Origin of the sequence: Kitasatospora sp. GAS204B (assembly GCF_029892155.1) — a bacterium.
In the GTDB taxonomy this organism is placed as follows: Bacteria; Actinomycetota; Actinomycetes; order Streptomycetales; family Streptomycetaceae; genus Kitasatospora.
Genome location: NZ_JARZAG010000004.1, coordinates 115344 through 172439 on the forward strand (window position 1 = coordinate 115344; position 57096 = coordinate 172439).

Below are 57096 nucleotides of genomic sequence, written 5' to 3' on the forward strand. Positions count from 1 at the left end.
ATCTCGCCCATGAAGCGGGTCAGGATCCGGTTCACCACGAACGCCGGGGCGTCCTTGGCCAGGACGGCGGTCTTCTTCAGCTTCTTGGCCACGCCGAAGGCGGTGGCCAGCGAGGCGTCGTCGGTCTTCTCGGCCCGGACGATCTCCAGCAGCGGCAGGATCGCGACCGGGTTGAAGAAGTGGAAGCCGACCACGCGCTCCGGGTGCTGCAGCTTGGAGGCCATCTCGGTGACCGAGAGCGAGGAGGTGTTGGTCGCCAGGATGGTGGTCGGCGAGACCACCGCCTCCAGCTCGGCGAAGACGTTCTGCTTGACGCCCATCTCCTCGAACACGGCCTCGATCACGAAGTCCGCGTCGCCGAACGCCGTCGCCTTGTCCAGGTGACCGCTGACCAGGCCCTTGAGCTTGTTGGCCTTGTCGCCGCCGATCCGGCCCTTGGCCAGCAGCTTGTCGACCTCGGCGTGCACGTAGCCCACGCCCTTGTCGATCCGCGCCTGGTCGATGTCGGTGAGCACCACCGGCACCTCCAGGCGGCGCGCGAAGAGCAGCGCCAGCTGAGAGGCCATCAGACCGGCGCCGACCACGCCGACCTTGGTGACCGGGCGGGCCAGCGACTTGTCCGGGGCGCCGAACGGGCGCTTGGCCCGGCGCTGCACCAGGTTGAAGGCGTAGATGCCGGCCCGCAGCTCGCCGCCCATGATCAGGTCGGCCAGCGCGGCGTCCTCGGCGTCGAAGCCCTGCTGCAGGTCGCCGTTCTTGGCGGCGGCCATGATGTCCAGCGCGCGGTAGGCGGCCGGCGCGGCGCCGTGCACCTTGGCGTCGGCGACGGCGCGGCCCCAGGCGATGCACTGGTCCCAGTTCTCGCCGCGGTCGATCTCCGGGCGCTCGACGACCGTCTCGCCCTTGAGGACCTTGGCGGCCCAGAGGATCGACTGCTCCAGGAAGTCGGCCGGCTCGAAGATCGCGTCCGCGATGCCGAGCTCGAACACCTCCTTGCCCTTGAGCTGCTTGTTCTGGCTCATCGAGTTCTCGATGATGACCTTGACCGCGTTGGCCGGGCCGACCAGGTTCGGCAGGATGGTGCAGCCGCCCCAGCCGGGGACCAGGCCGAGGAAGACCTCGGGCAGCGAGAAGGCCGGCAGGCCCGAGCTGACGGTGCGGTAGGTGCAGTGCAGACCGATCTCCACACCGCCGCCCATCGCGGCGCCGTTGTAGAAGGTGAAGCTCGGCACCGGCAGCGCGGCGATCCGCTTGAAGACCTCGTGGCCCCCCTTGCCGATGGCCAGCGCGTCGCCGTGCTCCTTGAGCAGCTCGACGCCCTTGAGGTCGGCGCCGACCGCGAAGATGAACGGCTTGCCGGTGATCGCCACGGCGACGATCTTGCCGTCGGCGGCCTCGGCCTCGACCTGGTCCAGCGCCTCGGAGAGCTTCAGCAGCGAGCCCGGGCCGAAGGTGGTCGGCTTGGTGTGGTCGAAGCCGTTGTCCAGGGTGATCAGCGCCAGCTTGCCGGCCTGCAGCGGCAGGTCCAGGTGGCGCACGTGCGCGGTGGTGACGACCTCGCCGGGGAACAGCTCGGCGCCGCGCTTGAGCAGCTCAGTCGTGGTCACTTGGTGCTCCCAGAGAAGTGCGGGTTCTCCCAGATGACGGTCGCGCCCATGCCGAACCCGATGCACATGGTGGTCAGGCCGTAGCGGACGTCCGGGCGCTGCTCGAAGCGGCGGGCCAGCTGGTTCATCAGGCGCACGCCCGAGGAGGCCAGCGGGTGGCCGAACGCGATCGCGCCGCCGAACGGGTTGACCCGCTCGTCGTCGTCGGCGATGCCGTAGTGGTCCAGGAAGGCCAGCACCTGCACGGCGAACGCCTCGTTGACCTCGAACGCGCCGATGTCCTCGATCGTCAGGCCGGCCTTGGCCAGCGCCTTCTCGGTCGCCGGCACCGGACCGATGCCCATGACCTCGGGCTCCACGCCCGCGAAGGCGAAGTCGACCAGGCGCATCTTGATCGGCAGGCCGAGCTCCTCGGCCACGTCCTCGGCGGCCAGCAGCGAGGCGGTGGCACCGTCGTTGAGACCGGCCGAGTTGCCCGCGGTGATGTTGCCGTGCGGGCGGAACGGGGTCTTGAGGTTCGCCAGCGACTCCATCGTGGTGCCCGGGCGCATCGGCTCGTCAGTGGTCGACAGGCCCCAACCGGTCTCGCCGACCTCGGGGTTGGTGTTGCGGATCGCGATCGGCACCAGGTCGGGCTGGATGTCGCCGTTGGCGTAGGCCTTGGCGGCCTTCTCCTGGGAGCGCACCGCGTAGGCGTCGCAGCGCTCCTTGGTGATGTGCGGGAACCGGTCGTGCAGGTTCTCCGCGGTCATGCCCATGAAGAGGGCGGACTCGTCGACCAGCTTCTCGGAGACGAAGCGGGGGTTCGGGTCGACGCCCTCGCCCATCGGGTGACGGCCCATGTGCTCGACGCCACCGGCGACGACGATGTCGTACGCGCCGAAGGCGATGCCGCTCGCGGTGGTGGTGACGGCGGTCAGCGCGCCGGCGCACATCCGGTCGATGGCGTAGCCGGGGACCGACTTCGGCAGGCCGGCGAGCAGGGCGGCGGTGCGGCCGATGGTCAGACCCTGGTCGCCGATCTGCGTGGTGGCCGCGACGGCGACCTCGTCGATCCGCTCGACGGGCAGGTTCGGGTTGCGGCGCACGAGCTCCCGGATGCACTTGACGACCATGTCGTCGGCGCGGGTCTCGTGGTAGATGCCCTTCGGGCCGGCCTTGCCGAACGGGGTGCGGACGCCGTCAACGAAGACGACGTCCCTCGCGGTACGAGGCACGGGGGCTCTCCTCCCAGGGGACATGGCATGGTGCGCAGAGACGCGCTCGCACGGAGTCGCACGGAGCAGCGCTGCTTCACGGTCATGCTACTGGTCGGTAACCAACTTGCCCAGGGCCGGGCCCCGCCGGCCCGGTGTGTCCCCCGCCACGTGCGGCCTTGCCCCCGGGCGCGTCCCCGAGCCCCGCCGCTACGCCGGCGGCTGTGCCGCCGCCAGGAAGGCCTCGGCCACCACCGGGGCCACCAGTTCGACCTGCCAGCGCCGGGCGCCCAGCGCCCGCAGCGCGCCGGCCACGGCGGGTGCGGTGGCCTCGGTGGGCGGCTCCCAGGAGACCCGGCGGATCAGGTCCGGGGTGATCAGGTTCTCAGCCGGCAGGTGGTGCTGCTCGGCCAGCTCGGTCACCGCGGCGCGGGCCCCGGCGAGCCGGGCGGCGGCCACCGGGTCCTTCTCGGCCCAGGCCCGCGGCGGCGGCGGACCCTCGTGCGGGGCGGCGGCCGGCGGGAGCTGCGCCTCCGGGACCGCCCGGGCCCGGTCGAGCGCGGCCAGCCAGTGCTCCAGCTGCCGCCGGTGCACCCGGGGGCCGAAGCCCTGGAGGTTCTGCAGCGTCTGCACGGTGGTCGGCATGGCCAGCGCGGCCGACACGATCGCCGCGTCCGAGAGCACCCGCCCCGGCGAGACGTCCCGCTCCTGCGCCTGCTTGTCCCGGGCCTGCCACAGCTCGCGGACGGCCGCCAACTGCCGGCGCCGGCGCACCTTGTGCAGGCCGGAGGTGCGCCGCCAGGGGTCCACCCGGGGCGCCGGGCGCGGGGCGGCGGCGATCGAGGCGAACTCCTCCAGTGCCCAGTCGAGCTTGCCCTGGGCGTCCAGCTCCCGCTCGAGTGCGTCGCGCAGCTCGACCAGCACCTCGACGTCCAGAGCCGCGTAGCGCAGCCAGGGCTCGGGCAGCGGGCGGGTGGACCAGTCCACCGCCGAGTGCTCCTTGGCCAGCGTGTAGCCGAGCACGCTCTCGGTCATCGGCCCCAGGCCCACCCGGGCGAACCCGGCGATCCGGCCCGCGAGTTCGGTGTCGAAGAGCCGCTGCGGCCGCATCCCGACCTCGGCCAGGCAGGGCAGGTCCTGGGTCGCCGCGTGCACCACCCACTCGGCGTCCGCCAGCGCCGTCCCGAGGCCGCTCAGGTCGGGGCAGGCGATCGGGTCGATCAGCGCGGTGCCGGCGCCGGCCCGGCGCAGCTGGATCAGGTAGGCGCGCTGGCCGTAGCGGTAGCCGGAGGCCCGTTCGGCGTCGACGGCGACCGGTCCGGTCCCGCCCGCGAAAGCCTCGACCACGGCCGCCAGCGCGGCTTCGTCCGCCACCACGGGTGGCAGGCCTTCCCGCGGTTCGAGCAGCGGCACCGGGGCGGTCTCTAGGGCGATGGCTTCAGCGGCGTCGGTCACCCCCCAAGGGTACGACGACCCCCGTCAGGGGGACCCTGCTCGGCGGTCGCGGAGCTGCCCGAACGCGCACGGCGGTTCGGAGGAAACGTTCCTCCGGACCGCCGCGCGGCCACTCAGTGGATGATGCCGGTCCGCAGCGCGACGGCTACCATGCCGGCCCGGTCGCCGGTGCCCAGCTTGCGGGCGATCCGGGCCAGGTGGCTCTTCACGGTCAGCGCGGACAGGCCCATGGCCACACCGATCGCCTTGTTCGACTGCCCTTCGGCGACCAGCCGCAGCACCTCGACCTCACGGCCGGACAGCTCGCGGTAGGCGGCCGGCGCGGCTCCCGGCGCACCGGGCGCACCGCCGGCGCCGGGGGCGCCCAGGTGACCGGGGCCGCCGGGCATCCCCGGGCGGCGCATCCGACCGGCCAGCCCGGCCGCGCCCAGCGGCATCCCCGGGCGGCCCGGCATCGCCATGTTGGTCCGGGTGCCGGTGACCACGTAGCCCTTGACGCCGCCGGCCAGCGCGCTGCGCACCGCGCCGATGTCGTCGGCGGCGGACAGCGCCAGGCCGTTGGGCCAGCCCGCCGCGCGGGTCTCGGCCAGGATGGTCAGGCCCGACCCGTCCGGCAGATGGACATCGGCCACGCAGATGTCGCGCGGGGTGGAGACCCGGGGGCGGGCCTCCGCGATCGAGGAGACCTCGATGACGTCGCGCACGCCGAGTGCCCACAGATGGCGGGTGACGGTGTTGCGGACCCGGGGGTCGGCGATCACCACCATCGCCGTGGGCTTGGTCGGGCGGTAGGCGACCACGTTTGCGGGGTGCTCTAGCAGGACCGACACCGTGCCTCCTGAGGGGAGTGGCGGACGGAACCCCGATGGGCGAAGGAGTCGGAGTGTTCCGTGTGTGGAAAGGGTCACAGACTGCTTCGGCATCATTCGTGCCCGGCTTTAGCGAATGATCACGATCTGGTGAGCCACAATACGGACAAATCGAGCGGAAGAATGGTTCGACATGCCCACGGATCGTCAGAAATCGATCAGAAACGGGATGAAACGATCAGTCGACGCTGGGTAGTTGACGCCTGATCACGGGTTTCGTCGCCCGGGGATGCCCGGTGAGCAGCCCGGCGACCCGCCCGGGGGCGGGTGCGGGGCTCGCGGTGGGCCGTCAGCCTTCAGTGTGAGCGCGGCCGGCGTCGGGCCGGCATCGGGACCACTCCGCCGAGTGACGGCGCGTCCGGCGTGGCCAGGGGCGCGGGAGCGCTCGGGGGCAGCCCCGCACAGACGCAGAGCAGCTCGGCCCAGGCCGTCAGATGCCGCTCGAACCGGCCGTCCGAGGGGGTCCAGGAGGCCCGCAGCTCGATCTCGGTGGACGCAGGCCGCTCGGCCAGCGCGCCGAAGTACTGCGAGGCGCACCTGGTCACCGTGCCGCCGGGCGCGGCGAAGCCGGCGCCCTGGGACTGCAGCGCGTCCATCAGCCAGGCCCAGCCCACTTCGGTGAGCATCGGGTCGCCGGCCATCTCCGGCTCCAGCTCGGCCCGGGTCATGGTGACCACCCGGAACTCGCCCTGCCAGGCGTCCGGGCCGGCCGGGTCGTGCAGCAGGACGAACCGCCCGTCGGCCAACTCCTCGCCGTCCAGCTCCACCTCGGCGGTCACCGCCCAGCTGAACGGGGCCAGCCGGCGCGGCGCCGGCGCGCTGGACAGCCGCACCTCGGGGCGCGGCCGTACCGCCGTCAGCGCCTCGACCGCGCTGCGGAAGGCACTTGGGTGCGGCTCCGCCGCGGGGATCGACGCCGAGTCCTTGCTCGTTCCGCCCTGTTGTGCGGGGTTCCCGCCGACCGCTGCCATGAGCTGAAGACTAGGCCCTGTCCCCGGATTCCCGGCGGAGCGGCACGCCTGCCGGACTCCGACGCCGGTGAGCGACCGGCACCCGGTGGTCGGCGTCCCGCCAGGTGCCGGTCGGTCCTGGACGATCCCACGAGTGGGCCGCGGCCTGCATGGAGAAGGAGCGTGGGAGGATGGCGGCGTGAGTGAGACGACCGCAGCCCAGCCCGCAGTGCCGAACCCCGCAGTCCAGCCCGCCGCGCGCGGTCGAGCGTACGACTCGGCCTTCCTGCGGGCCTGCCGGCACGAGCCGGTGCCGCACACCCCGGTCTGGTTCATGCGTCAGGCGGGCCGCTCGCTGCCCGAGTACCTCAAGGTGCGCGAGGGCATCCCGATGCTCGAGTCCTGCATGCGGCCCGAGCTGGTCAAGGAGATCACCCTGCAGCCGGTGCGCCGGCACAAGGTGGACGCGGCGATCTTCTTCAGCGACATCGTGGTGCCGCTCAAGGCGGTCGGCATCGACGTCGACATCAAGCCCGGCGTCGGCCCGGTGATCGCCGACCCGATCCGCACCAAGGCCGACCTGCAGCGGCTGCGCCCGCTGGAGCCGGACGACGTCCCCTACATCACCGAGGCGGTCGGCCTGCTGGTCGACGAGTTGGGCCAGACCCCGCTGATCGGCTTCGCCGGCGCCCCGTACACGCTGGCCAGTTACCTGGTCGAGGGCGGTCCGTCGAAGAACCACGAGCGCACCAAGGCCATGATGTACGGCGAGCCGGAGCTGTGGGCCGAGCTGGTCGACCGGCTGGCCCAGATCACCTCCGCCTTCCTCAAGGTGCAGATCGCGGCGGGCGTCTCGGCCGTCCAGCTCTTCGACTCCTGGGTGGGCTCGCTGGCGCCGGACGACTACCGACGCTCCGTCATGCCGGCCAGCACCAAGGTCTTCGACTCGGTCGCCGACCTCGGGGTGCCCCGGATCCACTTCGGTGTCGGCACCGGTGAGCTGCTCGGCCTGATGGGCCAGGCCGGCGCCGACGTGGTCGGCGTCGACTGGCGGGTGCCGCTGGGCGAGGCGGCCCGCCGGGTCGGGCTCGGCAAGGCGCTGCAGGGCAACCTCGACCCGGCGGTGCTCTTCGCGCCGACCCACGTGGTGGAGACCAAGGCCCGCGAGGTGCTGCACGCGGCCTCCGCGCTGGGCGGCACCGGCCACATCTTCAACCTGGGCCACGGCGTGCTGCCGAGCATGGACCCGGACGCGCTCAGCCGCCTGGTCGCCTTCGTGCATGAGGCCAGCGCGCGCTGATCACTCGGCTGGTTCGGGCTGCTCCACGCGAGCAGCCGCCCGGCGCCGGCGCAGGACGAACCAGAGCACCGGCGCCGCGACGGCCAGGAACGGCGCCGCGGCCGCCAGCACGACCAGCAGCGTGCGCAGCACGGCGACCAGGACCAGGCAGCCGCCCGCCAGCGCGTGCCCGACCGAGCCCCAGAAGCCGCGCCCGGGCTTCGGCCGGGGCCCGACCACCGCGGCCGGCTGCTGCCGCACCTGTAGGTCCACCGTGATGGTGGAGAGCGAGGTCTGGGTGGCCAGTTGCCGCTGCTGGGCCTGCAGCGACTCCAGCGCGGCCTCGCGGCTGCTCAGCTCCCCCTCCAGGGTGACGATGTCGTTCAGCGAGGCGGCCTGCGACATCAACTGGCGGACCCGGTCCACGCTGGCCTGCTGGCTCTTCACCCGGCTGTCGACGTCCGCCACCTGCTGGGTGAGGTCGTCGGCCTGGGTGGAGCGACTCAGCACCGTGCCGAAGCCGGCCAGCTGGTCGAAGCTATGCTGGAAGGCCGCCGACGGGATCCGCAACACCACCTCCGCGCTGCCCGAGTCCCCGGAGTTCTCGTGTTCGACGAAGCCGGACTGCCGGGTGGCCAGGTCCTCCGCCCGCTGGACCGTGCCGTCGATGCTGTCCACCCGCAGGCCGAGCTGCCCGGTGTAGGCGATCGCCCGCGGATCCGCAGCGGGCGCCGCGCTCGCGCCCGGGGCCGACCCGGCGGCCCCGGCCTTGGCGGGCTGGCCGGCGGCCTGCCCGGGCGCGGCCTGGGCCGGCTGGGGTGCCTGTGCCGCCTGGGGCCCCGCCGCCGCGCTGTTCCCGCCGCCGTCCGCGCTGCACCCGGCGAGCGCCAGGACGGCGGCGGCCGCCAGCGCGGCGCCGGCTCTGCTGATCCCGCTCATGCTCATGCTCTGGATTCCCCTCCCGCTGACACGTGTCCGGTTGGACGGCCCGGCAGTTGACGGGGTTTCAGGTCTCGGATTGCGACTGCGTCACAGCCCGATCACCATTCGGACCAGGGCCGTCTGGGAGACTGCGGGGCATGGCAGAAGCACTTCCCAAGGTCGCCGTGATCGGCGGCGGCATCGCCGGGCTGGCCGCGGCCGCCCACCTGGCCGGCGTGGCCGGCGGGCCGGCTCGCGCACGGGTCACCCTGCTGGAGGCCGGCGCGTACCTGGGCGGCAAGCTGCGCACCGGCGAGGTGGGTGGGATCCAGGTGGACCTCGGCGCCGAGTCGATGCTGGCCCGCCGCCCCGAGGCCGTCGAACTCGCCCGGCAGGTCGGCCTGGCCGACGCCCTGGAACCCCCGAGCACCGCCAAGGCCGCCCTGTGGACCAGGGGCGCGCTGCACCCGCTGCCCGGCGGGCAGCTGATGGGCGTCCCCGGCGACCTCGACGCGCTCGCCGCCTCCGGCGTGCTCAGCCCCGAGGGCCTGGCCCGGGTGCGGGCCGAGCGGCCGGCCGCGGTCGCCTCGATCGGCGAGGGCGTGGCGGGCGGCGCGGATGTGGCGATCGGCGCCTTCGTGGCCGAGCGGCTCGGCCAGGAGGTGGTGGACCGGCTGGTCGAGCCGCTGCTCGGCGGTGTCTACGCGGGCCGCGCCGCGGAGATCTCGCTGCGCGCCGCCGTCCCGCAACTGCTCGCGATCGCCCAGGGCGGCGGGTCGCTGGTCGGCGGCGTGCACGCGCTGCTGGACCGCCCGCAGGCCGGCGGCCCGGTCTTCCAGGGCCTGCGCGGCGGGATCGGCACCCTGCCCACCGCCGTCGCCGCCGCCTGCGAGCGGGCCGGCGTCCAACTGCGGTTGCGCACGCCGGTCGGCGAGCTGCGCCGCACCCCCGAGGGCTGGCTGGTCGACGGCGAGGCGTTCGACGCCGTGCTGCTCGCCGTCCCCGCGCCCGTCGCCGCCAAGCTGCTGGCCGCCGACGCGCCGGGCGCCGCCGCCGAGTTGGCCGCGATCGAGTACGCCGGGATGGCCCTGGTCACCCTCGCCTTCGACCGCACCGAACTGGCCGATCCGCCGCCGGGCAGCGGATTCCTGGTCCCCCCGGTGGACGGCCGCTCGATCAAGGCCGCCACCTTCTCCAGCCGGAAGTGGGGCTGGCTGGCGAGCGCCGCCCCCGACAGCTTCGTGCTGCGCACCTCGCTCGGCCGGTACCGCGAGGAGGCGGCGCTCGACCTGGACGACGCCGAACTGGTCGCCCGCTCGCTGGCCGACCTGCGCGCGGCGGTGGGCCTGAGCGCCCGCCCGTACGCGAGCTCGGTCGACCGGTGGCGGGCCGGCCTGCCGCAGTACCCGGTGGGCCACCAGGAGCGGGTCGGCCGGATCCGGGCCGCCGTCCGGGGCCTGGGCGGCCTCGCGCTGGCGGGCGCGGCCTACGACGGCGTGGGCATTCCAGCCTGCGTGGCGAGCGCCCGGCGCGCCGTCGACGAATTGTCGACCCCGGCGCCGGGGCAGAGCGCGCGAAAGGGAGAATGAGGGCATGACCGATACCGCTGAGCAGACGTCGCAGAAGAAGAAGGCCCGGGACCTGAACCAGGTCATCCGCTACACCATGTGGTCGGTGTTCCAGCTGAAGGACGCGCTCCCCGAGGACCGCGCCGCGCTGGCCACCGAGGTCGAGGAACTGTTCGAGCAGCTGGCCGCCAAGGACGTCACGGTGCGCGGCAGCTACGACGTCTCGGGCCTGCGCGCCGACGCCGATCTGATGATCTGGTGGCACGCCGCCGACTCCGACGACCTGCAGGAGGCGTACAACCGCTTCCGCCGCACCGGGCTCGGCCGCCTGCTCAAGCCGGTCTGGTCGAACATGGCGCTGCACCGCCCCGCCGAGTTCAACAAGTCGCACATCCCGGCCTTCCTCGCCGACGAGCACGCCCGCGAGTACGTCTGCGTCTACCCGTTCGTCCGCTCCTACGAGTGGTACCTGCTGCCGGACGACGAGCGCCGGGCGATGCTCGCCGAGCACGGCCAGATGGCCCGTGGCTACCCGGACGTGCGGGCCAACACGGTCGCCTCGTTCGCGCTCGGCGACTACGAGTGGCTGCTCGCCTTCGAGGCGGACGAGCTGCACCGGATCGTGGACCTGATGCGCGACCTGCGCCCGTCCCGCGCGCGCCTGCACGTGCGCGAGGAGGTGCCGTTCTTCACCGGTCGCCGCAAGCCGATCAGCGAGCTGCTGAACGGCCTGGTCTGATCCCTGACGCCTGACGCCTGACGGCGGGCTCGGCTAACCCCGCAGCGCCATCCGCAGGCGGGCGTCCTGCAGCGCGTCCGCGCCGTCGATCGCCACCGCCGTGAGCAGCAGGCGCTCGGCATCGCGCGTGCCCGCGCCCTCGCTGCTCGCGCGGCGGGGGCGGCGGCGCAGCTCGCGCAGGACCTGGTCGCCGGCCGGGGCGGCCCAGCGTGTGTAGGGGTGCACGTCCACCCGGGCCATCAGCAGGGTGCCGGTGGTGAGGATCAGCGGCAGCGAGAACCAGGCCAGGGTGGCGGCGCTGTCGTGCCGCCCGGGCCCGGTCAGCGTCATCGCCGCGACCAGCAGCACCGCCGAGAGCAGCAGCGCCTGGCGGACCTGACGCACCGCCAGCATCGTGCTCTCGCGGATCCCCGCCGGGGTGGCCAGGCCCGCCAGCGAGAGCCGGGCGCCGATCTCGGCCACCGTCGGATGCTCGCTGAGCGCCTCGCGCAGCTCCGCCGTCCGGCACTGCCCCTCCGGGCCTATCTCGCTGATCAGCGCGCGCTCCAGGCGACTGCGGCCCTGCGGGTCGACCACCGTGGTCCAGCCGGTGTGCGCCAGGTGCAGCCGGCCGCGCCCGTTCATCAGCACCAGCGCGAGGTCCACCACCCGCTCCGGGCCGCCGGCCAGGTACGCCGTCTCGTAGAGCCCGATCGCCACCTGGTCCGTCTCCTCCTCCGTCAACCCCACCGACGCGTCGGCCGAGGCGGCGGCCCGGACCAGACGCAGACAGGCGAGAACCGCGACGACGCAGGCCGGGACCAGGAAGAGCAACCACATGGGCCCTGTTCTAGACCTCATGAGCGCGAACTGGGAACAAACCGTGGGCACGATACCGAATCGTGACCGGCGGGCAGCCGGCGGGCCTCAGCTGAACAGCACCGCCCGGTCCGTGCCCAGGTGCCCGCGCAGCACGGTGAGGGCGCGCATGCTCTGCGACTTCACCACCGAGGTGCTCAACCCGAGGATCTCGGCGGTCTGTTCCACGCTCTGGTCCTCCCAGTAGCGCAGCAGCACGATCGCCCGCTCCCGTTTGGGCAGCAGCGCCAGCGCGTTCAGCAGGGTGAGCCGGTCGGCCGTCGGGTCACCCGGGTGCGGCAGGTCCGGCAGCTGATCCACTGCCAACTCGCTGCTGCTGCGCAGCCGCTTGTGGTCGAGCAGCGTGTTGAGCAGCACCTTGCGGGCGTAGCCGAACGGGTCGCTGCCGTGCCGGGCCAGCCGGTTCCAGGCCACGTACATCTTGGTGAGGGTGCTCTGGGTCAGATCCTGGGCCAAGTGCCAGTCCCGGCACATCAGGTAGGCGATCTGCCGCAGGCGGGTGACGTTCGCCTCGGCGAAGGCGGTGAAGTCGGCTTCGTTGCGCACCATCGGTCTCCCGGTCTCGGTGGGTGGAAAAGGGGGGAGCCGCGACCCCGTGCGGGGCCGCGGCGATGATGGTGCGGTTACTTGGTGATGGGCAGGTCGGGGTACTTCGCGTCGGCGGCCTGGACGAACGAGGCCGGCATCAGGTAGTTGATCGCGGGCGTGCCGGCCAGGGCGAGCGCCTGCTCCTGGGTCAGTGGCGCCACGGCCGGGCTCGTGATGCCGGCCGCGCCGGTGCAGTTGGGCATCCAGACCGTGACGTCGACGCCGTCGTGCCGCCGCAGCACGATGATCGAGTGCTGGAAGCAGGCGGCCGGGTTGGACACCACCTCGAACTGCTCGCCGCTGGGCGTGGTCGAACAGCGGTAGCTGTAGCCGGCGGGCCAGTCACCCGGCTGGCAGAACGAGTACTGCGACTTGAAGGCCGCGACCTCCAACTGGGCCGTGCCCTGCGCCGTGTGCACGTTGAGGCTGACGTAGGGGCTGGGACTCTGCGAACCGCCCAGCTTGGCCGAGTAGTTGTCCGTGCTGAGTCCGCTCGGCAGGGCGTGCAGCACCGCGTCCAGCAGGCCGGCCGGGCTGTCCGGGACCAGCACGCCGGACGACGTTGCGGCGGAGGCGCTGGGGGCCCCGGGCGTGGGCGACGCCGTGACAACCGATGGCGCACCGGGCGCGCTGGGTGTCGCGGAACTCGACGGCGTACCGGCCGCGCTGGGCGTCGCGGAAGCCGACGGCGTACCGGCCGCGGCCGCGCTCAGCTCGGCCCGGTGAGCCGGACCGCTGCCCAGCACCCCGACCAGCACGCTCGCCGCGACGGCCACGGCGGTCACCGAGCCGGTGACCGCGCCCACGGTCCGCCGCCGCCGCTGCCGGCGTCCGCGCTGGGTGGCCAGCGTGACGACGTCGCCCAGCGGCGGTCCGTTGAGCGCGGCGAGCTCGGTGTCCAGCGCATGATGAAACTCGTCGGGTCGGAACCCGTCGCTCTCGTTTTCGTTCATGTCGATTGCTGTCCCTCTGATGTCGGTCGCACGCCGGCTGTGCGGACCCGCTGCTGCGGGCTCTGCTCACCAGGACGGGTCGGACCGGCGGTTCGGTCGCAACCGCGGGACAGCAATCGAAATCGACGCGCTACTCGGCCGGCCGCAGGGTCAGCGAGATGCTGTTGATGCAGTACCGCTGGTCGGTCGGCGTTTCATAGCCCTCGCCCTCGAAGACATGGCCCAGGTGGCCGCCGCAACGCGCGCAGCGGACCTCGACCCGGCGCATGCCCATCGTGGTGTCCTCGATGTACTGGACCCGGTCCTCGGCCAGCGGCGCGTAGTAGGAGGGCCAGCCGCAGTGGCTCTCGAACTTGGTCTCCGAGCTGAACAGTTCACTGCCGCAGGCCCGGCAGCTGTACACGCCCACCGTCTTGGTGTCGGTGTACTCGCCGACGAACGGGCGCTCGGTGCCCGCCTCACGCAGCACGTGGTACTCCTGCGGGCTGAGTTGGGCTCGCCACTCGCCCTCGGTCTTCTCGATCTCGTAGCTCATCTCTGACCTCCTTCAGACCGCATCAGCAGCCAGCCGCTCCAGGCCATTCCCGATTTCGTCCAAGATCGCCGGTCCCAGGTTGGTCACGTCGCCGGCGCCCATGGTCAGCACCAGGTCGCCCGGTGCGGCCAGCTCGGCCAGCGCCGCGGCGGCGGCCGCGAAGTCGTGTTCGGCGGTCACCTCGGCACCCGCGCGGCGGGCCGCGTCGATGATCAGCTCGCTGGTCACGCCCGGGATCGGGTCCTCGCGCGCCGGGTAGATGTCGAGCACCACCGAGGCGTCGGCCAGTGCCAGGGCCTGGCCCATCTCCTCGGCCAGCTGCTGGGTCCGGCTGAACAGGTGCGGCTGGAAGACCACCAGCACCCGGCCGGCGCCGGCCTCCCGGATCGCCTCCAGGTCGGCGGTCATCTCGGTGGGGTGGTGCGCGTAGGAGTCGATCACCTGCACGCCGCGCGCCTCGCCCTTGAGCTGCAGGCGCCGGCGCACGCCGGTGTACGAGCCGAGCGCCTTGGCCAGGTCCTCGGCCGGCACGCCGAGCGCGACACCGGCGGCCAGGGCGGCGACGGCGTTGTGCGCGTAGTGCCGCCCGGGCACCGAGACGGTGAAGGCCAGCTCGCGGCCGTCCAGCTCGACGGTGACCTCGCTGGTCATGCCGCGCGCGGCCACCGAGACCACCCGTACGGTGGCGTCCTCGGCGGCTCCGACGGTGACGATCCGCACCCCCGCGGCGGTCAGGCCGTCGCGGCCGGCCACCCGTGCGGTCAGCTCGCGGGCGCCCCCGTGGTCGGCGGAGATCACCAGGGTGCCGCCGGGCTCGATCCGGGCGACGAAGGTCTCGAAGGAGTCGTAGATCTCGTCCATCGACGCGTAGTTGGCGTGGTGGTCGAGCTCCACGTTGAGGATGATCGCCACCTCGGGCGCGTACTTGTGGAAGCTGCGGTCGCTCTCGTCCGCCTCGGCCACGAAGATCTCGCCGGTGCCGTGCTGCGCGTTGCTGCCGGGGGCGTCCAGGTCGCCGCCGATCGCGTAGGACGGGTCCAGGCCCAGCTCGCCGAGCGCGACGGCCAGCATGCTGGTGGTGGTGGTCTTGCCGTGCGTGCCGGCCACCGCCAGCGCGCGCCGCCCGCCCATCAGCGCGGCCAGCGCGTCCGAGCGGTGCACCACCGGGATGCCGCGCTCGCGGGCGGCCACCAGCTCGGGGTTGTCGGCCCGGATCGCGCTGGAGATCACGATGCTGCTGGCGCCGTCCGGCACGTTCTCTGCGGTGTGGCCGACCTGGACGGCGGCGCCCAGCTCGCGCAGCGCGAGCACGGTCTCGGACTCCTTCGCGTCACTGCCGGAGACCTTGGCGCCACGCACCGCGAGGATCTTCGCAAGACCCGACATGCCGGCCCCGCCGATTCCGATGAAGTGCGGGGCGTGCAGGTCGTGGGCGGCGTCGTTCAAGGCAGTCTCCAGAGCTGAAGAGGCGAGCTGAAATGGCGAATCGTCCTCGCGGGCATTCCCGCAAGGACGATTCTGCCACCAGCCGGGCGACTGACCCGCGACGCAGTGGAGGGTGGGGGCCGCCGAGGTGGGGGCACCTTCCGGCCGAAGGCTGGGGGCGAGGCGGGACCCGCCCGCAGCGGAGGAGCGGGTCACCAGGCCCCATGTCAGGGGACCGGGCCCCAGGCCCGCGAGGGTGTCGCCGCTCGGGGCCGCCGGGTGGGTCAGGCCTCGCTGGCGAAGAGCTTCAGCACCGGCACGCCGACCTTGTGCCGGGCCTTGGAGGCCCAGTCGCGGTGGAAGAACTCCTCCACGAAGTGCGGCGCGGTCAGCACCAGGACCTCGTCCGCCGAGGACTCCTCGACCACCGTGCGCAGGGTGTCCAGCGGGTCGGCCTCGACCACCTGGCCGGCCGCCTCGGCGCCGGCCTGTCGCAGGTGGCGCAGGCTGTGCTCGAGCGACTCGGCGACCACCGCCGGTCCGTTCGCCTCGTCGTGCTCGTGCACCGCCTTGTCGAGATGCCCGAGCGCCACGTCGTCGAGGGAGCGCAGCAGTTCGTCCTGCTTGCCGCGCGGTTGCATCAGGACGACGAACGAGACCTTCTCCTCACCGTGCAGGGTGGTGACCAGCTCCACATCGGCGTCGGAGAGCGCCTTTTCGATCATCAGTACGGTTTTGAACACTAGAGTCCCTTCCGTGTTACAGGCCCCCGGGGTCCGGTGTCCCCTCCCATACTGCCCGGAGGAAGCTTTCCTCACGCGGCACATGTGGCGCACGGGCCACCTGGAGAGTGGGCGGTTACTCGGGGGTACGGCAGTAGCGAGTGAAGAGGAAACCTTTCTGCTCGATCAATGAGACCAGCCGCATCCGCTGTGCGTCAGCCATTTCCACACCGTGCATGATCCGTGGCGCGTCCCCGGCGGTCAGCAGCGGGGCCAGCGACAGGCACAGCTCGTCCAGCAGCCCGTCGGCGGCCAGCTGGGCCAGCAGGCGGGGGCCGCCCTCAGTGAGCTGCCGGGTCCAGCCGCGCGCGGTCAGCTCGGCCTGGGCCGCCGTGAGGTCGACCCCGCCGCGACCCGTCGTGATCACGTCGGCCACCTTCCGCACCGCGGTCAGCGCGGCCGCCGGGGCGTCCTCGGGCGCGATCACCACGGTGCGCACCAGCGCTTCGGTGAACAGCGGTGCGTCCAGGTCCAGCACCAGGCTGCGGCTGACGATCGCGATCACCGGCGCCGGCGCCTGCCCGGCGGCCGCGCGAGCCGCCGCGAAGTCGGCGCGCGCCCTGGCCGGACGGTAGCCCTCGGCCCGGACCGTCTCCGCGCCCACCAGCACCACGTCGGCGAGTGCCCGCAGCACGCCGAAGATCCGCTTGTCGGCGTCGCCGGAGAGCCCTTCGGAGAGGCCGGAGAGCTTCGCGGCCCCGTCCAGCGAGCCGACCATGTTGGCCCGCAGCCAGGGCCGGCCCGCGGCCACCTGCTCGGGATAGGCGTAGGTGTCGGCCAACGCCTCCAGCGCGGCGGGATCGGCGTGGTCGGCGGAGTGTGACGGACGGATCAGCTGGCGCATGTCTGGCAGTCTTCCACGACGCGTACTCTTGACTACCGTGCCCGCAGCCTCCCACCCTGAAGCCATAGTCGGTACGGTCACCGGCTCCCCGCTCGCGCTGACCGAGCGCCGTCCGGTGGTTCCGGCCGAGCGCCTGGTCGCGGAGATGGTCCCGCCGCCGCGATTCGCCGGCGTCAGCTTCGGGTCCTACCTACCGGACACCACCCAGCCCAGCCAGGCCGGGGCGGTCACCGTGCTGGAGGAGTTCGCGGCCGGCCTGAACGCGGTCCAGGCGCCCAAGCGCGGCTGGTTCCGCAAGGCGGCGCCACCGGCCGGCCCGGCCGGCGTCTACCTGGACGGCGGCTACGGCGTCGGCAAGACCCACCTGCTGGCCTCGCTCTGGCACGCGGCGCCGGGCCCCAAGGCCTTCGGCACCTTCGTCGAGCTGACCAACCTGGTCGGCGCGCTGGGCTTCCAGCAGGCCGTGCGGACGCTCTCCGGCCACAAGCTGCTCTGCATCGACGAGTTCGAGCTGGACGACCCGGGTGACACGGTGCTGGTCTCCACGCTGCTGTCGCGGCTGGTGGAGGCCGGGGTCAAGCTGGCCGCCACCTCCAACACCCTGCCGGAGAAGCTGGGCGAGGGCCGGTTCGCGGCCACCGACTTCCTGCGCGAGATCCAGGGGCTCTCGGCGCACTTCCGCCCGCTGCGGATCGACGGCCAGGACTACCGCCACCGCGGCCTGCCGGCCGCCCCGCCGCCGTACTCCGACGACCAGGTGACCCAGCGCGCCGCCGGCACCCCGGGCGCCGCGCTGGACGACTTCGGCGACCTGCTGGCCCACCTCTCGGTGGTGCACCCCAGCAGGTACGGCGCGCTGCTCGACGATGTGCACGCGGTCTTCCTGCGCGGGGTGCGGCCGGTGGACGACCAGTCGACGGCGCTGCGCCTGGTGGTGCTGGCCGACCGGATGTACGACCGCGAGCTGCCGGTCACCGCCTCTGGCATCCCGTTCGACCAGGTCTTCTCCGAGGAGATGCTGAAGGGCGGCTACCGCAAGAAGTACCTGCGCGCGATCTCCCGCCTGGTCGCGCTCGCCCGGGATTCCGCTCGATAGATCCGGACTGTCGGTGCCGGGTCGTACGGTGGGACCGTGCGACCCATCACGAGCATTGAGCGGACCACGACGCCCTTCGAGGTCGTCAGCCCCTACCAGCCGAACGGCGACCAGCCGGCGGCCATCGCCGAGCTGGAACGCCGCGTCCGCGCGGGCGAGCAGGACGTCGTCCTGCTGGGCGCCACCGGCACCGGCAAGTCGGCCACCACCGCCTGGATGATCGAGAAGCTCCAGCGGCCCACCCTGGTGATGGCGCCGAACAAGACGCTCGCCGCCCAGCTGGCCAACGAGTTCCGCGAGCTGCTGCCGAACAACGCGGTCGAGTACTTCGTCTCGTACTACGACTACTACCAGCCCGAGGCGTACGTCCCGCAGACCGATACGTACATCGAGAAGGACTCCTCGATCAACGAGGAGGTCGAGCGGCTGCGCCACTCGGCCACCAACTCGCTGCTCACCCGTCGGGACGTCGTGGTGGTCGCCTCGGTCTCCTGCATCTACGGTCTCGGCACCCCGCAGGAGTACGTGGACCGGATGGTGCAGCTCAGGGTCGGTGAGGAGATCGACCGGGACGCGCTGCTGCGCCGCTTCGTCGACATCCAGTACACCCGCAACGACCTGGCCTTCACCCGCGGCACCTTCCGGGTGCGCGGCGACACCGTGGAGATCTTCCCGGTCTACGAGGAACTGGCGCTGCGGATCGAGATGTTCGGCGACGAGATCGAGTCGCTCTACACCCTGCACCCGCTCACCGGCGAGATCATCAAGCAGCACGACGCCATCCACGTCTTCCCCGCCACCCACTACGTGGCCGGCCCGGAGCGGATGGAGCGCGCGGTCAACGGCATCGAGCGGGAGCTGGCGGAGCGGCTGGCCACCCTGGAGAAGCAGGGCAAACTGCTGGAGGCCCAGCGGCTGCGGATGCGCACCACCTACGACATCGAGATGCTCCGCCAGATCGGCAGCTGCTCCGGCGTGGAGAACTACTCGATGCACTTCGACGGCCGCGAGCCGGGCACCGCGCCCAACACGCTGCTCGACTACTTCCCGGAGGACTTCCTCCTGGTCATCGACGAGTCCCACGTGACGGTCCCGCAGATCGGCGCGATGTACGAGGGCGACGCCTCGCGCAAGCGCACCCTGGTCGAGCACGGCTTCCGGCTGCCCTCCGCGCTGGACAACCGGCCGCTGAAGTGGGAGGAGTTCCTGGGGCGGGTCGGCCAGACCGTCTACCTCTCGGCCACCCCCGGACCGTACGAGCTGTCCCGTGGCGACGGCCAGGTCGAGCAGATCATCCGCCCGACCGGCCTGATCGACCCCGAGGTGATCGTCAAGCCGACCGAGGGCCAGATCGACGACCTGGTGCACGAGATCCGGCTGCGGGTCGAGCGGGACGAGCGGGTGCTGGTCACCACGCTCACCAAGAAGATGTCCGAGGACCTCACCGACTACCTGCTCGGCCTGGACATCCGGGTCCGCTACCTGCACAGCGACATCGACACGCTGCGCCGGATCGAGCTGCTGCGCGAGCTGCGGGCCGGCAAGTACGACGTGCTGGTCGGCATCAACCTGCTCCGTGAGGGCCTGGACCTCCCGGAGGTCTCCCTGGTGGCGATCCTGGACGCGGACAAGGAGGGCTTCCTGCGCTCCGGCACCTCGCTGATCCAGACCATCGGCCGCGCCGCCCGAAACGTCTCCGGCCAGGTCCACATGTACGCGGACAAGATCACCGCGGCGATGGCGAAGGCGATCGACGAGACCAACCGTCGCCGCGCCGTCCAGCAGGCCTACAACGAGAAGCACGGCATCGACCCGCAGCCGCTGCGCAAGAAGATCGGCGACATCCTGGACACCCTGGCCCGCGAGGAGGTGGACACCGAGGAGCTGCTCAGCACCGGCTACCGGGACGACGCCAAGGCCAAGGGCAAGGCTCCGGTCCCCGCGCTGAGCGCCGACCGGGCGGCCGACCGGGCCAGGAGCGGCAGCCTGCCGGCGGTCGAACTGGCCGGGACCATCCAGGAGATGACCGAGCGGATGCACGCGGCCGCGGCCGCACTGCAGTTCGAGGTGGCCGCCAGGTTGCGGGACGAGGTCAAGGAACTGAAGAAGGAGCTGCGCCGGCTCAAGGAGGCCGGAATCGCCTAGCGCACCCCTTGACGCGCCGGGGGCGGCCCTGGTGGGGCCGTCCCCCAGGGCCTAGGGTTGGCAGACGACGTACCAGGCGGACAGCAGCCAGGGGGGCCTCAGCCGGGGGACGGCAGCGGGGTGTTCCGACGCTGGCCGGCGTGCGTGACCCAGCGCGCGGGCCGAGAAGAGGGGATAACACCGTGTCGGTGAATCTGACCAAGGGGCAGCAGGTGAGCCTGCGCAAGCCCGGTGGCGAGCCGTTGAGCGTGGTCCGGATGGGCCTGGGGTGGCGTGCGGCGCCCAAGCGCGGCATCTTCGGCAGCCGCACCCGGCAGATCGACCTGGACGCCTCGGCCCTGCTCTACGCCGAGCGCACGCCCGCCGACGTGGTCTTCTTCCAGCAGCTGGTGAGCAAGGACGGCTCGGTGCGGCACACCGGGGACAACCTGGTCGGCGGCGCGGGGGCGGGCGGCGACGACGAGTCGATCGTGGTGGACCTGTCCCGGATCCCCGCGCAGATCACCCAGGTGGTCTTCACGGTCAGCTCCTACACCGGGCAGACCTTCGCCGAGGTGCAGAACGCGCACTGCCGCCTGCTCGACGAGCTCAACGGCCAGGAGCTGGCCCGCTACGAGCTGACCGGCGGCGGCGCGCACACCGGGCAGATCATGGCCAAGGTGTTCCGGGATCCGTCCGGCGGCTGGGAGATGCAGGCGATCGGTGCCCCGGCCCGGGCCCGGACCTTCCAGGACCTGCTGCCGGCGATCGAGCCGTTCCTGTAGGCCCTTGGGTAGTTCTTTACCTTCTCTTGGGGCTTCCTGTATTCTGCTGGGAACGGAGGGGAGTATTCCCCCTACGGTGTTCCCGTCAGCACGGCGGCCGCGGATCGGCCGACCCGGGAGCATCGGCCCGCGTCGTACAGTGCGGGCGGAAGAGACCTCCGGCAGACGACACATGCCGGAGGACCAGCTTCATGGACGTCTCGCTCGCCCTGTGGGCGACCACGATCGGGGTGCTGATCGCCCTGATCGCCGCCGACTTCTTCATCGGCGGCCGCAAGCCGCACGAGGTCTCGATCAAGGAGGCCGGCACCTGGACGGCGGTCTGGGTGGTGCTGGCGATCCTCTTCGGCTGCTTCCTCTGGTGGTACGGCGGCGGGCAGCCGGCCGGTCAGTTCTTCGCCGGCTACCTGACCGAGAAGTCGCTGAGCGTCGACAACCTCTTCGTCTTCGTGCTGATCATGGCCAAGTTCGCGGTGCCACGCGCCCAGCAGCAGCGGGTGCTGATGGTCGGGGTGCTGATCGCGCTGGTGCTGCGCGCGGTCTTCATCGCCGGCGGCGCGGCGCTGATCAGCAGCTTCTCCTGGGTCTTCTACTTCTTCGGCGCGTTCCTGGTCTGGACGGCCTGGAAGCTGATCAAGGAGGCCAGAGCCGGCCACCAGGACGAGGAGTTCCAGGAGAACCGGGTGCTCACGGCGGTCCGGCGGCGCTTCCCGGCGATCTCCGCGATGACCGTGGTGATGCTGGCCATCGGCACCACCGACGTGCTCTTCGCGCTGGACTCGATCCCGGCGATCTTCGGCCTCACCCAGGACCCGTACATCGTCTTCACCGCCAACGCCTTCGCGCTGATGGGCCTGCGCCAGCTGTACTTCCTGATCGGCGGGCTGCTGAAGCGGCTGGTGCACCTGTCCTACGGGCTCTCGGTGATCCTCGGCTTCATCGGCGTCAAGCTGGTGCTGCACGCCCTGCACGAGAGCGGGCTGCACGTGCCGGAGATCGGCATCCCGTTCTCGCTCGGCTTCATCGTGCTGGTGCTCGGCATCACCACGGTCACCAGCCTGCGCGCCACCCGGCGGGCCGCGCTCACCTGACGACGGCAGCCCCGGGGCCGCGCCTGCCCCCGGGCCCGCACCGGCGGCACCCGGGGGCGCACCGCTTCACCAGCCGCGCTCGCGCCACTGCGGCAGGTGCGGGCGCTCGGCGCCGAGGGTGGTGTCCTTGCCGTGGCCCGGGTAGACCCAGGACTCGTCGGGCAGCACGTCGAACAGCTTGGTGGTGACGTCGCGGTAGAGGCTCTCGAAGGCCGCCTTGTCGTTCCAGGTGTTGCCCACCCCGCCGGGGAAGAGGCAGTCGCCGGTGAAGACGTGCGGGTGCCCCTCGGGGTCGTCGTAGATCAGCACGATCGCGCCCGGGGTGTGGCCGACCAGGTGGCGCACGGTCAGTTCGACCTCGCCGACCCGGACGGTGTCGCCGTCCGCCAGCAGCAGATCGGTGGGGACCTCGATGCCCTCCGCGTCGAACCGGCCCGCCGCGGTGCGGGCGCCGGTGGCTGCCACCACCTCGGCCAGCGCGTTCCAGTGGTCGTGGTGGCGGTGCGTGGTGACCACGGTGGCCAGCCGGTCGCCGACGGTCTCCAGCAGCGCCGGGGCGTCGGCCGCCGCGTCGATCAGCAACTGCTCGTCGCTGGCCCGGCAGCGCAGCAGGTAGGCGTTGTTGTCGAAGGGGCCGACCGCGACCTTGGTGATGATCAGGTGGGCGAGTTCCCGCACGTCCGGCGGGCCGCCGACCTTGACGGCTCCGTGGTAGCTCAAGGGGTGCTCCTCTGGCAGTTCTGGCCGGTCTGGCCGATGGTTGCTCGGATATGATCCCGCGTCAGGCCATCGGGGGGAGGGCGGGCAGTGCCGTGCGCGGGTCGGCCAGCGGGCCGCCGTCGCGGTGCACCTGCAGGCCGTCGCCGTCCGAGCGGCCGGACAGCCAGGCGGTGAGCGCCCGGATCGGGCCCTCGACCCGCAGCTCGACCGCGCCCGCACCGCCGAGCCGGGCCTTGGCGGCGGTGTCGTCGGCCAGCAGCTCGATCGCCGGCAGGCCGTCGACCCCGGCGAACTTGGCCGCCAGGTTGCCGAACTCGACGGCGGCGAACTCCTCGGGCCAGTGCGCCGGGGTGTAGCCGTGGGCCAGGTCGACGTGGTGGTACTCCAGTTCGCCCAGCCGCTTCCAGGGCAGCTCGGCGGCGGGGAAGGTGTAGCCGTGCCGGTGCTTGAGGGTGGCGCCCCAGGCCTGCGGCGGCAGTGCGGCGGCGGCCTCGGCCAGCCGGGCGGCGCTGGTGCGCAGGTCGGCGAGCTGCTCGTCCAGCGGGCGGCCTGCGCCCTGCTCGATGCCCTCCTCGCGGGCGGCGGCGCTGGCGTACTGCGGGATGTCCTGGCCGGTGCGGGCCGACTCCAGCAGGTTGACCAGCGAGTCGGCGTTGCGTGCCAGGTGGGCCAGCACATGGCCGCGGGTCCAGCCGGGCAGTGCGGAGGGCTCGGCGAGGCTGCTCGGCTCGAGGGTGGCGACGGTGCGCAAGAGGCGCTCGGTGCTCTCGGCGACCTGGGCCAGGGTGGCCTGCGGGTCCAGCTCGGTGTTCTCGGTGGTCATCGGGTGGGCCTCCGTCGGTGCGTGACGTGGCAGGGCCCGGACTCGTTGGGCCGTGCAGGGCGAAGGCTATCGCCGGGCGGGGCGCTGAGCAGGGGGTTTCTCGGGATCCGGGCGATTGTCAGTGCGATGCGCTTCACTCGGTCGGGTGGTTCCGGGTGGACAAGCTCGATAATCGAACGCCTGATCTATAGGCTGATCGGTGAAACTGGAATCAGTGTCTGCCGTCAGTGATGCCTCACCGACGAGTCCGTCCCCGGAGAAAGGCGCCAGTAGCAGTGGCCGACCGCCTCATCGTCCGCGGTGCTCGCGAGCACAACCTCAAGAACGTCTCGCTGGACCTGCCCCGGGACTCCCTGATCGTCTTCACGGGGCTCTCCGGGTCCGGCAAGTCCTCGCTGGCCTTCGACACCATCTTCGCCGAGGGGCAGCGCCGGTACGTCGAGTCGCTCTCCTCCTACGCGCGCCAGTTCCTGGGCCAGATGGACAAGCCCGACGTCGACTTCATCGAGGGCCTCTCCCCGGCCGTCTCGATCGACCAGAAGTCCACCAACCGCAATCCGCGCTCCACCGTCGGCACCATCACCGAGGTGTACGACTACCTGCGCCTGCTCTTCGCCCGGGTCGGCAAGCCGCACTGCCCGCACTGCGGGCGGCCGATCGCCAAGCAGTCCCCGCAGGCGATCGTGGACCGGGTGCTGGAGCTGGCCGAGGGCACCCGCTTCCAGGTGCTCAGCCCGGTGGTGCGCGAGCGCAAGGGCGAGTTCGTCGACCTCTTCGCCGACCTGCAGTCCAAGGGCTACGCCCGGGCCCGGGTGGACGGCGAAACGGTCCAGCTGACCGAGCCGCCCAAGCTCAAGAAGCAGGAGAAGCACACCATCGAGGTGGTGATCGACCGCCTCACCGTCAAGGAGAGCGCCAAGCGCCGGCTGACCGACTCGGTGGAGACGGCGCTCAAGCTCGCCGGCGGCATGGTGGTGCTCGACTTCGTCGACCTGGCGGCCGACGATCCGGAGCGTGAGCGGATGTACTCCGAGCACCTCTACTGCCCGTACGACGACGTGTCGTTCGAGGAGCTGGAGCCGCGCTCCTTCTCCTTCAACTCGCCGTTCGGCGCCTGCCCGGAGTGCAGCGGCCTGGGCAGCAGGCTGGAGGTGGACGCGGAACTGGTGGTCCCCGACGAGGAGAAGTCGCTGGACGAGGGTGCCATCCACCCCTGGGCCGGCGGGCACGCCCGGGAGTACTACGGCCACCTGATCGACGCGCTGGCCACCGAGATCGGCTTCCGCACCGACATCCCGTGGGCCGGGCTGCCGCAGCGGGCCAAGAAGGCGCTGCTGCACGGCCACAAGGCCAAGGTCGAGGTGCGCTACAACAACCGGTTCGGCAAGGCCCGTTCCTGGGTCACCGGGTACGAGGGCGTGATCCCGTTCGTCCGGCGCAAGCACGCCGAGGCGGAGACCGACACCGCGCGCGAGCGCTTCGAGGGCTACATGCGCGAGGTGGCCTGCCCGTCCTGCCAGGGCACCCGGCTCAAGCCGGTGGTGCTCGCGGTCACCGTGCAGGGCAAGTCGATCGCCGAGGTCTCGGCGATGTCGATCAGCGACTGTGCCGAGTTCCTCAGCGCGATGAAGCTCACCGCCCGGGACAAGAAGATCGCCGAGCGGGTGCTGAAGGAGGTCAACGAGCGGCTGCGCTTCCTGGTCGACGTGGGCCTGGACTACCTCTCGCTGAACCGCGCGGCCGGCACCCTGTCCGGCGGCGAGGCACAGCGGATCCGGCTCGCCACCCAGATCGGCTCCGGCCTGGTCGGCGTGCTCTACGTGCTGGACGAGCCCTCGATCGGCCTGCACCAGCGCGACAACCACCGGCTGATCGAGACCCTGGTCCGGCTGCGCGACATCGGCAACACGCTGGTCGTGGTCGAGCACGACGAGGACACCATCAAGACCGCGGACTGGGTGGTCGACATCGGCCCGGGCGCCGGCGAGCACGGCGGCAAGGTGGTGCACTCCGGCGCGCTCAAGGAGTTGCTCACCAACCCGGAGTCGCTGACCGGCCAGTACCTCTCCGGCAAGCGCTCGATCCCGATCCCGGAGGTGCGTCGCCCGCGCGACAAGGCGCGCCAACTGGTGGTCCAGGGCGCCCGCGAGAACAACCTCAAGGACCTGACGGTCAGCTTCCCGCTCGGCACCTTCACCGCGATCACCGGGGTGTCCGGCTCCGGCAAGTCCACCCTGGTCAACGACATCCTCTACAGCCACCTGGCCCGCGAGCTGAACGGCGCGCGCAGCGTGCCGGGCCGGCACACCCGGATCACCGGCACCGAGCTGGTGGACAAGGTGGTGCACGTCGACCAGTCGCCGATCGGCCGCACCCCGCGGTCCAACCCGGCCACCTACACCGGCGTCTTCGACCACGTCCGCAAGCTCTTCGCGGAGACGGCCGAGGCGAAGGTGCGCGGCTACTTGCAGGGCCGGTTCTCGTTCAACGTCAAGGGCGGTCGCTGCGAGACCTGTTCCGGTGACGGCACCATCAAGATCGAGATGAACTTCCTGCCGGACGTCTACGTCCCGTGCGAGGTCTGCCACGGCGCCCGGTACAACCGGGAGACGCTGGAGGTGCACTACAAGGGCAAGTCCATCGCCGAGGTGCTGGACATGCCGATCGAGGAGGCGCTGCACTTCTTCGAGGCGGTCCCGGCGATCGCCCGCCACCTGCGCACCCTCAACGACGTGGGCCTGGGCTACGTGCGGCTGGGCCAGAGCGCCCCGACCCTGTCCGGCGGCGAGGCGCAGCGCGTCAAGCTCGCCTCGGAGCTGCAGAAGCGCTCCACCGGGCGGACCGTCTACGTGCTGGACGAGCCCACCACCGGCCTGCACTTCGAGGACATCAGCAAGCTGATCAAGGTGCTCTCCGGATTGGTCGAGAAGGGCAACACGGTGATCGTCATCGAGCACAACCTCGATGTGATCAAGACCGCCGACTGGCTGGTGGACATGGGTCCCGAGGGTGGCAACGGCGGTGGCACGGTGATCGCCGAGGGCACCCCGGAACAGGTCGCGGCCGTGACGGCCAGCCACACCGGCAAGTTCCTGCGGGACATCCTCGGCGACCGGGTGACCGACGAGGCGCCGGTGCCCGCCCCGCGCTCGCCCCGCAAGCGCGCGGCGGCGAAGAAGTAGCCGCCGACCGGCAGCACCGACCGGGCCCCGGCGAGCCGGGGCCCGGGTCGGCGCGCGACTAGACTGCGGGCCGTCCGCAGCCGCCGTCCCGCAGGGAGCAGCACCGATGTCCGAGATGTCCGCGCCGATCACTGACCAGCCGGCCGGGGCCGAGCAGCCCACCACTTCCCGCCGTGCCCTGCTCTGCTGCGGCGCGGCCGTGCTGGCCGGCGGCTCCGTGCTCGCGGTGGCCGGCTGCGGGCCGACCGACAACATCGCCAAGGGCGACGCCAAGGCGGCCAGCTCGGGCCCGGTCGACCTGGGCCCGGCCTCGGCGGTCCCGGTGGGCGGCGGCAAGGTCTTCGCGGACCAGCGGATCGTGGTCACCCAGCCGAGCGCCGGCCAGTACAAGGCGTTCAGCGCCCGCTGCACGCACGCCGGCTGCCTGGTCGACCAGGTCACCAGCAAGGTGATCCAGTGCCCGTGCCACGGCAGCCAGTTCAACATGGCCGACGGCACGGTGGCGAACGGCCCGGCGGCCTCCCCGCTGCCCGCCTACCAGGTCACCGTCTCGGGCGGGAACCTCACGGTCACCCCGAGCTAGGGTTTCTACAGCCACAGTTGTCCGCAGTTGCACAAGGGGGATCACCACGATGGCCGACCCGTCCACCTACCGTCCGGCCCCGGGAGCGATCCCGCTCTCGCCCGGGGTCTACCGGTTCCGGGACGAGCACGGCCGGGTGATCTACGTGGGCAAGGCGAAGAGCCTGCGCCCGCGGCTCTCCTCGTACTTCCAGGACCTGGCGAACCTGCACCCGCGCACCGCCACCATGGTCACCACCGCCGCCTCGGTGGAGTGGACCGTGGTCGGCACCGAGGTCGAGGCGCTGCAGCTGGAGTACTCCTGGATCAAGGAGTTCGACCCCCGGTTCAACGTCAAGTACCGCGACGACAAGAGCTATCCCGAGCTCGCGGTGACGCTGAACGAGCAGTTCCCCCGGGTCCAGGTGATGCGCGGGGCACACCGCAAGGGCGTGCGCTACTTCGGCCCCTACGGGCACGCCTGGGCGATCCGCGAGACGGTCGACCTGCTGCTGCGGGTCTTCCCGGTGCGCACCTGCTCCACCGGCGTCTTCAAGCGCGCCCAGCAGGTCGGCCGCCCCTGCCTGCTCGGCTACATCGGCAAGTGCGCCGCGCCCTGTGTCGGCAGGATCGACGAGGCCGACCACCGCGAGCTGGCCGAGGAGTTCTGCGACTTCATGGCCGGCCGGACCGGCAACCACCTGCGCCGCCTGGAGGACCAGATGCGCGTGGCGGCGGCCGAGCTGGAGTACGAGAAGGCGGCCCGGCTGCGCGACGACATCGAGGCGCTCAAGCGCGCGATGGAGAAGAACGCGGTGGTGCTGGCCGACGGCACCGACGCCGACCTGCTCGCGGTGGCCGAGGACGAGTTGGAGGCCGCCGTGCAGATCTTCCACGTCCGCGGCGGCCGGGTGCGCGGCCAGCGCGGCTGGGTCACCGACAAGGTCGAGGACGTGGACACCGCCGCCCTGGTCGAGCACGCGCTGCAGCAGCTCTACGGCGGCGCCGGTAACGAGGCGCAGGGCGAGGTGGTGCCGCGCGAGGTGCTGGTGCCCGCGCTGCCCGAGCCGGTGGGACCGGTCCAGGAGTGGCTGGCCGGCCTGCGCGGCTCGGGCGTCGACCTGCGGGTGCCGCAGCGCGGCGACAAGAAGGACCTGATGACCACCGTCGAGCGCAACGCCCAGCAGGCGCTGGCGCTGCACAAGACCAAGCGCGCCTCCGACCTGACCACCCGCAGCCGGGCCCTGCAGGAGATCGCCGACGCGCTGGAGCTGGACAGCGTGCCGCTGCGGATCGAGTGCTTCGACATCTCCCACCTGCAGGGCGATGACGTGGTCGCCTCGATGGTGGTCTTCGAGGACGGCCTGGCCCGCAAGGGCGAGTACCGGCGCTTCCAGATCAAGGGTTTCGCCGGGCAGGACGACGTCCGCTCGATGCACGAGGTGATCAGCCGCCGGTTCCGCCGCTACCTGCGCGAGCGCGAGCAGACCGGCGAGTGGGCGGTGGTCGAGGAGGAGGACGACGAGCCCACCACCCCGGCCACCCCGACCACTGACGACGGGCGCCCGAGGCGCTTCGCCTACCCCCCGCAGCTGCTGGTGGTCGACGGCGGCCAGCCCCAGGTCGCCGCCGCCAGGCGGGCGTTGGACGAGCTGGGCATCGACGACGTCGCGCTCTGCGGTCTGGCCAAGCGCCTGGAGGAGGTCTGGCTGCCCGGCCAGGACGACCCGGTGGTGCTGCCGCGCAGCAGCGAGGGCCTCTACCTGCTCCAGCGGGTCCGCGACGAGGCGCACCGGTTCGCCATCACCTACCAGCGCGCCAAGCGGGCCAAGCGGCTGACCAGCAGCGGCCTGGACGCCGTGCCGGGCCTCGGCGAGACCCGCCGCACCGCGCTGCTCAAGCACTTCGGCTCGGTGAAGCGGATCCGCAGCGCGACCGTCGAGGAGATCTGCGCCGTCCCGGGCATCGGGCGCCGCACCGCCGAGACTGTTGTCCAGGCGTTGTCCTCCCGGTCACCCGTGGCATTCGCGGTGAATACCGCGACAGGCGAGATCATGGAGGACGACGCGCAACAGAACGTTGCCAGCAGCGAGAGCGGGGAACCGAAGTGACAGTGTCCGATGTGGGGGAGACCGCCCCGGAGCTGGTGATCATCTCCGGCATGTCCGGCGCGGGGCGCAGCACCGCCGCCAAGTGCCTGGAGGACCTCGGCTGGTTCGTGGTCGACAACCTGCCGCCGGCCCTGATCCCGACCATGGTCGACCTCGGCGCCCGCTCGCAGGGCGCGGTGGCCCGGATCGGCGTGGTGGTCGACGTCCGCGGCCGGCAGTTCTTCGACGACCTGCGGGCCTCGCTGGAGGAGTTGGACAAGCGCGGCATCCGGCTGCGGGTGGTCTACCTGGAGTCCAACGACGACGCGCTGGTCCGCCGCTTCGAGAGCGTGCGCCGTCCGCACCCGCTGCAGGGCGAGGGCCGGATCGTGGACGGCATCGCGCAGGAGCGCGACCTGCTGCGCGAACTGCGCGGCGAGGCCGACCTGGTGATCGACACCTCCGACCTCAACGTGCACCAGCTGCGGGCCAAGCTGGACGCCCAGTTCGCCGACAACGACGAGCCCGAACTGCGCTGCACCGTGATGTCCTTCGGTTTCAAGTACGGCCTGCCGGTCGACGCCGACCTGGTGGTGGACTGCCGGTTCCTGCCCAACCCGCACTGGGTGCCGGAACTGCGGGCACGAACCGGTACCGATGTGGACGTCGCGGACTACGTCTTCCAGCAGCCCGGCGCCAAGGAGTTCCTGGACGGCTACGCGGAGCTCCTGCGCATCGTCACCGAGGGTTATCGCCGGGAGGGCAAGCGGTACATGACGCTTGCCGTAGGCTGCACCGGTGGCAAGCATCGCAGCGTGGCCATGTCGGAGCGGCTGACGAAGCGTCTGATCGCCGACGGCGTGGAAACGGTGCTGGTGCACCGCGACATGGGACGGGAGTGACGGCGGTCCCACAGCACCGCCGACAGCACAGGAAACTGGGGTAGGTGTGACGGGATACTCGCCAGGGCGGCAGTTCCAGCACAAGGCCGCCGAGCGGGGCTCCCCGGGCGCACAGCGCAGATCAGTCACCGCCGTGAAGGGGCCTACGGGCAAGGCCGGTGCCCCGCGGATCACCGCGCTGGGCGGCGGGCAGGGCCTGTCGGCCTCGCTCTCCGCGCTGCGCCGGCTCACCTCCGACCTGACCGCCGTGGTCACCGTGGCCGACGACGGCGGCTCCAGCGGCCGGCTGCGCGCCGAGCTCGGCGTGCTGCCGCCCGGAGACCTGCGCAAGGCGCTGGCCGCGCTGTGCGGCGACGACGACTGGGGCAACACCTGGTCCGAGGTGCTGCAGCACCGCTTCACCGGCACCGGCGAGCTGGGCGGCCACGCGGTCGGCAACCTGCTGATCGTGGCGCTCTGGGAGCAGCTCGGCGACCCGGTGGCCGCGCTGGAGTGGGTCGGCCGGCTGCTCAACGTGCAGGGCCGGGTGCTGCCGATGTCCGCCGTGCCGCTGGACATCGAGGCCCAGGTGCGCGGCCACGACCCGGCTCAGCCCGCGCAGATCTCCGCCGTGCGCGGCCAGGCCAGCGTGGCGGCCACGCCGGGCACCGTGCAGTCCGTCCGGCTGCTGCCCGAGGAGCCGCCCGCGGTGCCCGAGGCGGTCTCGGCCGTGCTGGAGGCGGACTGGGTGGTGCTCGGCCCCGGCTCCTGGTTCACCAGCGTGCTGCCGCACCTGCTGGTCCCCGAGCTGGCCAAGGCGCTGATCGGCACCAAGGCCCGCCGCCTGCTGACCCTGAACCTGGCCCCGCAGCCCGGCGAGACCGAGGGCTTCACCCCGCAGCGCCACCTGGAGGTGATCGCCGACCACGCTCCGGACCTCGGCGTGGATGCGATCCTGGTGGACGAGCGCGCGGTCACCGGCGGAGCCTTCGGACAGGCCGACCTGGCGGGGCTGCAGAAGGCCGCCGAGCGGATGGGCGCCGCGCTGGTGCTGGACAAGGTGGCCTCGGCCGACGGCACCCCGCGACACGACCCAGAGCTTCTGGCGGCCGCGTACGACCGGATTTTCCGGACACATGGAAGGATCGGCCCATGGCGATGACGGCAGCGGTGAAGGACGAAATCAGCCGGCTCCCCGTCACCCGGGCCTGCTGTCGCAAGGCCGAGGTGTCGGCGATCCTACGATTCGCGGGCGGACTGCACATTGTGAGCGGTCGGATCGTGATCGAGGCGGAGCTGGACACCGGCATTGCGGCCCGACGGCTGCGCAAGGACCTGCTGGAGATCTTCGGCCACGCCTCCGAACTGGTGGTGATGGCCCCCAGCGGCCTGCGGCGCGGCAGCCGGTACGTGGTCCGGGTGATCAAGGACGGCGAGTTGCTGGCCCGGCAGACCGGGCTGGTGGACGGCCGAGGTCGACCGATCCGGGGCCTGCCCCCGGCGGTGGTCTCCGGCGCGACCTGTGACGCCGAGGCCGCCTGGCGCGGGGCCTTCCTGGCGCACGGTTCGCTCACCGAGCCCGGCAGGTCCTCCTCGCTGGAGATCACCTGCCCCGGCTCGGAGGCCGCCCTGGCGCTGGTCGGCGCGGCCCGCCGGCTCGGCATCCCGGCCAAGGCCCGCGAGGTGCGCGGCGCGGACCGGGTGGTGATCCGCGACGGTGACGCGATCGGCGCGCTGCTCACCCGGCTCGGCGCGCACGAGTCGGTGCTGGCCTGGGAGGAGCGCCGGCTGCGCCGCGAGGTGCGGGCCACCGCCAACCGGCTCGCCAACTTCGACGACGCCAACCTGCGCCGCTCGGCCCGCGCGGCCGTTGCGGCCGGTGCCCGGGTGCAGCGAGCCCTGGAGATCCTCGGCGACGAGGTCCCCGAGCACCTCGCGGCCGCCGGTCAGTTGCGGATGCAGCACAAGCAGGCCTCGCTGGAGGAGCTCGGCGCGCTCGCCGATCCGCCGCTCACCAAGGACGCGGTGGCCGGCCGGATCCGCCGGCTGCTGGCGATGGCCGACAAGCGCGCGCTGGAGCTCGGACTCCCGAGCACCGAGGCGAACCTGACGGAGGAGATGGCGCTCTCCTGACCCTCGCGCCCGCTCGTGCCACCGCCGCCCCAGGAGTTTCCCAACTCCTGGGGCGGCGGTGGTTCTCCGCTCGCGCGGCGGTGGATCGGCACGCCACGCCATGGGTCTTGACGCAGGGCGGATGTGCCCGCGCAACCCGCTGCGAGGTAGGGTCAGTGGTGGTCGGGGACATCCCAAATTCCACCCCGTCGGCATAGCCCGGCGCACCTCAGAGGAGATCGGTTCGTGACGATCCGGGTAGGCATCAACGGATTCGGCCGCATCGGCCGCAACTTCTTCCGCGCGGTCAAGTCCCAGGGCGCGGACATCGAGATCGTCGGTGTCAATGACCTGACCGACACCAAGACCCTGGCTCACCTGCTCAAGTACGACTCCATCCTGGGTACCCTGCAGGCCGAGATCAGCCACACCGCTGACAGCATCACGGTCGACGGCCACACCTTCAAGGTGCTCGCCCAGCGCGACCCGGCCGCCCTCCCGTGGGGCGAGCTGGGCGTGGACGTGGTGATCGAGTCCACCGGCATCTTCACCAAGGCCGACCAGGCCAAGAAGCACGTCGAGGCCGGCGCCAAGAAGGTCATCATCTCGGCGCCCGCGACCGACGAGGACGTCACCATCGTGATGGGCGTCAACGACGAGAAGTACGACGCCGCGAAGCACACCGTCATCTCCAACGCCTCCTGCACCACCAACTGCGTGGCGCCGCTGGCCAAGGTGCTGGACGAGAGCTTCGGCATCGTCAAGGGCCTGATGACCACCGTGCACGCCTACACCAACGACCAGGTCACCCTTGACTTCCCGCACAAGGACCTGCGTCGCGCCCGGGCCGCCGCGCTGAACATCATCCCGACCTCCACCGGTGCCGCCAAGGCCACCGCGCTGGTGCTGCCGCAGCTGAAGGGCAAGTTGGACGGCACCTCGCTGCGCGTCCCGGTCCCGACCGGCTCGATCACCGACCTGGTCGTCACGCTGGAGCGCGAGGTCACCGTCGAGGAGGTCAACGCGGCCTTCCAGAAGGCGTCCGAGGGCTCCCTCAAGGGCATCCTGCACTACACCGAGGACCCGATCGTCTCCTCCGACATCGTGAACTCGCCGTTCTCCACGATCTTCGACTCGCTGATGACCATGGTCCAGGGCAACCAGGTCAAGGTCTTCGGCTGGTACGACAACGAGTGGGGCTACTCGAACCGTCTCGTCAACCTGACCTCCCTCGTCGGCGGCCAGCTCTGACGCAGCGGGAGCTGACGTGATGTGAGGAGCAGGGCCCGGACGGCGGACACCGCGTCCGGGCCCTGCTCCTGCCCACCCTCGCCCCTCCCCTCGGCGGCCCGGCGCTGTGCCGCCCCCCAGCGCCACCCCCTCTCCCAGGAGACAAGACCGTGAAGACCATCGACGACCTCGACGTGGCCGGCCAGCGGGTTTTCGTCCGCGCCGACCTCAACGTGCCGCTGGAAGGCACCACCATCACCGACGACGGCCGGATCCGCGCCGTCGCCCCGACCATCACCAAGCTGCTGGAGCGCGGCGCCAAGGTGATCGTCGCCTCCCACCTCGGCCGTCCCAAGGGCGAGCCGGACCCGAGGTTCTCGCTCGCGGCGGTCGCCGTGCGGCTCGGCGAGATCCTCGGCAAGCCGGTCGCCTTCGCGACCGACACCGTGGGCGACAGCGCCAAGGCCGCCGTCGCCGCCCTCGGTGACGGCGAGGTCGTGCTGCTGGAGAACCTGCGCTTCAACGCCGGTGAGACCAGCAAGGACGACGCGGCGCGCGGCGCCTTCGCCGACCAGCTCGCGGCGCTGGCCGACCGCTACGTCGGCGACGGCTTCGGCGCGGTGCACCGCAAGCACGCCTCGGTCTACGACCTGCCGGCCAGGCTGCCGCACGCGATGGGCGACCTGATCGCCACCGAGCTCGGCGTGCTGAAGAAGCTCACCGACGAGGTGGCCCGCCCGTACGTGGTGGTGCTCGGCGGCGCCAAGGTCTCCGACAAGCTCGGGGTGATCGACAACCTGCTGGGCAAGGCCGACCGGATCCTGATCGGTGGCGGCATGGCGTACACCTTCCTCAAGGCCCAGGGCCACGAGGTGGGCATCTCGCTGCTGCAGGAGGACCAGATCCCCACCGTGCTGGAGTACCTGGCCAGGGCCGAGAAGAACGGCGTCGAGTTCGTCCTGCCGGTCGACGTCCTGGTCTCCGCGGACTTCCCCGACCTGAAGACCAAGGCTCCGGCGACCTACCAGGTCGTCGCGGCCGACGCGATCCCCGCCGACCAGGAGGGCCTGGACATCGGCCCGAAGACCCGGGAGCTGTTCGCCTCGAAGCTGGCGGACGCGGCCACCGTGTTCTGGAACGGCCCGATGGGGGTCTTCGAGCACCCGGACTACGCCGGCGGCACCAGCGCCGTGGCGCAGGGCCTGCTCGCCAGCGACGCCTTCACCGTGGTCGGTGGCGGCGACTCGGCGGCCGCCGTGCGCATCCTGGGCTTCGACGAGACCCAGTTCGGACACATCTCGACCGGCGGAGGCGCGAGCCTCGAGTACCTGGAGGGCAAGACGCTCCCCGGTATCGCCGCCCTGGAAGGCTGAGCAATGACTGAGCGTCTCCCGCTGATGGCGGGCAACTGGAAGATGAACCTCAACCACCTCGAGGCCATCCAGCACACCCAGAAGCTGGCGTTCGCGCTGGCCGACAAGGACTACGAGGCCGTCGAGGTCGCGGTCCTGGTCCCGTTCACCGATCTGCGCTCCGTGCAGACCCTGGTGGACGGCGACAAGCTGAAGATCAAGTACGGCTCGCAGGACGTCTCGGCGCACGACTCCGGTGCCTACACCGGTGAGGTCTCCGGGCCGATGCTGTCCAAGCTGAAGTGCACCTACGCCGTGATCGGCCACTCGGAGCGCCGCCAGTACCACGGCGAGAACGAGGAACTCGTCAACGCCAAGGTGAAGGCCGCCTACCGCAACGGGATCACCCCGATCCTGTGCATCGGCGAGCCGCTGGAGGTCCGCAAGGCCGGCACCCACGTCGAGCACACGCTGGCGCAGCTGGCCGGTGCGCTGGAGGGCCTGTCGGCCGCGCACGCCGAGAGCATCGTGGTCGCCTACGAGCCGGTCTGGGCGATCGGCACCGGCGAGGTGGCCACTCCGGAGGACGCGCAGGAGGTCTGCGCGGCGATCCGGGCCAAGCTGGCCGAGCTGTACGATGCGGAACTGGCCGAAAAGGTCCGGATCCTGTACGGCGGTTCGGTGAAGTCCTCCAGCGCGGCGGGCCTGATGGCCAAGCCGGACGTGGACGGCGCACTGGTCGGCGGTGCCTCGCTGGACGCCGACGAGTTCGTCAAGATCGTGCGTTACCGGGAGCAGGCAGTAGGCTAACGCCCCCGCAGCAACGTAGTCTTTGGGCCGGACCACCTTCCCCGGTGGTCCGGCCCTTCGCCAATGAACGAGAGAGTTGGTCCCGCCGTGGTTCTCGGGTTCTCGATTGCCCTGATCATCTTCAGCCTGCTGATGATCCTCCTGGTGCTGCTGCACAAGGGGAAGGGCGGCGGCCTGTCCGACATGTTCGGCGGCGGATCGATGTCGGCCGGTGGCGGTTCGGCGGTCGCGGAGCGGAACCTGGACCGGATCACGATCATCGTCGGCCTCTGCTGGTTCGCCTGCATCGTCGTACTCGGTTTGCTGATCAAGGTCAAGAGCTGATCACGCCTCAGTTCTGAAGGCGGTGCGGACAGATCCTTATCCGCTCCGTACACTAGGACAACTTGTCACTGTCCGCAGCGGGCGGCGGTCGACAGAGCCTGGGCAGACCCAGGCGGTTAAGGGCACGCAGGGAGTCAGACCGTGGCAAGTGGCAACGCCATTCGTGGCAGCAGGGTCGGAGCAGGTCCGATGGGTGAGGCGGAGCGCGGCGAGTCCGCCCCCCGCAACCGGATCTCCTTCTGGTGCGCCAACAAGCACGAGACGCGCCCCAGCTTCGCCGCCGAGGCCGTCATCCCGGACACCTGGGACTGCCCGCGCTGCGGGTTCCCGGCCGGGCAGGACGAGCACAACCCGCCGGCGCCGTCGCGCAACGAGCCGTACAAGACGCACCTCGCCTACGTCCGTGAGCGTCGCACCGACGCCGACGGCGAGGCGATCCTGGCGGAGGCGCTGGCCAAGCTGCGCGGCGAGATCTGAGCCGAGAACGACCGGGGCGCGGGTGCGGGACCTGAGGGTCCGTCACCCGCGCTTTCGCATGCCCTGACCTCGTTCGCGGGATCTTTCACGCCCCGTGTTCACCGCCGCTTGACGGGCGAGGTGGCCGCCCGGTGCGGCGGCAACGCGAAGGGGCGGTGCGCTCGACGAGCGCACCGCCCCTTGGTTGTTGACGCTCCGTCAGGCCGAGGCCGGAGGGTAGAGCTGCGGCGGCAGCTTGGCGGCCGCCGCCCGGTCGAGCAGCCAGAGCGTGCGGCTGGTGCCGTACGCGCCGCAGGCCGGGGCCTGCAGCTCGCCCGGGTTGGACAGGGCCAGCGCCACCGCGTCCGCCTTGTCCTCGCCGGCCGCCAGCAGCCAGACCTCGCGGGCCGCCCGGATGGCGGGCAGGGTCAGCGAGATCCGGGTCGGCGGCGGCTTCGGCGCCCCGCGCACCCCGACCACCGTGCGCGCGGTCTCCCGCACGCCCGGATGCTCGGGGAAGAGCGAGGCCACGTGGGTGTCCGGGCCGACGCCGAGCAGCAGCACGTCGAAGGCGGGCACCAGGGCGCGGTCCTGCGGACCGGCGGCCTTGGCCAGCTCCTCGGCGTACCGCTCGGCGGCGGCCTCCACGTCGGCGCCGTCCACGCCGTCCGAGGCGGGCATGTAGTGCACCCGCGCCGGATCGACCGGGACGCCGGCCAGCAGCTCGTCGGTGGCCTGCACGGCGTTGCGCTCCGGGTCGTTGGAGGGCACGAAGCGCTCGTCGCCCCACCACAGGTCGATCCGGGACCAGTCGACCGCGTCCCGGGCCGGGGAGGCCGCGATCGCGGCGAGCAGCGCGTTGCCGTTGCGCCCGCCGGTGAGCACCACGGAGGCCAGGCCCCGGGCGGACTGCGCGTCGACGATCTTGGTGATCAGTCGGGCGGCGGCCGCCTGGGCCATCAGCTCCTTGTCGCGGTGCACCACCAGCTGCGGCACGGGACTCATGCCCCGCCCCGCTTGCGCGTGCTTGCCTTGGTGGTGGCCTTCTTGGCGCCGCTCTTCTCGGTCGCCTTCTCGGCCGCCTTCTTGACACCCGTGGCCGGCTTGGCCGGCGCCTTCTTGCCCGGTGCCTTCCCGGCCGCCGGGACCTTGGCGGTCACCCGCGGGGTGGCCACCGTGGCCTCGACCACGGCCGCCGCGGTCGCCTCGGCCACCGCCTGCTCGGCCGCGACGGCGTGGCCGTGCGGGACGGCCGGCTCGTCGAGGCGGTCCACGCCGGTCCGCACGGCGGCGGCGTAGATGGCGTCCTCGTCGAGCCGGCGCAGCTCCTCCGCGATCAACTCCGCCGTCTCGCGCCGCTTGAGCGCCACCAGCCGGTCCGGCGAGCCGGGGATCGACAGCGTGCCCATCAGCCCGTCGGGCCGGTCGAGCACGATCTCGCCGTCCTTGGAGCGCATCCGCACCGCGGTGATGCCCGGGCCGTCGGTGACCACCCGCTCGACCGGCACCCGCAGCCGGTCGTGCAGCCACAGGCCGAGCAGCTCGACGCTGGGGTTGTACGACTCGCCCTCGACCACCGCGGAGGTGATCTTGCAGGGCCGCTGGTCCAGCGCGGCGGCCAGCATCGAGCGCCAGCTGGTGATCCGGGTCCAGGCCAGGTCGGTGTCGCCGGGGGTGTAGCCGGTGGCCAGCACGGCCAGCTGGTCGACCGGGGACTCGGCGGTCACCGCGTCGGTGATCCGGCGCTGGGCGATCGCGCCGAGCGGGTCCTGGGCCGGGTGCAGCGGGGCGTTCTCCGGCCACCAGACCACCACGGGGGCGTCCGGCAGCAGCAGCGGCAGCACCACCGACTGGGCGTGCGAGGCGAGTTCGCCGTGCATCCGCAGGATCACGGTCTCACCCGAGCCGGCGTCGGAGCCGACCCGGATCTCGGCGTCCAGCCGGGCCCCGGCCCGCGCCCGTGGTGAGCGGCCCTCGCGCTTGACCACGGCGAGGATGCGCGAGGGGTGCTCGCGCGAGGCGTCGTTCGCGGCCTTGAGGGCGTCGTAGGCGCTGCCCTCCTCGGTCACGATGACCAGCGTGAGGACCATGCCGGCGGCGGAGGCGCCGCCGGCCCGGCGAGCGCCCATCAGGGCGCTGTTGATCTTGCTGGACGTGGTGTCCGTCAGGTCGATCTTCATGGCCGGCGCCAGCTCCTGCCGTCTCGTGCGATCATCTCGTCCGCCTCGGTCGGTCCCCAGGTGCCGGCCGGGTACTGCGCGGGCTTGCCGTGCTGCTCCCAGTACTGCTCGATCGGGTCGAGGATCTCCCAGGACAGCTCGACCTCCTGGTGCCGGGGGAAGAGGTTGGCGTCGCCGAGCAGCACGTCCAGGATGAGCCGCTCGTACGCCTCCGGGCTGGACTCCGTGAAGGACTCGCCGTAGGCGAAGTCCATCGTGACGTCCCGGACCTCCATCGAGGTGCCCGGCACCTTGGAGCCGAACCGCACCGTGACGCCCTCGTCCGGCTGCACCCGGATCACCAGGGCGTTCTGCCCCAGCTCCTCGGTGGCGTAGGAGTCGAACGGCAGGTACGGGGCGCGCTGGAAGACCACCGCGATCTCGGTCACCCGGCGGCCCAGGCGCTTGCCCGTGCGCAGGTAGAACGGGACCCCGGCCCAGCGCCGGTTGTTGATCTCCAGCTTGATCGCCGCGTAGGTGTCGGTCTTGGACTCGGGGTTGATGCCGTCCTCGTCCAGGTACCCGACCACCTCCTCGCCGCCCTGCCAGCCGGTCGCGTACTGGCCGCGCACCGTGTGCCGGCCCAGGTCCTTGGGCAGCTGCACGGCGCTGAGCACCTTGAGCTTCTCGGCGACCAGGGCCTTGGGGTGGAACGAGGCGGGCTCCTCGATGGCGGTCAGCGCCATCAGCTGGAGCAGGTGGTTCTGGATCACGTCACGGGCCGAGCCGATGCCGTCGTAGTACCCGGCCCGGCCGCCGATACCGATGTCCTCGGCCATGGTGATCTGCACGTGGTCCACGTAGGACCGGTTCCAGATCGGCTCGAACATCGTGTTGGCGAAGCGCAGCGCCAGGATGTTCTGGACCGTCTCCTTGCCCAGGTAGTGGTCGATCCGGAAGACCTCGTCCCGGGGGAAGACGTCGTGGACGACCTTGTTGAGCTCCTGGGCGCTGGCCAGGTCGTGGCCGAACGGCTTCTCGATCACCGCGCGGCGCCAGGAGCCGGGCGGCGGGTCGGCCAGGCCGTGCTTCTTGAGCTGCTGGACCACGTTGGGGAAGAACTTCGGCGGCACCGAGAGGTAGAACGCGAAGTTCCCGCTGGTGCCCTGCGCCTTGTCGAGGTCCTCGATGGTCTGGCGCAGCGTGTCGAAGGCCTCGTCGTCGTCGAAGGTGCCCTGGACGAACCGCATGCCCTTGGCCAGCTGCTGCCACACCTCCTCGCGGAAGGGGGTGCGCGCGTGCTCCATGACGGCGTCGTGCACCTCCTTCGCGAAGTCCTCGTGCTCCCACTCGCGGCGGGCGAAGCCCACCAGCGAGAAGCCCGGCGGCAGCAGGCCGCGGTTGGCCAGGTCGTAGATCGCCGGCATCAGCTTCTTGCGCGACAGGTCGCCGGTGACGCCGAAGATCACCAGACCGGACGGTCCTGCGATCCGCGGCAGCCGGCGGTCCGCCGGATCACGCAGCGGGTTCTCGGGTTGCTGCGGAAGATCTCCTTGCGTCACCTCGGCCCCCTCCAGGTCGGGAAATGCTGGTGCATTACTCACTGCTGGGCTCCGCTTTCAGTGCGTTGTGCGAGCGGGTGTCAGTTGCTCTCGGCGGCGAACGAGGCCAGCGAGGCGGTGACGGTGTCGAGCAGCTCCTGCCAGGAGGCCTCGAACTTCTGCACGCCCTCGTCCTCCAGCACCTGCACCACGTCGTCGTAGTCGACGCCGGCCGCGGCCAGCGCGTCCAGCACCGCCTGGGCGTCCTGGTAGGCCGAGGTGATGGTGTCGCCGGTGACCTGGCCGTGGTCGCCGGTGGCGTCCAGGGTGGCCTCGGGCATCGTGTTGACGGTGCCGGGCGCGACCAGCTCGGTCACGTACAGGGTGTCCGGCAGCGCCGGGTCCTTGACACCGGTGGAGGCCCAGAGCGGGCGCTGCGGGTTGGCACCGGCCGCCTCCAGGGCCTTCCAGCGCTCGCCGGCCGGGCGCTTGCCGTCCACCGAGCCGAAGACCTCCTCGTAGGCCTGGTAGGCGAGGCGGGCGTTGGCCAGCGCGGCCTTGGAACGCAGCTTGACGGCGTCGCCGCCGATCGCGTCCAGCCGCTTGTCGATCTCGGTGTCCACCCGGGAGACGAAGAAGGAGGCGACCGACTCGATCCCGGAGAGGGCGATGCCCTTGGCCTTGGCCTGCTCCAGACCGGTCAGGTAGGCGTCGATCACGGCCTTGTAGCGGTCCAGCGAGAAGATCAGCGTGACGTTGACGCTGATGCCCCGGGAGATCACCTCGGTGATCGCGGGCAGGCCGGCCTTGGTGGCGGGGATCTTGATCAGCACGTTGGGGCGGTCCACCAGCCAGGCCAGCTGCTTGGCCTCGGCCACCGTGGGCGCCGTCTGGTGGGCGAGGCGGGGGTCGACCTCGATCGAGACCCGGCCGTCGCGGCCGTTGCTGGCGTCGTAGACCGGGCGCAGCACGTCGGCGGCGTCCCGCACGTCGGAGGTGGTGATCATGCGGACCGCCTCCTCCGTGGTGACCTTGCGGACCGCCAGGTCGCGCAGCTGGCCGTCGTAGGAGGAGTCGCCGCTGCCGGCGATCGCCTTCTGGAAGATGGTCGGGTTGGTGGTGACGCCCACGACGTGCTTGCTCTGCACCAGCTCGGCCAGGTTGCCGGTGTTCAGCCGGGTGCGGCTCAGGTCGTCCAGCCAGATCGCCACGCCTTCGTCGCTGAGGCGCTTCAGTGCGTCAGTCATACTGCTCAGTCCTTAGATCTATCGGTCAGTCAGGAAGCGGGACGGGCCGCGCGCCTGAGGCACTGTCACAGCGCAACTCGGGCGCGCGGCCGGCAGGCCTAGCGGTTGACGGCTTCCAGCGAACGCAGCGACTTGTGCGCGGCGTGCGCCACGGCCTCGGCGGTGATGCCGAACTCCTGGTACAGCACCTGGTAGTCGGCCGAGGCACCGAAGTGCTCCAGGCTGACGATCCGGCCGTGGTCGCCGACCAGCTCGCGCCAGCCCTGGGCGATGCCGGCCTCGACCGAGACCCGCGCCTTGACGGTGGGCGGCAGCACCTGGTCGCGGTAGGCCTGGTCCTGCTCGTTGAACCACTCGACGCACGGCATCGACACGACCCGGGTCGCGATGCCCTCGGCCTCCAGCGCCTCGCGGGCGGCGACCGCCAGCTGCACCTCGGAGCCGGTGCCGATCAGGATCACCCGCGGCGCGTTGTCCGAGGCCTCGGCCAGCACGTAGCCGCCCTTGGCCGCGCCCTCGGCGGAGCCGAAGACGTCGCGGTCCCAGGTCGGCACACCCTGGCGGGTCAGCGCCAGGCCCACCGGGCCCGGGTGGCTGGAGTGGCGCTCCAGCACGGTGCGCCAGACCACGGCCGTCTCGTTGGCGTCGGCCGGGCGGGCCACCGACAGGCCCGGGATGGCGCGCAGCGCGGCCAGGTGCTCGACCGGCTGGTGGGTCGGGCCGTCCTCGCCCAGGCCGATCGAGTCGTGCGTCCAGACGTAGCTGACCGGCAGCTTCATCAGCGCGGCCAGCCGGACCGCCGGGCGCATGTAGTCGGAGAAGACCAGGAAGGTGCCGCCGTAGACCCGGGTGTTCCCGTGCAGCGCGATGCCGTTCATGGCCGAGCCCATGGCGTGCTCGCGGATGCCGAAGTGGATCGTGCGGCCGTAGGGGTTGGCCCCCTTCAGCGGGTTGCCCTCGGGCAGGAAGGAGGAACCCTCGTCGATCGTGGTGAGGTTGGACTCCGCGAGGTCGGCCGAGCCGCCCCACAGCTCCGGGATCACCGCGCCGAGCGCCTTGAGGGTGTCGCCGCTGGCCTTGCGGGTGGCGATGTCCTTGCCGGCCGGGAAGCTGGGCAGCTCCTTCTTCCAGCCGTTCGGCAGCTCGCCGGCCTGGATCCGGTCGAACTCGGCGGCCCGGGCGGGGTTGCCGGCCCGCCACTCGCCGAAGGTCAGCTCCCAGGCGGCCCGGCCGGCCTTGCCGCGCTGGATCACCTGGCGGGCGTGGCTGAGCACCTCGTCGCTGACCTCGAAGGTGCGCTCCGGGTCGAAGCCCAGCACCTTCTTGGTGGCGGCGATCTCGGCGGCACCGAGCGCGGAGCCGTGCGCCTTGGCGGTGTTCTGCGCGTCCGGCGCGGGCCAGGCGATGATCGTGCGCATGCCGATGATCGACGGGCGCGAGGTCTCGGCCTTGGCGGCGGCGAGCGCGGCGGCCAGCGCCTGCACGTCGACGTCGCCGTTGTCCTTGGGCGTGATCCGCTGCACGTGCCAGCCGTAGGCCTCGTAACGGGCCAGCACGTCCTCGGAGAAGGCGGTGTGGGTGTCGCCCTCGATCGAGATGTGGTTGTCGTCGTAGAGCGCGACCAGGTTGCCGAGCTTCTGGTGCCCGGCCAGCGAGGAGGCCTCGGCCGAGATGCCCTCCTCCAGGTCGCCGTCGGAGACGATCGCCCAGATGGTGTGGTCGAAGGGCGAGGTGCCCGGCTCGGCCTCGGGGTCGAAGAGACCGCGCTCGTAGCGGGCGGCCATCGCCATGCCCACGGCGTTGGCGATGCCCTGGCCGAGCGGGCCGGTGGTGGTCTCCACGCCGGCCGTGTGGCCGTGCTCGGGGTGGCCGGGGGTGCGGCTGCCGTGCACCCGGAAGGACTTGAGGTCGTCCAGCTCCAGGCCGTAGCCGGAGAGGAAGAGCTGGGTGTAGAGCGTCAGGCTGGTGTGGCCGGGGGACAGCACAAAGCGGTCACGACCGACCCAGTGCGGGTCGGTCGGGTCGTGCCGCAGGAAGCGCTGGAAAATGACGTAGGCCGCGGGGGCGAGGGCCATCGCCGTCCCCGGGTGGCCGTTCCCGACCTTCTGCACCGCGTCCATGGCCAAAACCCGGGCGGTGTCGACAGTCCGCTCATCCAGCTCGGACCACTCGATTGCGTTCGTCGGCGTCGTGCTCACCCTTCTCAGGGCTCCTTCCGTATTGAGGTATGACCCCGTGAAGGGACCGGGTCGGCCACGACACTGTGGGCCTGACTCTGGTTCGGTAGTGCCGGTCACGGAGGGTTGATCCCGCTGCTGCGGCCGAGCCTACCGTCCGGGCCGGGGCCCGCCTTCCGTACTGCGACAACCCGGAGTTTCGTCATCGGATTCCCACGAATACTGAGTGCAGTGCGTCGCCGGACCATGTACCACCTTGGCCGGTTTCGCCCGGTTCTGCCCGCCTGAGCGGCGGGCGGTTCGCCCACTCACCCACGGGAGTGCGGCGCGGCCCCGTCAGCGGACCCCGGGGCGGATCGGGAGATATGCACCGTCTAAGGTGGCGTGGTACGCGCAGCGTGAACGGATTCACGAGCAATCGACCCGGGGACGCCTGCGAAGATTCATCTTCAGTTGGGGTGTTCGTGACCGCCGTTGAATCCCGCCCCGCCGGGGTCCTCGGGACGACCCGCGCGCGCCGGCCGTTCGGGGCTCGTGTCGGGGCCTTCGTCGCACTGACCAAGCCTCGGATCATCGAGCTGCTGCTGATGAGCACCGTTCCGGTGATGTTCCTGGCGCAGCGCGGGGTGCCCAACCTCCTGCTGGTGCTGGAGGTTGTCGTCGGGGGGTACCTCTCCGCGGGTGGCGCGAACGCGCTCAACATGTACATCGACCGCGACATCGACGCGGTGATGAGCCGCACCGAGCGCCGACCGCTGGTGACCGGGATGGTCTCGCCGCGCGAGGCCGTGGTCTTCGGGATCGCGCTGGGCGTCGTCTCCACGCTCTGGCTCGGCCTGCTGGTCAACTGGCTGGCCTCCGGGCTGGCGCTGACCGGGTACCTCTTCTACGTCTTCGTCTACACGCTGGGCCTCAAGCGGCGCACCGCGCAGAACATCGTCTGGGGCGGCATCGCCGGCTGCATGCCGGTGCTGGTCGGCTGGGCCGCGGTGACCGGGTCGCTGAGCTGGGCGCCGTTCGTGCTCTTCCTGGTCATCTTCTTCTGGACCCCGCCGCACTACTACCCGCTGTCCATGAAGGTCCGCGAGGACTACGTGAAGGCCGGCGTGCCGATGCTGCCGGTGACCGCGGGAGACCTGGCGGTGGCCCGGCAGATCGTCGCGTACTCATGGGTCATGGTGGCCGTCTCGCTGGCGCTGTGGCCGCTGGCGCACACCAGTTGGCTCTACCCCGTCTCGGCCGTGGTGCTGGGCGCGTTCTGGCTGAAGGAGGCGCACGGCCTGCACGCCCGCGCCAAGGCCGGTGTGGTGGGCGCCAAGCTCAAGGAGATGCGGCTCTTCCACTGGTCGATCACCTACCTGACGCTGCTGATGGTCGTGATCGCGATCGACCCGTTCGTCAGGTAGTCAGGTTCCTCAGGTAGTCGGCCCCGGTGTGTTCGCGACACCGGGGCCGTTCGTTCTCCCGCTTCTGTGTCGGGCGGCACAGGACCACGCCGTCGCGTGTTCCGCTACTCGTGGGTAGCATGCGGGTCATGAGCAGCGCAGAGACCCTCGCCCCCAACGCCGTGGACGCCCGTGCCGAGCGCCGGGCCAAGCGCATCGCCAAGCACCTGACCGCGTTCTCCGCACAGCACGGCGGCAGCGCCGACGCCGTGGTGGAGTACGTGGGCCGGGACGCCACCCGGATCGTGCTGGTCGGTCAGGACGGCGCCTGGGGCGACCAGGTGGCGCCCAGCTACGCCGTGGGCCGTCGGGCCGCCGAGCTGGCCGGGGTCACGCTGCACGACTCCTTCGAGGGTGAACTCGCCCTGAAGGTACGCACCGGCCCGTACGAGTGGAAGCGGATGGCGGGCATCCAGCTCGGCGGCTGACGTCGTCGATCCGGATCCGCCGTCCGGTACGGACGGTACGGACGAAGGCCCTGACTCCCCGGTGCGGTGGGAGTCAGGGCCTTCGCCGTTCTTGGCGCCGTGCTCGGGCGTTCCTGCTGACGAGCCGTCAGACGGCTGCCCCCTGCGGGGCCTGCGCGGGCAGCGGCGCGGCTTCCGCCTTCTCGGCGTCCCGGGTGCGCAGCGCCAGCGGGACGCGCAGCACGGCGATCCAGGTCAGCGAGGCGCCGAGCATGTGCAGGCCGACCAGCAACTCCGGCGCGTCGGTGAAGTACTGGACGAACCCCAGCACGCCCTGCGCCATCAGCACCACGAACAGCTCCCGGGCCCGGGCCCGAGCGGCCGGCGGGGCCTTGACGGCGGCCAGCACGAAGATCACCGCGAGCGACAGCCCGACGGTCACGCAGGCGAGGTCGGTGTGCAGCTGGGCCAGCCGGTCGTAGCTGATCGGCACCCGCGGCACGTCACTGGAGTCCCCCGGGTGGTGCCCCGCCCCGGTGACCAGCGTGCCGGCCACCACCAGCGCGCCCGTGGCGGCCACCAGCACGTGGCTCAACTGCCGAACCGGCCCGGTGACCAGCGGCCGGGCCGGCCCGTCACCCTCCTTGGCCCGCTCCCAGGTCACCAGCGCCACCCAGACCAGCGCCAGCGCCGAGAGCATGTGGCAGGCCACCACGTACGGGTTGAGCTTGACCAGCACGGTGATCCCGCCGAGCACGGCGTTGCTCATCACCACCCAGAACTGCCACCACCCCAGCCGGGTCAGCGACCGCCGCCACGGCGTCGCGCACCGCGCGGCCAGGATCGCCCAGCCGACCGCCGCGCAGAGCACGTCCGTCAGCGTCCGGTTGGTGAACTCGATGATCCCGTGGAGGCCCATCGCCGGCGTGGGCGTGATGCTGTCACCGGTACAGGTCGGCCAGGTCTTGCAGCCGAGCCCGGACCCGGTCAACCGCACCGCGCCGCCGGTGACCACGATGACGACGCTCATCACCAGCGCGGCGAAGGCGGCCCGCCGCACCATGGTGGCGGACGGGTGCCAGCGCTCGGCCAGCAGGGAGAAGGGGGTACGCACCGTTTCATCCTAGGTTGCGCGCTTGCCGATCTTGCGGCGGGGGAGCGCCAGCGTGTGGCGGTCGGCGCGGCGCGACCGTGGACCGGGTCCGGCGGCCTCGGCGCGGTCGCACGACGGGCTCGTCCTCGCGGGCGCTTTCGGCGTGATCCCGGTGACCGTTGGCGGCGCGGAAGGCCTGATCGGGAGCACCGTGTGGCAGGTCGAGCCGTCATGGGGGAGCGAATGGCCTGATGTTTGCTCAAATATCTCAAACCGGGCGCCCAGCGATCATTTGTGATCACTGTGCGCCCGGTTTGCTTGCGGTGTGAGCAAGGCAACGCGGGTCCGGCGGACGGCTGTTGCCTGAGGTGAGCCGCGTGGTGTGCTTCTCAGCATGTCAAGGCCCGGGCAGCTAGGCGGAATTCAGCCGATCCACGGGGGGCGTCAGGGGCCCTGGTGCCGGTAGAGTCCCCCGCACCAGGTGTAGCCGGTCGCTTACAGATCACCGGATGGTTGGTCAACGACCGTGCCGCACAGCCTCATTCGGAAGGACTTTGCTATGGCGCGACAAGCGCGGATAACCGGCCGCACGTTCGCGGGGGCCGCCGTGCTCGCGGTGGCCGCCACCGGTCTGCTGGCCGGTACCGCTTCGGCGCACACCTACACGATCACGCATACGTGCTCGTCGGTCACGGTCAATCTGGCCAACTACAACTCGAACGTCACCAACACCATCACGGTGACCGAGGGCGACCAGACCGTGCTGCCCACCCAGACGTTCAAGGACACGTTCCAGCAGACGTTCCAGGTGGACCCCAAGCACTCCGGCGTGGTCGACGTGACGATCGCGGTCGTCGCGGGTGATGACCCGACGATGAAGCACACGTGGACTTTCACCGACGTGGAGCATGTGCCGGTCTGCCCGACGCCCACCCCCACCCCGAGCCCCACCCCGCCCAGCCCGACGCCCAGCCCGACCCCCACCACGGCGTCGCCCACCCCGACCACCCCCGCGCCGACTTCGGCCAAGCCGACCACCCCGGCGCCGAAGCCCACCACCCCGGCGCCGAAGCCGAGCAGCACGGGTCCGTCGCTCGCCTTCACCGGTGGCGGCAGCGACTCCGGCATGATCGCCGGTGTCGGTGCGGCCGTGGTGGTTCTCGGTGGCGGGCTGGTCTTCATGACCCGTCGTCGCAAGGCCGGTCGTCACTAGGTGACGCTGAACGTCGCTGATCAACGCTGAAGGGGTGGGGACCGCAACCGGTCCTCACCCCTTCTTCTGTTCGGTCGGCCGCTACTCCCAGCGGAAGAACCGCGCCGCCGCCGCCAGCCCGAGCACCGCCCAGACCGCCAGGATGCCGAGGTCCGACCAGGGCACCCCGGCGCCGGTCTGCAGGACGGTGCGCAGTCCGTCGGAGAGCGCGCTGATCGGCAGCAGGTCGAGCAGCGAGCGCACCGCCGAGGGGAACTTGGTCAGCGGCACGATCACGCCGCCCGCCAGCAGCAGCAGGATGAAGACCAGGTTCGCGGCCGCCAGGGTGGCTTCGGCCTTCAGGGTGCCGGCCATCAGCAGGCCGAGTCCGGAGAAGGCGGCGGTGCCCAGGATCAGCAGCGCGAGGACCGAGAAGAGATCGCCGTGCGGCGACCAGCCCAGTGCCAGCGCGATCACCGAGAGCAGTGCGACCTGCAGCGCCTCGGTGACCAGCACGCAGCCGGTCTTCGCGGTCAGCAGCGCCCAGCGCGGCAGCGGGCTCGCGCCGAGCCGCTTGAGCACGCCGTAGCGCCGTTCGAAGCCGGTCGCGATCGCTTGTCCGGTGAAGGCGGTGGACATCACGGCGAGCGCCAGCAGGCCGGGCGCCAGGAAGTCGACCCGCTTGCCGGGGCCGGTCACCGACACCACGTCGACCGCGCTGAACAGCACCAGCAGCACGGTCGGGATCACCACGGTGAGCAGCAGCTGCTCGCCGTTGCGCAGCAGCATCTTCGTCTCGAAGGCGGTCTGCGCGAGCAGCATCCGGTGGACGGGGGCGGCGCCGGGCCGCGGTGCGTAGGTACTCACGAGCGCAGGTCCCGTCCGGTCAGTTCGAGGAAGACGTCTTCGAGGCTGCGCCGCTGCACGGTCAGCCGTTCGGGCAGTACGCCGGCTTCGGCGCACCAGGCGGTCACGGTGGCGACCAGTCGCGGGTCCATCGGCGCCTCGACGCGGTAGTTCCCGGGGGCGAGTTCCACGGCCGCCGCGCCGTCGGGCAGCACCTTGGTCAGCGCGCCGAGGTCCAGCCCGGGCGGGCCGTCGAAGTGCAGGCTGCTCTCGGCGCCGCCCCGGCAGAGCTCGTCGGGGCTGCCGCCGGCGATCACCCGGCCGCCGTCGACGATCTGGACGGCGTCGGCGAGCTGCTCGGCCTCGTCCATGTAGTGGGTGGTCACCACCACCGTGACGCCGTCCCGGCGCAGGTCGCGGACCAGCTCCCAGGTGGCGCGGCGGGCTTGCGGGTCCAGGCCCGCGGTCGGCTCGTCCAGGAAGACCAGCTCGGGGCGGCCGACCACGGCCATGGCCAGCGCGAGCCGCTGCTGCTGGCCGCCGGAGAGCCGGCGGTAGCTGGTGCGGCCGCACGAACCCAGGCCCAGGCGCTCGACCAGGGCGGGCACGTCCAGCGGGTGGGCGTGCAGCTTGGCGGTGTGCTCCAGCATCTCGACGGCGCGGGCGCCGGCGTACACACCACCCGACTGGAGCATCACGCCGATCCGGGGTCGCAGCTCGGCTGCCTGCCGGATCGGGTCGAGTCCGAGCACCCGTACCGTCCCCGCGTCCGGACGGCGGTAGCCCTCGCAGGTCTCGATGGTGGTGGTCTTGCCGGCGCCGTTCGGGCCGAGCACGGCGGTGACGGTGCCGCGCTCGATGCGCAGGTCGAGGCCGTCCACCGCGGTCTTCTCGCCGTACCGCTTGACCAGCCCGGCGATCTCGACGGCGGGTGAGTTCTGCATACCGGCGAGTGTAGGAGGCCGGACCGAAGGGGCCGGACGTCGCCCCGGCTAGATCGTTTTCGCAGGTCAGGTAAGCCTTACCTGCGTGACCGATCCCACCGTTGAGGCGTAGGTCACGGCTTGTCCGGTCGGAGCTAATTACGCAACAATGGTGTTGTGAAAAACATCCGCGAGCACCAGCAGGAGCAGGAGGCCGAGTCGGCCCCCGGCTTCCCGGTGCCCGCGACCTCGGCGGAAGTGCTGCTGGACGGCCACCGGGCGACCCGGGACCGGGTCGCCCGCTCGATCCTGGACCACGGTCCGTCCTCGGCCGCCGATCTGGCCAGCCGGCTCGGGCTGACCGCCGCGGCGGTCCGCCGCCACCTGGACGGGCTGGCCGCGGCCGGCCTGGTCGAGTCCCGCGAGCAGCGGGTCTACGGCAGCCGGGGCCGGGGGCGACCCGCCAAGGTGTTCGCCCTCACCGAGTCCGGCCGGGACGCCTTCTACCAGGCCTACGACCAGCTCGCCGCCGACGCGCTGCGCTGGATCGCCGAGGCGGTCGGTGGCGGCAAGGCCGGCGAGGAGGCGGTCGCCGCCTTCGCCCGGGCCCGGTTCGGCAAGCAGGGCCAGCGCTACCTCGGCGCCCTGGAGCGGGCCGCCGCCGACCAGCGGACCGAGGCGCTCGCCGAGGCGCTGAGCGCCGACGGGTACGCTGCGACGGTGCGGCGTGTGCCGTCCGCCGCCCCGGCCGCCAAGGCCCCGGCCGGCGCCCAGCTCTGCCAGCACCACTGCCCGGTCGCGCACATCGCCGAGCAGTTCCCCCAGCTGTGCGAGGCGGAGACCGAGGTCTTCTCCCAGCTGCTGGGCACCCATGTGCAACGGCTGGCCACCATCGCCCACGGCGACGGGGTCTGCACCACCTATGTGCCGGCACCCGGTGCCGCACCGTCGCCCGCCGCGAGTGAAAGCTCTGGCGATCGCACCGGTGCAGCGCCGACTGCCGGTACGACCACCGAAACACCGACTGCGCCTGCGCGGAGGAACCCCGCATGACTGACACCGTTTCCCACCCGGAGCTCGAAGGTCTGGGCACCTACGAGTACGGCTGGTCGGACCCCGACGCGGCCGGCTCGGTGGCCAAGCGCGGCCTGAACGAAGACGTCGTCCGCGACATCTCGGCGAAGAAGTCCGAGCCGGAGTGGATGCTCAAGCTGCGCCTCAAGGGCCTGAAGCTGTTCGAGAAGAAGCCCATGCCGACCTGGGGCTCCGACCTCTCGGGCATCGACTTCGACAACATCAAGTACTTCGTGCGCTCCACCGAGAAGCAGGCCGAGTCCTGGGAGGACCTGCCCGCCGACATCAAGGCGACCTACGACAAGCTCGGCATCCCGGAGGCCGAGAAGCAGCGTCTGGTCGCCGGTGTCGCCGCGCAGTACGAGTCCGAGGTCGTCTACCACCAGATCCGCGAGGACCTGGAGGAGCAGGGCGTGATCTTCCTCGACACGGACACCGCGCTCAAGCAGCACCCGGAGCTCTTCCAGGAGTACTTCGGCACCGTGATCCCGGTGGGCGACAACAAGTTCGCCTCGCTGAACACGGCGGTCTGGTCCGGCGGCTCGTTCATCTACGTGCCGAAGGGCGTGCGCGTGGACATCCCGCTGCAGGCCTACTTCCGGATCAACACCGAGAACATGGGCCAGTTCGAGCGGACGCTGATCATCGTCGACGAGGACGCCTACGTCCACTACGTCGAGGGCTGCACCGCGCCGATCTACTCCTCGGACTCGCTGCACAGCGCCGTGGTCGAGATCATCGTCAAGAAGGGCGGCCGCTGCCGCTACACGACCATCCAGAACTGGTCGAACAACGTCTACAACCTGGTCACCAAGCGCGCCGTGGCGTACGAGGGCGCGACCATGGAGTGGGTCGACGGCAACATCGGCTCCAAGGTCACCATGAAGTACCCGGCCGTCTACCTGATGGGCGAGCACGCCAAGGGCGAGACCCTGTCGATCGCCTTCGCCGGCGAGGGCCAGCACCAGGACGCCGGCGCCAAGATGGTGCACATGGCGCCGAACACCTCCTCCAACATCGTCTCCAAGTCGGTGGCGCGTGGCGGTGGCCGCACCTCCTACCGCGGTCTGATCGAGATCGGCGAGGGCTCCAAGGGCGCCAAGTCCAACGTGCTCTGCGACGCGCTGCTGGTGGACACCATCTCCCGCTCGGACACCTACCCCTACGTCGACGTCCGCGAGGACGACGTCTCGATGGGTCACGAGGCGACCGTCTCCAAGGTCAGCGAGGACCAGCTCTTCTACCTGATGAGCCGTGGCATGACCGAGTTCGAGGCGATGGCGATGATCGTGCGCGGCTTCGTCGAGCCGATCGCGCGTGAGCTGCCGATGGAGTACGCGCTGGAGCTCAACCGGCTGATCGAGCTGCAGATGGAGGGCTCCGTCGGCTGACGCCTTGTCCTTCGAGACGAGGCAGTAGCCGTCCGACCCCGCTGACACTTTGAGGAAGAGAGCAACACGAACAGCCATGGCTGATACGCCCATGAACACCGCCGGCTCCACCACCGCCGGGTCGATCGAGGTCGGTACCGCCGGTGCCGGCGCGCAGCTCGCCGGGCCCGGCACCGGCCGAGCCACCGCACTGCAGCCGATCGACGCCCGGGTCGCGGTGAAGCCCTCGTACGACGTGAACGACTTCCCGGTGCCCACCGGCCGCGAGGAGGACTGGCGGTTCACCCCGCTGCACCGCCTGGGCGGGCTGCACGACGGCAGCGCCGTCAGCGCGCCGAAGGGTGAGGACAAGGTCGAGTTCAGCCTGCCGGACGGCGTCACCGCCGACCTGGTCGGCCGGGACGACGCGCGGATCGGCAAGGCCGGCAAGCCGGTCGACCGGGTCGCCGCGCAGGCGTTCAGCGCGTTCGAGCAGGCGCTGGTGGTCACCGTCCCCAAGGACGCGGTGCTCACCGAGCCGGTCAGGATCGACGTGCGCGGCGAGGGCGGCGTCCGCTTCGCGCACGTGGTGATCGACGTCAAGCCGTTCGCCGAGGCCGTCGTGGTGCTGAACCACACCGGCACCGGCACCCGGGCCGCCAACGTCGAGCTGCTGGTGGGCGACGGTGCCAAGCTCACCTTCGTCTCGGTCCAGGACTGGGACCGGGACGCGGTGCACACCTCCCAGCAGACCGCGCTGGTCGGCCGGGACGCCTCGCTCAAGTCCGTGGTGGTCACCTTCGGTGGCGACCTGGTGCGGATCCACCCGCGGGTCACCTACGCGGCCCCCGGCGGCGAGGCCGAGCTGTTCGGCCTCTACTTCGCCGACGCCGGCCAGCACCTGGAGCACCGCCTGCAGATCGACCACGACACCCCGCACTGCCGGTCGAACGTGGTCTACAAGGGCGCGCTGCAGGGCCAGGACGCGCACGCGGTCTGGGTCGGCGACGTGCTGATCCGCGCCGCCGCCGAGGGCACCGACACCTACGAGCACAACCGCAACCTGGTGCTCACCGACGGCGCCCGGGTCGACTCGATCCCGAACCTGGAGATCGAGACCGGCGAGATCGTCGGTGCGGGCCACGCCTCGGCGACCGGCCGCTTCGACGACGAGCAGCTCTTCTACCTGCAGTCCCGCGGCATCCCGCAGGAGGAGGCGCGCCGCCTGGTGGTGCGCGGCTTCTTCGCCGAGCTGGTGCAGCAGATCGGGGTTCCCGAGCTCCACGACCAGCTGATGGAGAAGATCGAGGCCGAACTGGCGGGCGTGGCATGAGCGAGCGCAGCGAGCGAACCACCAATGCTGTGTACGTGCGTGTCTGCTCGCTGAACGAGCTGGGCGAGGACTCGCCCAAGCGCGTCGAGCTGGGCGGTGGGCTGGCGATCTCGATCGTGCGCACCGAGGGCGAGGTGTTCGCGATCAACGACATCTGCTCGCACGCGAACGTCTCGCTCTCCGAGGGCGAGGTCGAGGACTGCCGGATCGAGTGCTGGCTGCACGGCTCGACGTTCGACCTGCGCACCGGCAAGCCCTCCGGACTGCCCGCCACCCGGCCGGTTCCCGTTTACCCCGTAAAGATCGAAGGGGACGATGTGCTCGTCTCCGTCACCCAGGAGTCCTGAGCATGGCAACCCTTGAAATCCGCGACCTGCACGTCTCCGTCGAAACTGAGGCCGGCCCCCGTGAGATCCTGCGCGGCGTCGACCTGACGGTCAAGCAGGGCGAGACCCACGCCATCATGGGCCCCAACGGCTCCGGCAAGTCCACCCTGGCCTACACCCTCGCCGGGCACCCGAAGTACACCGTCACCAGCGGCCAGGTGCTGCTGGACGGCGAGGACGTGCTGGCGATGACCGTCGACGAGCGCGCCCGGGCCGGCGTCTTCCTGGCCATGCAGTACCCGGTCGAGGTCCCCGGTGTCTCGGTCTCCAACTTCCTGCGCACCGCGGCCACCGCGATCCGCGGCGAGGCCCCCAAGCTGCGCACCTGGGTGAAGGAGGTCAAGGAGGCCATGGCGACGCTCCAGATGGACCCGGCCTTCGCCGAGCGCAACGTCAACGAGGGCTTCTCCGGCGGCGAGAAGAAGCGCCACGAGATCCTCCAGCTCGAGCTGCTCAAGCCGAAGATCGCGATCCTCGACGAGACCGACTCCGGCCTCGACGTCGACGCGCTGCGCCAGGTCTCCGAGGGCATCAACCGGGTCGCCTCCTCCGGTGAGGTCGGCACCCTGCTGGTCACCCACTACACCCGCATCCTGCGGTACATCAAGCCCGACTACGTCCACGTCTTCTCGGCCGGCCGGATCGTCGAGTCCGGTGGCGCCGAGCTCGCCGACAAGCTGGAGAACGAGGGCTACGAGGCTTACGTGAAGGGCGGCGCTTCCGAGTGACAATCATTCATCCCGGCTCGACGCTGGCGGGTCTGCTCGACACCGACGCGATCCGCAAGGACTTCCCGGTGCTGCAGCGGGTGCTGCACGACGGCAAGCCGCTGGTCTACCTGGACAACGCGGCCACCTCGCAGAAGCCCCGGCAGGTGCTGGACGCGCTCAACGCGTACTACGAGCAGCACAACGCCAACGTCCACCGCGGCGTGCACGTGCTGGCCGAAGAGGCCACCGCGCTGTACGAGGGCGCCCGGGACAAGGTCGCGGCGTTCATCAACGCGCCGAGCCGGGACGAGGTGATCTTCACCAAGAACGCCTCGGAGTCGCTCAACCTCGTTGCCAACATGTTGGGTTGGGCTGACGAGCCGTACCGCGTGGACGCGGACGCGGAGATCGTCATCACCGAGATGGAGCACCACTCCAACATCGTGCCGTGGCAGCTGCTCTCGCAGCGCACCGGCGCGAAGCTGAAGTGGTTCGGGCTGACCGACGAGGGCCGGCTCGACCTGTCCGACATCGAGCAGCTGATCACCGAGAAGACGAAGATCGTCTCCTTCACGCTGGTCTCCAACCTGCTGGGCACGATCAACCCGGTCGAGGCGATCGTCCGCCGCGCCCAGGACGTCGGCGCCCTGGTGCTGATCGACGCCTCGCAGGCCGCGCCGCACATGGTGCTGGACGTGCAGGCGCTGGAGGCCGACTTCGTCGCCTTCACCGGTCACAAGATGCTCGCGCCCACCGGCATCGGCGTGCTGTGGGGCCGCCAGGAACTCCTCGAGGACCTGCCGCCGTTCCTCGGCGGCGGCGAGATGATCGAGACCGTCACCATGGGCTCGTCCACCTACGCCCCGGCGCCGCACAAGTTCGAGGCCGGCACCCCGCCGATCGCCCAGGCGGTCGGGCTCGGCGCGGCCATCGACTACCTGTCCAACGTGGGCATGGAGAAGATCGCCGCCCACGAGCACGCGATCACCGAGTACGCGGTCGCGCGCCTCCAGGAGGTGCCGGACCTGCGGATCATCGGCCCGCGCACGGCGGTCGACCGCGGCGCGGCGATCTCCTTCGTGCTCGGCGACATCCACCCGCACGACGTGGGCCAGGTGCTGGACGAGCAGGGCATCGCGGTCCGGGTCGGTCACCACTGCGCCCGCCCGGTCTGCCTGCGGTACGGGGTTCCGGCCACCACTCGCGCGTCGTTCTACCTGTACTCGACGCCGGGCGAGGTCGATCTGCTGATCGACGGCCTGCACCACGTCCGCAACTTCTTCGGCTGAGGGGTGTGACGGCGACATGAAGCTCGACTCCATGTACCAGGAGATCATCCTGGACCACTACCGCAACCCTCACGGCAAGGGCCTGCGCGACGGCGACGCCGAGGTCCACCACGTCAACCCCACCTGCGGTGACGAGATCACCCTGCGGGTGCGGCTCGACGGCGCGGTGGTCGCGGATGTCTCCTACGAGTCGCAGGGCTGCTCGATCAGCCAGGCCAGCGCCTCGGTGCTGAACGACCTGGTGGTCGGAAAGCCGATCGGCGAGGCCCAGGCGATCCAGGAGGCCTTCCTGGAGCTGATGCAGAGCAAGGGCCAGGCCGAGGGCGACGAGGAGGTGCTGGAGGACGCGGTCGCGTTCGCCGGCGTCTCCAAGTACCCCGCCCGGGTCAAGTGCGCGCTGCTGAGCTGGATGGCCTGGAAGGACGCCACCGCGAAGGCGCTCGCCGAACAGCCGGCCATCAACAACTGACGAGGACCGATTGAGCATGAGCGACACCGAGGCCGGCACCCCGGCCCCCCAGGCGGACGGCCAGGCCGAGGGCCCGACCGTCATCGTCGGCACCACCGCGGGCACCGTCTCCGTCGAGGACCTCACCGAGGCCCTGATGGACGTGGTCGACCCCGAGCTGGGCATCGACGTGGTCAACCTTGGCCTGATCTACGGCATCCACATCGACGAGTCCGACGTCGCCACCATCGACATGACGCTCACCTCGGCGGCCTGCCCGCTGACCGACGTCATCGAGGACCAGGCGAAGACGGCGACCGACGGCCTGGTCCAGGATCTGCGGATCAACTGGGTCTGGATGCCGCCGTGGGGCCCGGACAAGATCACCGACGACGGGCGCGAGCAGCTGCGGGCGTTGGGGTTCAACGTCTGACAGCCGTCAACCCGCTGCCGCGTGGATCGCTCCTTTGAGGGGAGCTGCCATGCGGCAGCGGCGTCTCTGCGTACTCTGGGCGATGCTGGGCTTGCGACCGTGGAGGGAGTGCCGAGGTGTCTGTGGCTGCGATCGCGCATTACATGCTGCCCGACTCCCCGTATGCGATGTGGGCGCGGGGCGAGCTGGCCGATTATCTGCACCTGCCGAATGACGGCACGCGGGTGGAGGTGATCGGAGGGGAGATGTTCGTGTCACCTGCGCCTGCCTTCGCGCACGCCGGAATCATCGCGACTATCCAGCGGGTGATCGACGGTCGGGGATTCGTCGACCCTCAGTTCCCCTGGCGGAGCATGCAGGTGCTTGGCCTCGACATGGTCGAGCTCGGTGACGGTTATATTCCTGACCTGCTCGTTTTCCACGCGGACACCGAGACCAGAGCCTGGTCGGAAGGCGCCAGGTTTCTCACTCCCGACCAGGTTGAGCTGGTCGTCGAAGTGACGTCGAAGTCGAACGCACACAACGATCGTGAGCCGGTGGTCGGGCGTCGGGCCCTTGGTACCAAGTGGAGTGGTTACGCCCGCGCAGGGGTGGCGCATCATCTGCTGGTCGACCGGGATCCGAAGCGGTCGCGGGTCACCCTCTATGGGAGTCCGGATCGCTTCGCCGGGCGCTACGAAGAGTTGCAGGCCTGGAAGTTCGGCGACGTGGTGCGACTGCCGGAGCCCTTCGGCTTCGAGTTCCGCACCGAACTCTGGCGCCCCTGGTCCGACTGAATTCGGGCTCAGTCGGCTGCGTCCGAGGTGAGGTGTGCAAC

The 57096-nt window shown here is 71.2% G+C and carries 54 protein-coding genes (2 of these 54 running past the window's edge); 30 read left to right on the forward strand and 24 right to left on the reverse strand.

The annotated features are described in order from the left end of the window. From P3T41_RS07400 to P3T41_RS07420, 5 genes are all read right to left on the reverse strand, one after another. On the reverse strand, positions 1-1607 hold the 5' portion of the coding sequence (locus tag P3T41_RS07400; RefSeq protein WP_280688782.1) for a 3-hydroxyacyl-CoA dehydrogenase NAD-binding domain-containing protein. It extends 520 nt beyond the left edge of the window; the window shows 1607 of its 2127 coding nt (coding positions 1-1607); its start codon is at positions 1605-1607; its stop codon lies beyond the left edge, outside the window. Beyond that, positions 1604-2824: an acetyl-CoA C-acyltransferase gene (locus tag P3T41_RS07405; RefSeq protein WP_280688783.1), complete on the reverse strand. Its 1221-nt coding sequence runs from the start codon at positions 2822-2824 to the stop codon at positions 1604-1606. The genes P3T41_RS07400 and P3T41_RS07405 overlap by 4 nt, the downstream gene beginning before the upstream one ends. Positions 2825-3013: 189 nt before the next feature. Next, entirely contained in the window at positions 3014-4258 is a 1245-nt protein-coding gene (locus P3T41_RS07410; RefSeq protein ID WP_280688784.1) for an HRDC domain-containing protein, read from the reverse strand. Between the two features lie 113 nt (positions 4259-4371). Then, a complete protein-coding gene (locus P3T41_RS07415) occupies positions 4372-5088 on the reverse strand; it encodes a response regulator transcription factor (protein ID WP_280688785.1) in 717 nt (238 codons plus the stop codon). Positions 5089-5423: 335 nt separating this feature from the next. Further along, positions 5424-6098 (reverse strand): DUF3000 domain-containing protein, encoded by a 675-nt coding sequence (locus P3T41_RS07420; protein WP_280688786.1) that lies wholly within the window; start codon positions 6096-6098, stop codon positions 5424-5426. 208 nt (positions 6099-6306) lie between these two features. Here P3T41_RS07420 and hemE point away from each other — a divergent pair, with 208 nt between their 5' ends. Continuing rightward, complete coding sequence (gene hemE / locus P3T41_RS07425) at positions 6307-7377, forward strand: uroporphyrinogen decarboxylase (protein WP_280689043.1); 1071 nt, start codon at positions 6307-6309, stop codon at positions 7375-7377. On the opposite strand, the gene P3T41_RS07430 is transcribed toward hemE, so the two are convergent. Continuing rightward, positions 7378-8301, reverse strand: coding sequence for a DUF4349 domain-containing protein (locus tag P3T41_RS07430; protein ID WP_280688787.1), 924 nt, complete (start codon positions 8299-8301; stop codon positions 7378-7380). 134 nt (positions 8302-8435) lie between these two features. Between P3T41_RS07430 and hemG the strand changes: the two genes are divergently transcribed. Further along, entirely contained in the window at positions 8436-9866 is a 1431-nt protein-coding gene (hemG, locus tag P3T41_RS07435) for a protoporphyrinogen oxidase (RefSeq protein ID WP_280688788.1), read from the forward strand. Between the two features lie 4 nt (positions 9867-9870). After that, positions 9871-10584, forward strand: a complete 714-nt coding sequence (gene hemQ / locus P3T41_RS07440) for a hydrogen peroxide-dependent heme synthase (RefSeq protein ID WP_280688789.1) — start codon at positions 9871-9873, stop codon at positions 10582-10584. A gap of 33 nt (positions 10585-10617) precedes the next feature. Here hemQ and P3T41_RS07445 read toward each other — a convergent pair whose 3' ends face one another. The 7 genes from P3T41_RS07445 to P3T41_RS07475 all read right to left on the reverse strand — a co-directional run bounded on the left by P3T41_RS07445 (position 10618) and on the right by P3T41_RS07475 (position 16569). Beyond that, positions 10618-11403, reverse strand: a complete 786-nt coding sequence (locus tag P3T41_RS07445; RefSeq protein ID WP_280688790.1) for a TIGR04222 domain-containing membrane protein — start codon at positions 11401-11403, stop codon at positions 10618-10620. 87 nt (positions 11404-11490) lie between these two features. Beyond that, on the reverse strand, positions 11491-11991 hold the full coding sequence (locus P3T41_RS07450; RefSeq protein WP_280688791.1) for a SigE family RNA polymerase sigma factor: 501 nt from the start codon (positions 11989-11991) through the stop codon (positions 11491-11493). A gap of 74 nt (positions 11992-12065) precedes the next feature. After that, positions 12066-12983 (reverse strand): hypothetical protein, encoded by a 918-nt coding sequence (locus P3T41_RS07455; protein ID WP_280688792.1) that lies wholly within the window; start codon positions 12981-12983, stop codon positions 12066-12068. 130 nt (positions 12984-13113) lie between these two features. Continuing rightward, positions 13114-13518 (reverse strand): peptide-methionine (R)-S-oxide reductase MsrB, encoded by a 405-nt coding sequence (gene msrB / locus P3T41_RS07460; protein ID WP_280688793.1) that lies wholly within the window; start codon positions 13516-13518, stop codon positions 13114-13116. 12 nt (positions 13519-13530) lie between these two features. After that, positions 13531-14964 carry a UDP-N-acetylmuramate--L-alanine ligase gene (gene murC / locus P3T41_RS07465; RefSeq protein WP_280688794.1) on the reverse strand — a complete coding sequence of 478 codons (1434 nt, stop codon included), beginning with the start codon at positions 14962-14964 and terminating at the stop codon, positions 13531-13533. A 263-nt stretch (positions 14965-15227) separates the two neighbouring features. Continuing rightward, positions 15228-15686 carry an indole-3-glycerol phosphate synthase gene (locus P3T41_RS07470; RefSeq protein WP_280688795.1) on the reverse strand — a complete coding sequence of 153 codons (459 nt, stop codon included), beginning with the start codon at positions 15684-15686 and terminating at the stop codon, positions 15228-15230. Between the two features lie 115 nt (positions 15687-15801). Continuing rightward, positions 15802-16569, reverse strand: coding sequence for a pyrimidine reductase family protein (locus P3T41_RS07475; protein ID WP_280688796.1), 768 nt, complete (start codon positions 16567-16569; stop codon positions 15802-15804). A 37-nt stretch (positions 16570-16606) separates the two neighbouring features. Here P3T41_RS07475 and zapE point away from each other — a divergent pair, with 37 nt between their 5' ends. The 4 genes from zapE (at position 16607) to P3T41_RS07495 (ending at position 21665) form a co-directional block, all read left to right on the forward strand. Then, complete coding sequence (gene zapE, locus P3T41_RS07480; protein WP_280688797.1) at positions 16607-17665, forward strand: cell division protein ZapE; 1059 nt, start codon at positions 16607-16609, stop codon at positions 17663-17665. 36 nt (positions 17666-17701) lie between these two features. After that, positions 17702-19810: an excinuclease ABC subunit UvrB gene (uvrB, locus tag P3T41_RS07485; protein WP_280688798.1), complete on the forward strand. Its 2109-nt coding sequence runs from the start codon at positions 17702-17704 to the stop codon at positions 19808-19810. A 182-nt stretch (positions 19811-19992) separates the two neighbouring features. After that, positions 19993-20574, forward strand: a complete 582-nt coding sequence (locus P3T41_RS07490) for a TerD family protein (protein WP_280688799.1) — start codon at positions 19993-19995, stop codon at positions 20572-20574. Between the two features lie 191 nt (positions 20575-20765). Continuing rightward, positions 20766-21665: a TerC family protein gene (locus P3T41_RS07495; protein WP_280688801.1), complete on the forward strand. Its 900-nt coding sequence runs from the start codon at positions 20766-20768 to the stop codon at positions 21663-21665. A gap of 66 nt (positions 21666-21731) precedes the next feature. Here P3T41_RS07495 and P3T41_RS07500 read toward each other — a convergent pair whose 3' ends face one another. Then, positions 21732-22385 carry an MBL fold metallo-hydrolase gene (locus P3T41_RS07500; RefSeq protein WP_280688802.1) on the reverse strand — a complete coding sequence of 218 codons (654 nt, stop codon included), beginning with the start codon at positions 22383-22385 and terminating at the stop codon, positions 21732-21734. A 61-nt stretch (positions 22386-22446) separates the two neighbouring features. Further along, positions 22447-23208: a maleylpyruvate isomerase family mycothiol-dependent enzyme gene (locus tag P3T41_RS07505; protein ID WP_280688803.1), complete on the reverse strand. Its 762-nt coding sequence runs from the start codon at positions 23206-23208 to the stop codon at positions 22447-22449. A 275-nt stretch (positions 23209-23483) separates the two neighbouring features. Here P3T41_RS07505 and uvrA point away from each other — a divergent pair, with 275 nt between their 5' ends. The 11 genes from uvrA (at position 23484) to P3T41_RS07560 (ending at position 36227) form a co-directional block, all read left to right on the forward strand. Continuing rightward, positions 23484-26390, forward strand: coding sequence for an excinuclease ABC subunit UvrA (gene uvrA, locus P3T41_RS07510; RefSeq protein ID WP_280688804.1), 2907 nt, complete (start codon positions 23484-23486; stop codon positions 26388-26390). A gap of 106 nt (positions 26391-26496) precedes the next feature. Next, complete coding sequence (locus P3T41_RS07515) at positions 26497-26973, forward strand: Rieske (2Fe-2S) protein (RefSeq protein WP_280688805.1); 477 nt, start codon at positions 26497-26499, stop codon at positions 26971-26973. A 49-nt stretch (positions 26974-27022) separates the two neighbouring features. Beyond that, positions 27023-29062 (forward strand): excinuclease ABC subunit UvrC, encoded by a 2040-nt coding sequence (gene uvrC / locus P3T41_RS07520; protein ID WP_280688806.1) that lies wholly within the window; start codon positions 27023-27025, stop codon positions 29060-29062. 2 nt (positions 29063-29064) lie between these two features. Beyond that, positions 29065-29943: an RNase adapter RapZ gene (gene rapZ / locus P3T41_RS07525; protein WP_280689044.1), complete on the forward strand. Its 879-nt coding sequence runs from the start codon at positions 29065-29067 to the stop codon at positions 29941-29943. A 133-nt stretch (positions 29944-30076) separates the two neighbouring features. Then, on the forward strand, positions 30077-31084 hold the full coding sequence (gene yvcK / locus P3T41_RS07530; protein ID WP_280688807.1) for a uridine diphosphate-N-acetylglucosamine-binding protein YvcK: 1008 nt from the start codon (positions 30077-30079) through the stop codon (positions 31082-31084). Beyond that, positions 31075-32055, forward strand: a complete 981-nt coding sequence (gene whiA / locus P3T41_RS07535) for a DNA-binding protein WhiA (protein WP_280688808.1) — start codon at positions 31075-31077, stop codon at positions 32053-32055. The genes yvcK and whiA overlap by 10 nt, the downstream gene beginning before the upstream one ends. A 225-nt stretch (positions 32056-32280) precedes the next feature. Continuing rightward, positions 32281-33285: a type I glyceraldehyde-3-phosphate dehydrogenase gene (gene gap, locus P3T41_RS07540; RefSeq protein WP_280688809.1), complete on the forward strand. Its 1005-nt coding sequence runs from the start codon at positions 32281-32283 to the stop codon at positions 33283-33285. A 149-nt stretch (positions 33286-33434) separates the two neighbouring features. Continuing rightward, complete coding sequence (locus P3T41_RS07545) at positions 33435-34637, forward strand: phosphoglycerate kinase (protein ID WP_280688810.1); 1203 nt, start codon at positions 33435-33437, stop codon at positions 34635-34637. A 3-nt stretch (positions 34638-34640) separates the two neighbouring features. Further along, positions 34641-35426 (forward strand): triose-phosphate isomerase, encoded by a 786-nt coding sequence (gene tpiA, locus P3T41_RS07550; RefSeq protein WP_280688811.1) that lies wholly within the window; start codon positions 34641-34643, stop codon positions 35424-35426. Positions 35427-35513: 87 nt separating this feature from the next. Continuing rightward, on the forward strand, positions 35514-35750 hold the full coding sequence (gene secG, locus P3T41_RS07555) for a preprotein translocase subunit SecG (RefSeq protein ID WP_280689045.1): 237 nt from the start codon (positions 35514-35516) through the stop codon (positions 35748-35750). A gap of 189 nt (positions 35751-35939) precedes the next feature. Beyond that, complete coding sequence (locus P3T41_RS07560) at positions 35940-36227, forward strand: RNA polymerase-binding protein RbpA (RefSeq protein WP_030308030.1); 288 nt, start codon at positions 35940-35942, stop codon at positions 36225-36227. A gap of 198 nt (positions 36228-36425) precedes the next feature. Here the strand turns inward: P3T41_RS07560 and pgl are convergent, their stop codons facing one another. From pgl to tkt, 5 genes are all read right to left on the reverse strand, one after another. Continuing rightward, positions 36426-37211, reverse strand: a complete 786-nt coding sequence (gene pgl / locus P3T41_RS07565) for a 6-phosphogluconolactonase (RefSeq protein WP_280688812.1) — start codon at positions 37209-37211, stop codon at positions 36426-36428. Beyond that, complete coding sequence (gene opcA, locus P3T41_RS07570; protein WP_280688813.1) at positions 37208-38386, reverse strand: glucose-6-phosphate dehydrogenase assembly protein OpcA; 1179 nt, start codon at positions 38384-38386, stop codon at positions 37208-37210. Before opcA ends, pgl begins: the two co-directional genes overlap by 4 nt. Next, on the reverse strand, positions 38383-39927 hold the full coding sequence (gene zwf / locus P3T41_RS07575; protein WP_280689046.1) for a glucose-6-phosphate dehydrogenase: 1545 nt from the start codon (positions 39925-39927) through the stop codon (positions 38383-38385). Before zwf ends, opcA begins: the two co-directional genes overlap by 4 nt. 80 nt (positions 39928-40007) lie before the next feature. Further along, positions 40008-41153, reverse strand: a complete 1146-nt coding sequence (gene tal / locus P3T41_RS07580; RefSeq protein WP_280688814.1) for a transaldolase — start codon at positions 41151-41153, stop codon at positions 40008-40010. A gap of 98 nt (positions 41154-41251) precedes the next feature. Continuing rightward, complete coding sequence (tkt, locus tag P3T41_RS07585) at positions 41252-43351, reverse strand: transketolase (protein ID WP_280688815.1); 2100 nt, start codon at positions 43349-43351, stop codon at positions 41252-41254. 443 nt (positions 43352-43794) lie between these two features. Between tkt and P3T41_RS07590 the strand changes: the two genes are divergently transcribed. Beyond that, positions 43795-44736: a heme o synthase gene (locus P3T41_RS07590; protein ID WP_280688816.1), complete on the forward strand. Its 942-nt coding sequence runs from the start codon at positions 43795-43797 to the stop codon at positions 44734-44736. Between the two features lie 128 nt (positions 44737-44864). Further along, complete coding sequence (locus P3T41_RS07595) at positions 44865-45203, forward strand: hypothetical protein (protein ID WP_280688817.1); 339 nt, start codon at positions 44865-44867, stop codon at positions 45201-45203. 127 nt (positions 45204-45330) lie between these two features. On the opposite strand, the gene P3T41_RS07600 is transcribed toward P3T41_RS07595, so the two are convergent. Beyond that, a complete protein-coding gene (locus tag P3T41_RS07600; RefSeq protein ID WP_280689047.1) occupies positions 45331-46245 on the reverse strand; it encodes a COX15/CtaA family protein in 915 nt (304 codons plus the stop codon). A gap of 589 nt (positions 46246-46834) precedes the next feature. On the opposite strand from P3T41_RS07600, the gene P3T41_RS07605 reads away from it, so the two are divergent. Next, the gene (locus P3T41_RS07605; protein ID WP_280688818.1) at positions 46835-47488 is read left to right on the forward strand and encodes an LAETG motif-containing sortase-dependent surface protein; all 654 of its coding nucleotides are present in this window, start codon (positions 46835-46837) and stop codon (positions 47486-47488) included. An 81-nt stretch (positions 47489-47569) separates the two neighbouring features. On the opposite strand, the gene P3T41_RS07610 is transcribed toward P3T41_RS07605, so the two are convergent. Together P3T41_RS07610 and P3T41_RS07615 are read right to left on the reverse strand one after the other, a co-directional pair. Next, a complete protein-coding gene (locus P3T41_RS07610) occupies positions 47570-48289 on the reverse strand; it encodes an ABC transporter permease (RefSeq protein WP_280689048.1) in 720 nt (239 codons plus the stop codon). A gap of 41 nt (positions 48290-48330) precedes the next feature. Continuing rightward, positions 48331-49257, reverse strand: a complete 927-nt coding sequence (locus P3T41_RS07615; RefSeq protein WP_280688819.1) for an ABC transporter ATP-binding protein — start codon at positions 49255-49257, stop codon at positions 48331-48333. Positions 49258-49473: 216 nt separating this feature from the next. Between P3T41_RS07615 and P3T41_RS07620 the strand changes: the two genes are divergently transcribed. From P3T41_RS07620 to P3T41_RS07660, 9 genes are all read left to right on the forward strand, one after another. Continuing rightward, a complete protein-coding gene (locus tag P3T41_RS07620) occupies positions 49474-50289 on the forward strand; it encodes a helix-turn-helix domain-containing protein (protein ID WP_280689049.1) in 816 nt (271 codons plus the stop codon). Beyond that, the gene (gene sufB / locus P3T41_RS07625; protein ID WP_280688820.1) at positions 50286-51701 is read left to right on the forward strand and encodes a Fe-S cluster assembly protein SufB; all 1416 of its coding nucleotides are present in this window, start codon (positions 50286-50288) and stop codon (positions 51699-51701) included. The genes P3T41_RS07620 and sufB overlap by 4 nt, the downstream gene beginning before the upstream one ends. Before the next feature lie 76 nt (positions 51702-51777). After that, complete coding sequence (gene sufD, locus P3T41_RS07630) at positions 51778-53013, forward strand: Fe-S cluster assembly protein SufD (protein ID WP_280688821.1); 1236 nt, start codon at positions 51778-51780, stop codon at positions 53011-53013. Further along, positions 53010-53360, forward strand: coding sequence for a non-heme iron oxygenase ferredoxin subunit (locus P3T41_RS07635; RefSeq protein WP_280688822.1), 351 nt, complete (start codon positions 53010-53012; stop codon positions 53358-53360). The genes sufD and P3T41_RS07635 overlap by 4 nt, the downstream gene beginning before the upstream one ends. 2 nt (positions 53361-53362) lie before the next feature. Next, a complete protein-coding gene (gene sufC, locus P3T41_RS07640; RefSeq protein ID WP_280688823.1) occupies positions 53363-54127 on the forward strand; it encodes a Fe-S cluster assembly ATPase SufC in 765 nt (254 codons plus the stop codon). After that, positions 54124-55398, forward strand: a complete 1275-nt coding sequence (locus P3T41_RS07645) for a cysteine desulfurase (RefSeq protein ID WP_280688824.1) — start codon at positions 54124-54126, stop codon at positions 55396-55398. Before sufC ends, P3T41_RS07645 begins: the two co-directional genes overlap by 4 nt. A gap of 16 nt (positions 55399-55414) precedes the next feature. Continuing rightward, entirely contained in the window at positions 55415-55867 is a 453-nt protein-coding gene (gene sufU, locus P3T41_RS07650; RefSeq protein WP_280688825.1) for a Fe-S cluster assembly sulfur transfer protein SufU, read from the forward strand. Between the two features lie 16 nt (positions 55868-55883). Then, positions 55884-56279 carry a metal-sulfur cluster assembly factor gene (locus P3T41_RS07655; protein ID WP_280688826.1) on the forward strand — a complete coding sequence of 132 codons (396 nt, stop codon included), beginning with the start codon at positions 55884-55886 and terminating at the stop codon, positions 56277-56279. A gap of 122 nt (positions 56280-56401) precedes the next feature. Next, positions 56402-57055, forward strand: a complete 654-nt coding sequence (locus tag P3T41_RS07660) for a Uma2 family endonuclease (protein WP_280688827.1) — start codon at positions 56402-56404, stop codon at positions 57053-57055. 8 nt (positions 57056-57063) lie between these two features. Here the strand turns inward: P3T41_RS07660 and P3T41_RS07665 are convergent, their stop codons facing one another. Continuing rightward, on the reverse strand, positions 57064-57096 hold the 3' end of the coding sequence (locus P3T41_RS07665; RefSeq protein WP_280688828.1) for a hypothetical protein. 174 nt of this gene lie beyond the right edge of the window; the window shows 33 of its 207 coding nt (coding positions 175-207); its start codon lies off the right edge, out of view; its stop codon occupies positions 57064-57066.

Excerpts from the sequence above, each read along its gene's own strand:
- P3T41_RS07455 (WP_280688792.1), bottom strand. The coding sequence starts at position 12,983 with ATGAACGAAAACGAGAGCGACGGGTTCCGACCCGACGAGTTTCATCAT.
- P3T41_RS07430 (WP_280688787.1), bottom strand. The coding sequence starts at position 8,301 with ATGAGCATGAGCGGGATCAGCAGAGCCGGCGCCGCGCTGGCGGCCGCC.
- sufD (WP_280688821.1), top strand. The coding sequence starts at position 51,778 with ATGGCTGATACGCCCATGAACACCGCCGGCTCCACCACCGCCGGGTCG.
- P3T41_RS07495 (WP_280688801.1), top strand. The coding sequence starts at position 20,766 with ATGGACGTCTCGCTCGCCCTGTGGGCGACCACGATCGGGGTGCTGATC.
- P3T41_RS07615 (WP_280688819.1), bottom strand. The coding sequence starts at position 49,257 with ATGCAGAACTCACCCGCCGTCGAGATCGCCGGGCTGGTCAAGCGGTAC.
- opcA (WP_280688813.1), bottom strand. The coding sequence starts at position 38,386 with ATGAAGATCGACCTGACGGACACCACGTCCAGCAAGATCAACAGCGCC.
- hemQ (WP_280688789.1), top strand. The coding sequence starts at position 9,871 with ATGACCGATACCGCTGAGCAGACGTCGCAGAAGAAGAAGGCCCGGGAC.
- tpiA (WP_280688811.1), top strand. The coding sequence starts at position 34,641 with ATGACTGAGCGTCTCCCGCTGATGGCGGGCAACTGGAAGATGAACCTC.
- pgl (WP_280688812.1), bottom strand. The coding sequence starts at position 37,211 with ATGAGTCCCGTGCCGCAGCTGGTGGTGCACCGCGACAAGGAGCTGATG.
- P3T41_RS07505 (WP_280688803.1), bottom strand. The coding sequence starts at position 23,208 with ATGACCACCGAGAACACCGAGCTGGACCCGCAGGCCACCCTGGCCCAG.
- P3T41_RS07475 (WP_280688796.1), bottom strand. The coding sequence starts at position 16,569 with ATGCGCCAGCTGATCCGTCCGTCACACTCCGCCGACCACGCCGATCCC.
- P3T41_RS07560 (WP_030308030.1), top strand. The coding sequence starts at position 35,940 with ATGGGTGAGGCGGAGCGCGGCGAGTCCGCCCCCCGCAACCGGATCTCC.
- P3T41_RS07655 (WP_280688826.1), top strand. The coding sequence starts at position 55,884 with ATGAGCGACACCGAGGCCGGCACCCCGGCCCCCCAGGCGGACGGCCAG.
- P3T41_RS07595 (WP_280688817.1), top strand. The coding sequence starts at position 44,865 with ATGAGCAGCGCAGAGACCCTCGCCCCCAACGCCGTGGACGCCCGTGCC.
- sufU (WP_280688825.1), top strand. The coding sequence starts at position 55,415 with ATGAAGCTCGACTCCATGTACCAGGAGATCATCCTGGACCACTACCGC.
- tal (WP_280688814.1), bottom strand. The coding sequence starts at position 41,153 with ATGACTGACGCACTGAAGCGCCTCAGCGACGAAGGCGTGGCGATCTGG.
- P3T41_RS07635 (WP_280688822.1), top strand. The coding sequence starts at position 53,010 with ATGAGCGAGCGCAGCGAGCGAACCACCAATGCTGTGTACGTGCGTGTC.
- P3T41_RS07450 (WP_280688791.1), bottom strand. The coding sequence starts at position 11,991 with ATGGTGCGCAACGAAGCCGACTTCACCGCCTTCGCCGAGGCGAACGTC.
- P3T41_RS07605 (WP_280688818.1), top strand. The coding sequence starts at position 46,835 with ATGGCGCGACAAGCGCGGATAACCGGCCGCACGTTCGCGGGGGCCGCC.
- P3T41_RS07420 (WP_280688786.1), bottom strand. The coding sequence starts at position 6,098 with ATGGCAGCGGTCGGCGGGAACCCCGCACAACAGGGCGGAACGAGCAAG.
- P3T41_RS07515 (WP_280688805.1), top strand. The coding sequence starts at position 26,497 with ATGTCCGAGATGTCCGCGCCGATCACTGACCAGCCGGCCGGGGCCGAG.
- hemG (WP_280688788.1), top strand. The coding sequence starts at position 8,436 with ATGGCAGAAGCACTTCCCAAGGTCGCCGTGATCGGCGGCGGCATCGCC.
- sufC (WP_280688823.1), top strand. The coding sequence starts at position 53,363 with ATGGCAACCCTTGAAATCCGCGACCTGCACGTCTCCGTCGAAACTGAG.
- P3T41_RS07445 (WP_280688790.1), bottom strand. The coding sequence starts at position 11,403 with ATGTGGTTGCTCTTCCTGGTCCCGGCCTGCGTCGTCGCGGTTCTCGCC.
- P3T41_RS07610 (WP_280689048.1), bottom strand. The coding sequence starts at position 48,289 with ATGCTGCTCGCGCAGACCGCCTTCGAGACGAAGATGCTGCTGCGCAAC.
- whiA (WP_280688808.1), top strand. The coding sequence starts at position 31,075 with ATGGCGATGACGGCAGCGGTGAAGGACGAAATCAGCCGGCTCCCCGTC.
- uvrC (WP_280688806.1), top strand. The coding sequence starts at position 27,023 with ATGGCCGACCCGTCCACCTACCGTCCGGCCCCGGGAGCGATCCCGCTC.
- msrB (WP_280688793.1), bottom strand. The coding sequence starts at position 13,518 with ATGAGCTACGAGATCGAGAAGACCGAGGGCGAGTGGCGAGCCCAACTC.
- P3T41_RS07600 (WP_280689047.1), bottom strand. The coding sequence starts at position 46,245 with ATGGTGCGGCGGGCCGCCTTCGCCGCGCTGGTGATGAGCGTCGTCATC.
- sufB (WP_280688820.1), top strand. The coding sequence starts at position 50,286 with ATGACTGACACCGTTTCCCACCCGGAGCTCGAAGGTCTGGGCACCTAC.